Source organism: Aerococcus viridans (assembly GCF_002871935.1).
In the GTDB taxonomy this organism is placed as follows: Bacteria; Bacillota; Bacilli; order Lactobacillales; family Aerococcaceae; genus Aerococcus; species Aerococcus viridans_B.
In genome coordinates this window covers 4721-62391 of record NZ_PNHQ01000001.1, presented here as the reverse complement: position 1 = coordinate 62391, position 57671 = coordinate 4721, and the positions used below count along the sequence as shown (strand labels likewise).

The window sequence follows — 57671 nt, the reverse complement described above, 5'->3', positions numbered from 1 at the left end:
ATATCAATTAGGTGAATTTCCAGTTATTGTCAAAGACGGTGAAGCGCGTCTTGAGTCAGGTAATTTAGCAGGATCTGTTCTAACCTTAAATCAAGCAGTCAAGAATGTGGTGGATTGGGGTATTGTAGATAGTGAGCAAGCCTTACGGATGGCTTCACAAGTGCCCGCTGCCTCTATAGGTTTAGATGGTCGGGTTGGTGTCATTGCGCCAGGACGTGTGGCTGACTTCATTGTGGTAGATGCGGATATGAACTTAAAAGAAACCTATCTAAATGGTGTTTCTGTATTTCAAAACTAAATAAGCATAGAAAAATGGCACCAATCTAGTTGACATGAGCAGACTAGTTTGGTGCTTTTTTGATATGAAAAAGGCAAAATAACCCGTTACTTGTCTAGTCTACTCCATTATACATGTTACATTATATAACATCACCTGTGATAATTGTGAGGAAAATGAACCATATCCTACATCAGTAAGTAAAATATTTTGATAGGTAAAAAGCTTGAAATGACCGCAAAAACGAAATAAGATGAGAAGGTGGTGATAATTTAATACTTGCATATAATTATTTTCCAATCTATAATCTAAGCACAAATTAATAAATGTTACATAAGTCACCCTGAGTGTTATGAAATGTAACATAAAACGTCATGTTAGTAGCTAGGAAAATAAGAGGTGAAGCAGATGAATCAAGAATCTAACCATCACGCTTTAAATTATCAAGCGTATGCCAGCAAAACGTTTCAGCATTTACATCGTTATCCAGAGATATCCTTTCATGAATATCAAACCCGTAAGTTTATTCGGCAACAACTAGAAAGTTTTGGTTATACCGATATTTCATCTGAAGTTGGTGGTGGGGGAGTGATTGCCCGACTTAAAGGAGGCAAGCCAGGTTTAACCATTGCCTTTCGTGCAGATATGGATGCCCTACAAGTTCAGGAAGAAACAGACCTACCATACAAGTCTGAGGTTGACGGGGTGATGCATGCCTGTGGCCATGATGCACATACTACGATTTTATTAACTGCAGCAAAATATCTAATCCATCTTAAAGAAGAAATTGCTGGTACGATTGTTTTTCTATTTCAACATGCAGAAGAGGTGAAACCAGGAGGTGCTAGAGCCATTATGGCATCCGGCGCATTGGATGATGTCGATAAGATTTTTGGTCTTCATGTTTCAGGCGATCAAACCTTTGACGGTACTATATCCTATCATGAAGATTTTACAACAGCGAATTCCGATACCTTTGCGATTGAAGTTCAGGGGAAAGGTGGTCATGCAGCTACTCCGCAACATAATGTGGATGTGACTTTAACGGCTGCTTACTTAATTCAACAATTACAATCTATAGTGAGTCGTCATAAGAACCCTATGGATCCAGGTGTTGTCACAATTGGCAACTTTCATTCTGGTAATGGTGTTTCGAATGTGATGGCAGATGTTGCTACATTAAACGGTACGATTCGTACCTACAGCTCAGACTTAAGAGCTTTAGCGAAGAAGAAACTATACGCGCTATCTGAGGATATTAGTGCAGCTCACGGAGCCTCAGTCAAAATTGATTTTATAGATGGTTACCCAGCTCTTTACAACCATCCAAACGAAACCCGAACAGTTGTTGAAATCTTTAAAGCGCGTTTTGGTCAAGATAAGGTGAATGAAAAACCGGCTAGTATGGGCGGTGAAGATTTTGCTTATTACGTTCAAAAAATACCTGGACTCTTTTACTTTATTCCAGCGGGTGCCCATCCAAATGGAGAGAATTATCCCCACCATCATCCGAAATTTGAAATTGATGAAAAATGTTTGATGTTAGGGCTAGAAACGATTTTAACTATTGTGGACCATTATGTCATTGAAAGTGAGGTTAGACCTTATGTTGAGAGCGGATTTAACGAGTATTAGTCAAATTGAAAATGAAGTCAGCCAAGCAACGGCAGCCCTTTTAGCTAAATGGTTAAAATATGCGGCATCAATTGAATCAGAGGTTATCCAAGTGCGGCGCCATCTCCATCGTCATCCAGAATTATCCTTTGAGGAGTCAGAGACGGCTAATTTTATCTATATGGAATTGTTATCGGCAAAGATCTTTGACATCGAACGAAATGTAGGGGGTGGTTATGGGATTGTGGCACGAATTAAAGGGGCACAACCGGGACCAACGATTGCCTTACGGGCGGATATCGATGCTTTACCGATAATGGAAGAGGCAGATGTACCGTTTAAATCTGAAAAACCTGGTGTTATGCATGCTTGTGGTCATGATATCCATACGGCAAGTCTTTTGGGGGTTGCTCAAGTCATTCAGGCGCACCGTGACGAATTTGCGGGGACAGTGGTCTTTATCTTCCAACATGCTGAGGAGAAGAAACCAGGTGGTGCTAAAGCGATTGTCGAAGCGGGTTATTTAAAGGATGTAGATATGGTATTTGGTCTCCACGTTGATCCTTCTAAACCAGCTGGTGTAGTAGGTTATTCCTTAGCGTATGGTTCGGCCGCCTCAGATGCTTTTGAAATCAAGATTCAAGGTCGGGGCGGACACGCTTCTTCACCACATACTACGATTGATTCCGTAGTTATCGCTGCTGAAACGATTACGAACTTACAAACCCTTGTTTCACGAGTCGCCAATCCTATTGAGCCACTTGTGGTTACAGTGGCTGGCGTTGAAGCGGGTATGGGGGCACCTAATATTATTGCGGATACCGCAACGATTGTTGGGACTGTCCGGTCATCTTCACCAACTGGACGGGCAACCATTAGAAAACAATTGATTCAAATTGCTGAAATGACAGCGGCCATGCATGGTGGGACAGCTACCGTTGATTATGACGAAGGTTATCCAGCGATTCAAAATACCACAAGCATAGTGACTGACCTAGTTAGTGCCATTGATTCTTCTGCTATTTTCACAGATTTAATCGAAAATACCGCAGCTACAGGTGCCATGATGAATGGCGAAGACTTTGCCTACTATCTTGAAGACACCAAAGGCGCCTATTTCACCGTTGGTTGTGACTTCTTGGAAAAGGACAAGCAAGGTCGTGCTAGCTATCCTTTACATAACGGAAAATTTGTTGCCAATGAAGCTTGTATGCTAAATGCCATGTCACTATTTCTTGTTATTTTAAGTCAATATTTAAAGGTGGTGCCTCATGATTAAATACTTACGTAAACGCTTATTGTTGATTATTCCGGTTTTATTTATCATCTCTATTTTAGCTTTTGCTATGCTTCAAATGGCGCCGGGTGATATCGCCGATTTATATCAATCACCGGATGCTACACCTGAGCAAATTGAAATGATTCGAGAAAACTTAGGTTTAAATGATTCTATTGTTGTGCAATATTGGCGGTGGCTAAGCAATTTATTTACCGGAGACTTAGGTTTCTCTTTTAGAACGAGAACTGCCGTAACAGGGTTGATTGGGGAAGCCTTAACACCAACTTTACAGTTAATGTTTGGTACCTTGATTGTTGCCTATATTGTAGCTATTCCGTTAGGGATTTATGCAGCTAACCACAAAAATACATGGATTGACCATATGTTAACAACTTTCTCTTTTGCTGGTGTGTCTATGCCAAACTTCTTCTTGGGGATGTTACTTATTTACTTCTTCTCAGTTGAATTGGGTTGGTTACCAATTGGTGGTAGAGAAAACTTGTCAGGTGATATGACGTTTTGGCAAGGACTTTCGTATTATGTTTTACCAACGATAGTACTTGGCGCTTCATACTGTGCCAATATGACCCGGTATGTCCGGTCAACAGTCATTGGTATTAATGAACAAAACTATATGCGGACAGCTGTAGCAAAAGGGTTGAGTGAGGGAAATATGGTTAAACGCCATATTTTACCAAACACCTTGGTTCCTATCTTAACTGTTATTGGTTCAGATATCCCTCGTTTAATTGGTGGGGCAGTGGTAACGGAACAAGTATTCCGTTGGCCAGGAATCGGTTCATTGATGATGGCTTCGATTAATGCCAGAGACTATCCAGTCATTATGACCATCACCTTAATCTCAGCTTTTGCGGTATTGGCTTGTAACTTATTGGTAGATATATCTTATGCTTATGTTGATCCGCGGATTCGTTATGAGTAGGTTGGTTATGCTATAAGGGTAAAAGAATAGACAGGAAGGATTTATATAAAGATTATTCAGAAAAGAGCATTTAAAAGGGTATAGGAGGAAAATAGATGGCTGAAGAACACTTATTTAAAGCTACTTATGCCAGTCCGCAAGATTTTATGGACCAGCATTTAATTGCCCATGATGTAAAAGTGACTGATACATCTGTGAAACAAGTTGGGTATTGGACGATTATTTGGCAGCGGTTTGCCCGCAATAAAGCGGCTGTATTTGGTTTGATATGTTTTACGATTTTACTAGCGGGAACGGTATTTGCGGGGGTTATTGCCCCGTATAATCCGGATGAAATTGTAGGTGGCTTCCTTCAAGCGCCAACGAGTACACACTGGTTGGGGACTGATGAAATTGGCCGTGATGTTTTCTCCAGATTGCTATATGGCGGCCAAGTGTCCATGTTTGTTGGGATTGTATCAGTACTCATTTATGCAACCATTGGGACGAGCTTAGGTTTATTAGCTGGATTCCTAGGTGGTATTTGGGATTTTATCATTATGCGTGTGACTGAAGTGATCATGTCCTTTCCTTATTTTTTAGTGGTGTTAGTTGCTGTAGGAATTCTTGGACCATCTATTTGGAATGTAACGATTGTGATTGGTTTATTTGGTTGGGCACCGCTTTGCCGGTTAGTCCGGGCAGAAGTAATGAAGCTTAGAGAAGCGGATTATATTCAAGCAGCTGTTGCTTCCGGATATTCGACAAGCAACATTGTCTTTAAGCAAATCGTTCCAAATATTTTGTCACCTATTTTAGTCAACATGACCTTTGGTATTTCAACTTCTATTATTACAGAAGCCTCTCTTTCTTTCTTAGGGGTTGGGGTTGTACCGCCAACTGCCTCATGGGGGAACTTACTCACTGCAGCCCAATCGTTATCGGTATTGACTATGCAGTCATGGCGGTGGGTACCAGTTGGTCTAGCCGTTTTCTTAGCTGTTTTATCGATTAACTTTATCGGTGAAGGATTACGAAGTGCAGTTGAGGGCGAGATTTAAGATTGAGAGGAGGGCAAGACAATGAAAGTAAAATTATTAACTCTACTAACCGCTATGACCTTACTATTATCGGCTTGTGGGACGACGGCAGAAAGTACTGGGGGTATAGACGAGGTTAAAGCGCAGGAAACAACTAGTGCAGATCATACACTGGATATTGGGACAACGAATACCATTTCTGGTTTTAATGTATTGAATACAACGGATGTTGCCGGTCAATGGGTTCAACGGTTTATGTATCCATCTTTATTGGACCAGCCAGAAGCTGGCGTATTTGAACCCAATGTTGCTTCGATAACAACTGAAGATAACCTGGTTTATACCGTCACAATAAAAGATGACGTGGTCTGGTCAGATGGTACAGCTTTTACAGCCGATGATGTAGCTTACAATTTAAACTTAATTGCAAATCCGGATGTAGAGACTTCTGGCGCAGCGAATATTAAGTCCATTGAGGGAGTAGATGATTCAGGAAAAATAGCAGATGGAGCAGACAATATTTCTGGTGTGGATGTAATTGATGATAAAACATTGACCATTACCTTAAAATCGCCAACTGATCCGGCCTATGTATATGAAAACATTGGTTTTAAGATCTTAATTACACCTAAACATGTTGTAGAAAAGGAAGATATCTATAACCTAGGATCTTCAGCATTCGCTACGAAGCCCACTGTTTTTGCAGGTCCTTACAAATTTGTTCAATATGAATCAGGTTCATACATCAAGATGGTTGCCAATGAAAGGTATCATAAAGGCAAACCAGCCATTGAAAATGTTATTGTTCATATTATGGATTCAACGGGTATGGTCATTGCCTTACAGGCTGGTGAATTAGACATGACTGCAGGAGGAGGTATCGCTTTGATACCAATTTCTGATATTAAATTCTTAGAACAAAATGAGGATATTGAAGTTTCATCTAGTTATGGTACTTCTGTTCAATTTATGTATATCAACAATGAAAAATTTGATCAACCTACTTTTAGACAGGCATTACTCAAAGCAATTGACCGTGACCGGATGGTTGATGGTCTACTGCAAGGTGAAGGCGAAGTTATTCCAACTACCTATACCTCGATATCAGCTTATAAAGATCCTGATTTAGATCCAGTTGCTTATGACCCAGAACGTGCCAAAGCTTTATTAGAAGAATCTGGTTTCGATACCAGTCAAACAATTAAATTAGCGGTTCCAACAGGTAATATTACCCGGATGAATGCAGCTAATTTGATTGAACAAGATTTAGAGGCCATTGGGTTAAATGTAGTGCAAACTTCAGCAGATTTTACCACGCATGCAGCTAGTGTAACAGCTGGTGATTATGACTTAGCGATGATGGGGCTTGCTTTGAATGTAGATCCAGACCAAAGTTCATATTGGGCAGCAGCTGGAACGAATCAAGTAAACATCAACGACCCTGAATTAGAGCAACTGATTAATCAAGGAGCTGCACAAACGAATTTTGAAGATCGCTATGTCACCTATCAAGAAATCCAGGCTCGTTTCCAAGAACAAGCTTATTTAGTCCCTTTATATTCTGACTACCAATTTACTATCCAAACTAAGGACTTAAATGGTGGTATACAGCCATTCTGGTTTGGTTCACTGACAGATATTCAAGAATGGACCTTTAACTAAAGAAAGGATTTGATTGAAATGCAAACTGACAACATACTCGAGGTCAACCACCTCAAAATTTCCTTTAAGACGCTAAATGGTATCGTACCAGCCCTTCGTGATGTATCATTCACCCTTAAAAAAGGGGAGACACTGGCGATTGTTGGTGAATCTGGATCAGGGAAATCTGTATCCACTAAAGCCATTACCGGTTTATTAGCTAATCATATAACCAATGTTGAGGGTGGCGAAATTCTTTTTGAAGGTCGAAATCTATTAAAAGCCAGCAAAGCTGACTTAACCAAGATTAGAGGTTCTGAAATTGCCATGATTTTCCAAGACCCTATGACTTCACTTAATCCGGTTATGACAGTGGGCATGCAGATTGCTGAAGCAGTGATGGCACATACGAAAGTTGACAAAAATACTGCCATGCGCCAAGCAATTGACTTAATGGAGAAAGTAGAAATCAAAGACCCAGAAACTAAAGCCTACCATTATCCTCATCAATTTTCAGGAGGTATGCGTCAAAGAATTATGATTGCGATGGCACTTGCCTGCAAGCCTAAAATCTTAATTGCTGACGAACCTACTACAGCACTTGATGTGTCTGTTCAAGCACGGATCATAGAGTTGATAAATCAATTAAAAGATGCGTTTGATATGTCAGTTATTTTTATTACGCATGATTTAGGTGTAGTCGCTAATGTAGCCGACCGGGTAGCGGTAATGTATGCGGGGCGGGTTGTTGAAACAGGTACAACAAATGAAATCTTCTATCATCCACAACATCCTTATACATGGGGATTATTAGAAGCGACACCAACCCTATCTACAGAAGATGACAACCTATATACTATTCCAGGTAATCCACCGAATATGGCTAACTTGACGACTGGGGATCCATTTGCACCTCGAAATCCTTACGCTTTAGATATTGATTTTGTAAAAGATCCACCACTCTTTCAAGTTTCAAAAACGCACCAGGCAGCGACTTGGTTATTAGATGAGCGGGCGCCTAAAGTTGAGTTACCATTGGATATTCAAGCGCGCTATGTAGTCTATCAAGATATTTTAGACCGACAGGCGACTTCAGCTAAAGAAAGCCAATTAGGTACAACTACTGGCTATGATTTAGCGGCATTTGAAAATACCGATGCTGTTTATGGGCCGTATCTATATGATGAGTTAGCAGATACAATACCTGTGTATGAAAGTTAGGAGGGGATTTTATGACAGATATAGTACGGGTGAATCATGTGAAAAAAATATATGAAGAAGGCAGAGCTGAAGAGGTGGTAGCTGTAAATGATGTATCCTTTACTATTAAAGCTGGGGAAACGTTTGGCTTGGTAGGGGAATCGGGTTCCGGGAAATCAACTACAGGAAAGCTATTGATGAAATTAGAAGATCCAAGTGAGGGACAGATTGATTTTTTAGGTCAAGATATTGCCCAAGTTAAAGGGCGACGTGACTTGTTAGCCTTTAGAAAAGATATCCAAATGATCTTTCAAGACCCTTTTGCCTCATTAAATCCTCGAATGACGGTTGGCGAAATTATTGGTGGCCCAATGCAGGTCCATGGTTTAGTTCGTAATAAGCAAGAACAAGAAGCGGCCGTTGCTGAATTAATGGCTCAAGTTGGGTTAGATCCTCTTTATGCTAATCGGTATCCACGTGAGTTTTCTGGTGGTCAATGCCAACGGGTGGGAATTGCTAGAGCTTTAGCCCTTAAACCCAAATTGATTATCGCTGATGAGGCGATTTCAGCCCTAGATGTGTCTATTCAAGCACAAATTGTCAATCTACTAAAAAACTTAAAAATCACAAATGATTTAACCTATCTCTTTATCACCCATGACCTATCCATGGTGAAATATATTTCTGACCGAATAGGTGTTATGTGTCAAGGACGATTAGTGGAGATCGGTACGGCTGATGAAATCTATAATCATCCATTACATGATTATACTAAGTCCTTGCTATCGGCTATTCCTACAGCAGATCCAGAGTCAGAACGTGTTCGGAAACGTATGCACTTTGATGGATTGACTTACAGTGGAACAGAGTGGGCAGAGTGTAGTTTAGTAGAAGTAACGCCTGACCATTTTGTATACTGTCACCCGAGTGAAGTCGCTAAATACACTGCACAAGTTAAACCAGCTGTTGCGTTGGTATAAAGTAGTCAATTAAAAAAGGTGGTCTGAATTTTTTTCAGGCCACCTTTTTCTGATGCAACTATTTTAATTGTAATGATATGCTTCTATGTCAGTATCTTTTGCAAAAGTGTATATGCTATTTTCATCTATCTGGTACTCTTCTATAGTAGTTATTTTACCTGTGGTGATATCAACTTGATCAAGTTGACCCTTTTTCCCATCTGTAATGGTGTGATAGATGTAGCCATTTTCAATATAGTAGCTAGGATTCTGTTCAATGTCCATGGACCAAACTTGATGAAAACTTTTATTAGTAGGATCATAGCGGTAGCTTTTCACTTGGATAGGTTTTTCGTCATCTTCGTTTTCACTATAATCGCTTTTGACTACATATATTTCATTCTCAATGACAACCGGATTAATTTCAGAAGAAATTGTTTGGTCAGTTGATTGATTCTGTAAGGCGCTAGTATCCATTTGTAGTTTTTCGCCTGAAGTCGGATCAACAATTTCATATGTAGTAGTTAGCGCAGTATTTTCCTCATCATCGTCACTATTGACCATTGCAAATATATGACGCTGTGCTTGACGATTTAAGCCGTCAACACCAATTGAATATAATTCATACTGTGAGCTGTCGATAGTATTACCAGTACTTATTTCACCACTTGCTTTATCTAATTCAAAAGCTTTTAAATAATTAGGTTGGTCAGCGTCTTGTAAGAAAGCATATATTAGGTAAATAGTATCCTCATCTTCTGCTAGGGATAGGAGTGTATTTAAAGAACGGTCAGCTTGATCTAGTGAATCACTAGGACTTGTATAAGTCCAGTCACCCTCAACATTTTTATGAATAAGGGTTAGGTCTAATTGATCTTTACTGTCTCCATATATAGTATCTGATTGCCATAATTGGATATGATCATTTTCTAGGATTAAGCGCGAATCATCTAAGTTTGGGCGGTTAAATAAGGAGAAGTGCTGATATACTTCATCTTGTTTTTTTGTATTGAGTAGGCCGTAACTAGCGTAGCTAGTAGCAACGATTTCGCCGTTATTTTTTGATAAAGGAATCCAGTTGGACATCGCTTGATTTTCACCAGCAATGAGATATAGGGTAGGAATACCTGAACTTTCACTAGTATGTTTAGTATTCATTGTAGTCAGTTTGACCGGTTTAAAGCTAGCGACACCTATCCATACGCATAAAGTCACTGCAGTAATGATCACTAGAAATAATAAGGTCAACCAGTTACGTTTGTTTATCTTCATAAGATTGCCTCCTTTCTTAAACACTGACATAATGGTTCATCAACCAAGACATCATGTAACCATTGATGATATTGATGGCATAGATATATACAAGGACTAGCACTGTAGCTTCCATATTGGTTAATGGCAAAATAATAGTTAACCAAGCAAGCAAATAAATGAGTGCAAGAGAGACTATCCAATAAATCATCGTTGTTGCGACTGTTCTAAACCATGTATAGCCTTTGGCACTAAGTAGCATAATCAAACTATTCATCAAGGTGAATAAAAACCACAATCCACCGCCATAGATCATGAATGTTTGTGTAGGATAGGGCGGGAATAACAGGCTACTTATTTCCATAGTTGTCGCTAATTGAATGAGAACAGGTACTTGTGTATATTGCTCATTAAACATTACTCTAAAGGCACTATTGGCGATATAAAAGAGGCCTAGTTGAAGTATCAAAATACCAGCCATCATTATCAAAGTACTGATTAATTTTGCAAATGCAATTGGGGCCCGATTACCAGGTAAGGTCAATAGTCGATAGATAAAGTTTCCTTGAAAGTGCCAGTCGCGGATCCAAGAGAAGACACTGTAACCCAATAAGGCAAAGGCAGTGGCACCGATAATCATGGTATAGACCATGCTGTTGTCAAATACCCCATTTAGATTAGTAATCAAGCTAATATTATCTATATTTTCACTAGCGGTTGACACTGCATAGCTAGCTCGAATATGAACAAATACCATAATACCTTCACTAATAAGAACGAAAGCGATAAGTAGTAAATAGAATATTTTAGCCCGTTTTAGTTCATCAGTAATTAAATTGAGTAGTTTAGCCATTATCGGTACACCTCCCACATTTTATGGGTAATCGACTTACCTTCAGCGAGTCGTAAGTCTTCTGTATAGAAATCTTGAATGATACGGTGGTCTTTTAACATGAATACTCGGTCTACTAAAGTTTCAATTTCATTGATTTCATGAGTGGAAATTAAAACACCACGACCGGCCATCAATTTACTTGTGAAGACATTCGTGATTTCTTCTCTAGTAAAAATATCAATTCCTGAAAATGGTTCATCCATGATTAAGTAGTCAGAATTTAAGGATAAACCAAGTAGTAGATTCACTTTTGCGGTATTTCCTTTTGACAGTTGACTGATTTTATCATCCAGATTTAAATTGAAGAAATTGACTAAGTCTTTTGCTAATACTGGATCGTATGAATGATAGTAAGTTGCCATAAAGGTCAAAGCTTGTTTAATCGTCATGTCCTTTACTACGATGATCGTATCAGGAATGTAGGAAATACGGTTAAAATCATTAAAGTCAATGGGTTTGCCATCAATTAAGAATTGACCGCTGGCAATAGGCGTTAGCTGCATCAATGCATTCATTAAGCTCGTTTTTCCTGAACCATTTTCACCAATCAGTGCGGTAATTTCACCTGGTTTAACGGTAAAAGAAATATCTTCCAATATGTGATTTGAGCCATAAAATTTATGGATATTTTTTGCTTCAATCATCTTTCTTGTTCACCTCGTTTTTGGAAATATGCTGTCATATAGTTGGCGATTTCTTGAGGATCCATGTTTAGAACCTGCGTTGTATCGTAGAAGACGGCCATGGCTTGTTCTAAATTTTCCTGTTTCAATTGTTGGATAATGGCTTGGTTTTCAGTAACTTTACTAGGTACATTTGCTTCAGACACAATGATCCCTTCTTCCTCTAAAGATTTAAATGCACGTTGGACGGTATTGGGATTGATTTTAAAAGATTTGGCAATATCACGTCTTGAGGGTAATTTATCGCCAGCTACTAAACGATTAGCGACAATTTCTCTTTTATAATGGTCGGCTAATTGTATGTATATGGGTGTTTGCTTATCGAACTCAGCCATGTTGAACCTCCTTTCCAAATATAAAAGTAAATGTGTATTAACCGTATAATACACTTTGTTATCTGTATTATATGGTTAATACACTTTAACTGTCAATAAAATAGAATGAATATATTTTCAAGTATTTTATACATAGATAAAAGTTGAAATGTTTGACAGGTGTACAAGAATATTCGCTACTCAATTGCTTATATAATAAATAGCGAGGAATAAAAAATACATAAATTGTTTTTATGTAAACTTTCTACTTTATATATAAAAATTTGGAAAATACGTGAAAAAGAGGACCTGAGCCAATCATATCGCCATTTAAGAAGCACAATGTTTTTTTGCTAAAATAGAAATAATGTTCAATAAACGCAATGTTATGTTGCAGTAATGCTATCCATATAAAAAATAATAGAATAGCTTTAAAATCACGTTGTAAACGTTTACTTCAAAAAGTATAATGACGGTATTGAAAGTTTGAAGTATGCAAAGAAAAAAATTTTAAACAAAAATGCAATCGTTTACATTCTTTGGACTACTTCAAACACCAGCTTTCGCGAAGCATATGTTGTCAGTTACTAGTCGTTGTTCAACAGAAGGGGAAGAAAAGAATGGCTCAAAATGTAAATGCGCCACAAGCGCAATATCATAATGCAAAGCAGTGGGAAATTGCATTATTTTCATTGAATAACTCTGCGTCTAACTTATACTTATTCGCATTTGGATTCTTAACATACTATGCAACTGGTATTGCAGGTTTTGCAACCTTTACCGTATCGTCATTATTAGGTGCGGCACGTTTATTTGACGGCATAATTGATCCTATGATTGGGGTTATCATGGATCATATTGATACAAAATGGGGACGGTTCCGTCCAATTATGCTTATCTCAAATATCGGTTTGCTATTATCATTTGCTTTATTATTCTCCACCCATCAATTTGAGGGTTCGTTGAAATATGGTATATATTTTGTGGGCCTTATTTTCCATAAAATTGTTTACTCATTCCAACAAACAGTCACGAAAGCGGCACAACCCGCATTAACCAATAATCCTAAACAAAGACCTTTATTCTCTATTTATGACACTATTTTTTCTTCAATCGGTATCTTTGCAGTAGGGCAAATGATAGTCGCTAATTGGTTATCTCCTCGTCATGGTGGTGAATTTAATTTAGCCTTCTTTACTGAATTTATTATTGGTATTTGTGTGATTTCTTTTGTTTTAACAATCCTTGCGATGATTGGTATTTCGCGTAAAGATAATCAAGCCTTCTTTGGTTTAGGTGAATCGACAGTTGAAACGAAGTCTATCAAAGACTATTGGTCAGTCATCAAAGGGAATGGTCCGCTACAAATTCTGGCATTAACTTCAGCCTTGGTTAAATTCTTAACTACTTTAATTGGGGATCAAGTATTTGTAGTCCTAGTTTTTGGGATCATCTTAGGAAATTATGGTATCTCAGGTACTTTAGGGTTAATTCAGATTATTCCGAACTTACTAATTGTGGCGGGATTTACAACAATAGCTTCAAGGACTTCGTTAAAAAATGCCTATGTTTTATCATTAATCACCATGTTAACTTCTGTGGCTTTAATGGGTGTAATTTTATTCACTTCAGCAGACACACGAGAAATATTTGCTAATGGTGGGTTAGCAATGGTCCTATTCTCTATTGGTTATATCGGTTTCAAGATTGCTGGAACTTATCCATCTTCAGTCGTATTAACTATGGCTGCGGATATTTCTGACTATGAAACGGCTCGTTCAGGACGTTTTGTATCAGGCTTAATCGGTACTATCTTCTCGCTAACTGACTCAATTTCTACATCGCTAGCACCGATTGTAATCGGTTGGTTGATGATCGGTATTGGTTATACAGATGGTTATCCAGGCCCAGATGAAGCATTATCGCCAGCTTTATTCACAGCGGGGACAATTTTATTAATTATCGTACCCGCAATTCTTGGATCGATTGCATTGTTCTTAATTTCTCGTTACCCGCTAAATAAACAGAAAATGATAGATGTGCAAGCACAAATTTCAGCAAGAAAAGGGTAATTATTTTCTTCAAGCATAATATTGACCAAAAAGGGTTGTGACTGAGAATGTCACAACCCTTTTATCAGTTAATCATTTACTTTTTACAATCATGATAGGCAAAAACTAATATTTATAAATTTTACTAGAGATAAACTAATTATTAGAGTTTTATTAGAATTCACTTGACTTTTTAATTTGAACATTTTAATATTGTGACCATCAAGAGAGAATAGTAAAGAATAAGAGATAGGAACAACATTTCCAGAGAGTCTGTGGCCGCTGTGAACAGATAATGTCTCCTATGAAGACACACCTTTACTTAAATGACACTAAGTCCGGTAGTACCGTTATCACTAGACTAACTATGTAAAGTTTAGTCAATGAGGTTATAGGCGTGAGTTTATAACAAATTAAGGTGGGAACACGTTTCGACGTCCTTGATCCAGAAATGGATTGAGGGCGTTTTTTTTATGATATGAAACCTTTAGGGGAGGGCAACATGGCAACATCGTACGTATTACAACGAATTTCACTCGCAAGAGATTACCTTGAAACAGTTTCAAACGCAGGTTTTCAATTAATTGATTTAAATATGGTAGAACCTTTTGATGGTGACGGCAAGGCAGAGTACCCCAGTAATATCGTTTTTGAAAAAGAAGGGCAACTTTATGCTATTCGAAGTGATTGGACACGGTCGATTTTAAATTACATGAAAGCTTATGATTTACAACAAGATAATTTTGCTTATTACGGTCCAATGGTTAGGGACCACCAATCCACCTATCAAGCTGGTGTTGAGTTAGTAGAACCAAATGCGTCGCAAATGGCAAATACCATAGAACTACATTTGGATTTCGTTGAAAAAATGAGTCAATCGGCTTTTAATATGATTGTTGTGAACAATGAGGAAATCTTAGACAAATACATGGAAAAGTTTGCTTTTGGACCTGAAATTAAAGGGTATGTTATTGAAAAGAATTTGTCGGCTTTGGGGAATAGCATTGGTAAGGACCATGATTTCTATAGATTAATGGCTAAGCCGGTATCAGCACAATTTGATTTAGTGAAGAAAGATTTTGGCGATACAGAGGAAATGGCTGTGATTTATTTGCTTAAAGACATGCTTGAGAAGCGAAACACGAAAATGATTCTTGATTTATCATTCCGGTCGCCACAAAAATACTACAATGGTTTATATTTTCAAGCTTTTTTACAAGGTAATTCTAAACCAACCTTTTCAGGTGGTCAGTATGCTAACGGTTGGTTTGGTATTGGTTTGAATTTGTCCAAAGGAGGATTCTTATGATTACAGTAGCGCTTGCGAAGGGGCGAGTTTATCGTTCCTTTAATCAATTTTTGGCCGACAAGCATTTAGATGAATATGCAAATGCGTTGATAGATGGTGGTCGTGATCTTTTTCGTGAAGTTGGTGGGGTAAGGTTTATTTTTGTCAAAGGAAAAGATGTGCCCACTTATGTGGAACAAGGGGTTGCTGACTTAGGTGTTGTGGGGTCGGATACGATTGCTGAACAATTATTCAATGTGTTAAATGTCTCTGAATTACCATTTGGTCAATGTCGCTTGGCCATGGCTGGTCCAAAATATATGTCAGAATCTGATATCAAGGTGGTGGCGACATCCTTTCCAAATATTACCCGTAAGTACTTTAATCAAGCGAAACAGGATGTATCCTTAGTTTTCCTAAATGGTTCTGTTGAATTAGCGCCTATCTTAGGATTGGCTGATGCGATTGTAGATATTGTGCAGACGGGGACAACACTTAAAGAAAATGAGCTTGAAGAGTATAAAACGATTTTACCGGTACAAGCAAGGCTAATTGCCAATAAACAATCTTTCTATACTAAAGAGATGGAGATTTACAGTTTTATGCGGGAAATTGAGGTGGTTTAAATGAAAGTAGCAGATTTTCAAGCAATATTTGCTAAAAAAGATTCAGATAAAGTAGACGTAGACCGTTTATTCGCTGTACAGGAAATGATACAAGCTGTGCGTAAGGATGGCGATCAAGCGGTGATTGACTATACCAACCAATTTGACGGGCAATCCTATACGAATCCAGAAGATTTTAAAGTTTCGCTTGAGCGTTTAAAAGCATCTTGGGATCATTTAGATCCGACTTTAAAAGCAGCTTTACGGGTTGCTAAGGAACGAATTGAACGCTATGAACAGGCCTCCCTATACTCGGATAGGAACGGGGATGAAATTTCATATGTTTATCATGCCTTAGAAAGCGCAGGCTTTTATATTCCTGGTGGTAAAGCCTTGTATCCGTCAACAGTTTTGATGACGGTAGTGCCAGCGCTTGTTGCGGGTGTAGAAAATTTAGTAGTGACAACACCTGTTTTTACGGAAGAATCAGTGACTTTCGCTGCTCTATACTTATGTGGTATCCGAGATAATGTTTACGCTATTGGTGGGGCACAGGCTATTGCGGCCATGGCTTATGGGACTGAAACCATCCCTCAAGTGGACAAAATTTGTGGACCGGGGAATGCTTATGTAGCTACCGCTAAACGTTTGGTGAATGGAGATGTGTCTATAGATGCGATTGCTGGGCCAAGTGAAATCCTATTATACGTTGATGAAACAACACCGGTTGATGCCATTGTATATGATATTTTCGCTCAAGCAGAACATGACCAGGATGCGCGAACTTTCTTATTATGTGAATCAGAAAGCTTTTTAGATAAAATAGCTGACCGTATGCAAGCTTTGTTACCAAGCCAAGCAAGAGCGGATATTATACAGGCTTCTATTACCAATAACCATTATGCCATTGCCGATACTAGAGAGCGATTGATTGCAGTATTGAATGCTATTGCCCCAGAACATGTTTCCATTCAACACCGTGACCAGGATGCAATTGTTCAACAAATAAAATATGCCGGTGCAGTTTTTAAGGGGGTATATGCAATGGAAGCTATCGGTGATTATGTAGCTGGTCCTTCACATGTCCTACCCACTGGGGGGACGGCACGATTTTCTCATGGCTTAACAGCCAATGATTTCCGAACTTCACACGCGATTATTCATACGTCAAAAGAGACCTATCAAACAATTGGACCAGCTGCACAAATGATGGCAGATGCTGAAGGGCTAGACTGTCACGCTAAATCAATTGCCATTCGAAAGGAAGTATAAGTTTATGAAGACAGAAGAATATTTAAAAACAGTTGAAGTGGCTCAAGGTGGAGATACTGTGGTGATGAACCGCAATACTTCTCCGATACGTCCCTTATCTGACCAAGATATTGTGGATGCGGTATTAAACACAGCTTTTAACCAGTATCCCGAAAATGAAGAAGCAGATTTTATCTCAGCATATGCTAATTACGCTGGCTTTGACCCTAAGAATGTTGCAGTGGCTAATGGGTCAGACGAGTGGATTCAAAAATTGATTATCCAATTTGGACACGAGGGCGTTTTAGCTTTAGATCCTGACTTCTTCATGTATGAAGACTATACTAACCAGTTGGGTTTCCCTTTTTATAAAGTAGCTAGTGAAGCAGATTTTACCTTTGATTTGCGTAAAATTATCCAGGCCCTAGACCAATACCAACCATCTTTATTTTTTATATCTAACCCACAAAATCCGACGGGTCAACAATTTCAACCAGTTTTCTTACAAAAGTTAGCAGATGAAACAGAGTTTAGAGATATTACCTTTGTGATTGATGAAGCCTATATAGAATTTGGACAAAACTATCAGCGACCCAAAAATCTGAATGTACTATATATTCGAACGCTCTCTAAAATTTATGGGGTAGCAGGTTTACGAATAGGGTTAGCGATTGGACAGGGGGCACGCTTTGAGAAATTAAAGGAAATTAACCATCCTTATCCAATGAATAGTGTCTCTTTAAATCTTGCATATAAATTATTCGAAGATAGCCACCGTTTGGACGAGTGGGTCGCTTATCAAAGAAATATTCAAACTGAATTAATAGCAGCATTTGATCAAGTAGCTGATTTGGTGACTGTTATGCCGTCAGCAACTAATTTTGTCTTTATTTTTGGTGAACTCGTGCCCAATTTGGATAAATTTTTAGCAGATAATGGTTTTATCGGCCGTAAGTATACTGAAGGAAAAATGGCTAATGCAGCAAGATATTCAGTGGTTGATATAGCTGATTATCCGAGGTTAAAGGCAACAATTAAAGCATGGAGGGAAAAACTTGGAAATTAAAGAACGAAATACTCTAGAAACCCAAATTAAACTAGGAATAGCCAAATCAGATGGTACAGGTGAAACAAGTATCCATACAGGTGTTGGTTTTCTAGACCACATGTTGACCTTATTTAGCTTTCATTCAGGTCTTGATCTATATGTAGAAGCCAGAGGGGATACTTGGGTAGATGACCACCACGTTACAGAAGATATTGGTATTTTGCTTGGTGAAGCCATACGTGACTTGTACCAAATGCTCCCATCATATGAAAGATATGGGGCTTACTTTTTACCTATGGACGAAACCCTTGCAAGAGTTGTATTAGACCTATCGGGTAGACCGGTGTTGGTATATGATGCAACATTTTCAGCGGCTAAGGTTGGTAGTTTTGATACAGAGCTTGTTAAAGAATTTTTTAATGCAGTAGCAATGAACGGGCGCATAACCTTACATATTGATTTATTGAAAAATGGGAATACACATCATGAAATTGAGGGGATATTTAAAGCATTTGGCCGTGCCTTAAAAATTACCTTGAGAGAAACAAGCGGTGGCGTACCATCATCAAAAGGGTTAATCCAGTAATGAAGTAGCAATTATTAAGACTTGAAAATACGATGTCTAAACATTTGAATAAAGGAGGTTATTATTCATGGAAATTATCCCCGCAATTGATCTGATTAATGGTAAAAGTGTCCGCCTGCAACAAGGCGATTATGATAAGCAAGTTGTCATGCCTATGTCAGCAGCCGAAGCAGTAACCTACTATAGCCAGTTTCCACAGGTCAGTAGAATTCATGTGGTGGACTTAATGGGGGCTTTAAAACAAGCAGCTATTGAAGGTGAAACAGTTGAAGGATTGAAAGCATTAACCGATATTCCCTTAGAAATAGGAGGGGGTATCCGTGACTTAAAGACCATAGCATTATATGACAAACTGGGCATCGATTACTTCATTTTGGGTACTAGAGCGATCATGGATGTTCCTTGGTTAACTAAAGCAGTAAATAAATATCCTGGTCGTATTTATGTTGGTTTAGACTGCAAGGACGACGCCATTTATATCAATGGCTGGAAAGAAGCATCCGGTCGCTATATTCAAGAATATTTAGAAGCAATCGCAGACTTAGCGATTGCTGGCATTATTTATACCGATATTTATAAAGATGGTATGGAAGCTGGACCTAATGTGGAAAAGACCGGCCAAATCCAAAGAATGACCAAACACCTAGTTGTGGCTTCTGGAGGTGTGAGAGATCGTCATGATTTAGATGCCCTTGAAGCACAAGGGATTAGGCAGGCAATTGTTGGAAAAGCTGCACAGAATCCAAGTTTTTGGGAAGGATTGTAAACGATGAAAAAGATTATTCCATGTTTAGATACAAAAGACGGTGAGTTAGTAAAAGGGGTTCACTTTGTAGAAGTAAAAGCATTAGGTGATCCAGTTGATTTTGCAAAAAAATATTCGGATGCTGGAGCGGACGAATTGGTCATACTAGATATTACTAAAACGTCAGATGGCCATAAATTACGTACGCAAATGATTACTGATGTCTTTAATGTGATTGATATTCCCCTAACAGTTGGGGGTGGGATTGCTTCGATTGAAGATATTCAAGCAGCTCTTGATGCCGGTGCTAGTAAGGTTGGGATTAACTCTGCAGCTGTTAAAAATCCAGATTTTATCAATGAAGCAGTAGCAAAATTCGGTTCAGAAGCCATCACAATCGCTGTTGATATGGCTTATGACGATGCCAAAGGCGATTATTTTGTCTATACAAACGCTGGACAAAATCAAATGGATTGGCCTGCACTTGAATGGTGTATGGAATGTGAAAAACGTGGTGCGGGCGCCTTATTAATCACATCAATTGATACTGATGGTGCCTACACTGGTTTTGACATTCCTTTCTTAAAATTAGCTTCTGAAGCAGTAGCCATTCCGATTATTGCATCGGGTGGTGCAAGTAGTATTGCCGATTTTATCGAATTATTCCAACAAACAAATATTGATGCTGGTTTAGCAGCTTCTATCTTCCACAAAGGTGAAGTAGCGATTGAAGATTTAAAAGCAGGTCTTATAGCAGAAGGGATTGACTGAAGAGAATGACAGCAATTGATTTTAGTAAAAATGGCGGACTAGTTCCAGCTATATTACAAGACTATCGAACTAAACAAGTCCTCATGTTAGGCTATATGAACCATGAAGCATATGAACGGACTGTCAGCGAGGGTGTTGCATGGTTTTATTCGCGATCTAAAGAGCGCCTTTGGAAAAAAGGTGAAAGTTCTGGAAATGTCCAGGAAGTGGTGAAAATAGACCGAGACTGTGACGAAGATACACTGTTGGTTCAAGTTCGTCCCACTGGTCCAACCTGTCATACTGGTAGTCAATCCTGTTTTGGAGATGATTATTTTAACTTAAGTATTTTAGAAAATACGGTAGCTGATAAAATAGCGAATCCACAAGAAGGGTCTTACACCAACTACCTAATCACTAAAGGTTTAGATAAGATTCTAAAAAAATGTGGCGAAGAAATGATAGAAGTGGTAATTGCAGCAAAAAATGCCGCAGCTGGTCAAGGGAATGAAGAACTCATAGCGGAAACCAGTGACCTTCTCTATCATTTATGTGTATTATTGGTTGAAAGAGGCTTATCTTTATCAGATATTGAAGCATTATTAAAAGTGCGTCATGGACAGGAACATACCTATTCTGAACGTAAAATAATCGAAAATTATTAGATTAAAATGAATTAAAATAGAAAAGAATTAAAAATTATGTTGACAATTATCATAAATCTTAATATACTAATGTCAGTAAATAAAACAAGTTGATGCGTTGAAAAGTAGAAGTAAGTTAGCAGTTTGTGCACAGAAAGTACCAGTTGTTGAGAAGGTATGACAAACCCTAATTGAAAAGTAGACTTTGAGCTGTAAATGCGATCCATCAAAGAGGTGGTTGAGTGTTTACCGGGTGCTGCCGTTAAAATGCCAGTTGATCGAAAAGAATTTCCGTCAACCTGAGTCTAATAGTCTAACCAATTATTAGAAAAATTAAAGGTGGTACCGTGCGAAAAGCGCCCTTTGACTTAACCAGTCAAAGGGCGCTTTTTTTATTTACTAAAAAATATAGATAACTAGGCACAATAAAGATAAGACGAATCAAATTGTCACTAGTAATGTATATAGAGGCTTGTAGTAGTGATTAGGAGGATTTTCAATGACATTATTAACAGATTTAAAACAAGAAAAACAAGCAATTATCCCTGCTTGTGGCGATGGGCATACTTTTCAAATGTTAGCCAACAGTAAATCATTAGCCATCTTTCTATCTGGTCAATTAACCACTGACCATTTAATTGCGGAGGCTGATCAAGGACTGTTGTCGATTACTGAATATAAAAATTATGCTTTTAGCTTGGGTTTGAAGAAGACGCAACCCTTGTTGTTAGACCTACAATCAGGATTTGGAAATCCTCTAAACACTTACTATGCTGCTAAGGAATTGGAACGCTCGGGTGCAGATATCATGATTTTATCAGACCAAAAATACCCAGCACATCACACTGACCAACCAGCTATAACGACTGCGGAAGACTTTATTGGGAAAATTCGTGCAGGACTTGATGGTATTGAAAATCCGGCGATTGAAATTTGGGTTCGGCTAGAAGGTTTGCATGAGTACGGAATAGAAGGCTTTAAGAAGCGAGCACGTTATGCATACAATGCTGGTGCTAAAGCTGTTATCTTAGACCACTATGATGAAGCAGACTTAGAGGCTTTAGCCCAAGAAGCATTACCATTACCTTTATTGGCAACCTTAAAACCAGGTCAACAAGCTAAAGCCATCGAAAGTGATCATTTTTATGGTTATCTAGATTTAGGTAATCTCGCTTTAGCCGCTCACCAAGCGCTTGAAACTGCCATGTCAGACTTATTAAAGTAAAGGAAGGTAGCTATGTTAAAAAACGAAAAAATGCGTAAGCAATTTAAAGATCATATTTACTCGGGTAAAGCGATACAGCTACCGGTAGCACCGGATGCTTTAGCAGCAAAGATCGCTGAAAAATTAGGATTTGACGCTGTCTTTTCTGCCGGGTATGCCACTAGTGCCTCAGCTTTTGCCATGCCGGATCGTGGCATAACGGACTTTGGTAAATCACTAGAGCGGACTAGAGACATTATTAATGCAGTGAATATTCCTGTATTTGCAGATGCTGATACTGGTTATGGTGACTTGGAAAATGTACGCCGTACGGTTGAAAATTATGAAGCAATTGGTGCTGCGGGCATCTTTATTGAAGACCAAGTTTGGCCAAAACGTTGCGGTCATATGTCAGGTAAACAAGTTGAACCAACAGAAACCCTAGAAGAAAAAATTAAAGTTGCTGTAGCTACCCGTAAAAATGATGATTTCCTCATCATGTCACGGACAGATGCACGTACGGTGTATGATCTAGAAGAAGCTATTGAACGTAGCCGTCGTTATAAGTCTGCTGGTGCGGATTTAATTTTTATTGAATCCCCAAGAAGTTTTGAAGAATTTGAAGACGTTCATAAAGCCCTCCCAGATACCTTTATGATGGCCAATATGATTGAGGGTGGTCTAACACCATTAACGAAGACTTCGGAACTAGAAAAACTTGGTTTCAATATTATCGTATATCCAACTGCTTTAACTTATGCGCAAGCTTATACGGAGAAAAATTTACTACAAACCTTGCGAAATGAAGGCACGACAAGAAATTATCAAGATAAGATGATAACTTTTGATGAATTTAATGAATTCATTGGTTTAGATGACGTAAATCAGTGCGATGCTGCTTATGCGCCAGAAAATATGTTGAAATATATGGATTAGACCTAAGTTAAGCAATCAAAAACGAAATGAAATGAGGGAATCGAATGACTTATATGTTGTTAATCATTGTTGCAATTATACTGGCAATCTTTTTGGGGGAAAAATTTGATGTGAATGCAGGGATAATTGGCGTCGTATTTGCATACTTCATTGGTTCTTTCATGATTGGATTAAGTCCAGATGAGATTTTTACCTTGTGGCCAGTTGAATTATTTATGATGATTTTTGGGGTCTCCTTCTTCTTCAATTTTGCTAATGAGAATGGGACTTTGGAAATTATTGGTCATCACTTAATTTATGCCTTTAAAGACCATTTATTTTGGTTACCGTTCGGATTCTTTTTCGCTTCTGCCCTCATTTCAGGTTTGGGTGGGTCAATTTGGGGCGCTGTACCAATTGTCGGCTTTTTAGCGCTTAATATTGCTAAAGAAAATAATTTAGATACGCGAATTATCGCCATTGCTGTAATTGAAGGGGCGCTTGCTGGTGGTTTATGCCCATTTGGCCCCTTAGGTGCAATTGTACATGGTTTAATCGCATCCACAGGTTTTGCTGATATGTCTTCAGTCATTTCATGGCAACTATTTACTGTATCTACTATCTATCCAATACTACTCCTATTATTTCTCATGTTTAAAGATCGAAAAAATGAAGCATATAAACAAGTCGAATTGGTAGAACCAGAAGCGCTGAATAAGAAACAAAAGCAAACATTCATTTTAATGACAATATTTATTTTGACCATGCTTGTTTTTCCAATCGTCAATAACTTTACAAGTGGGGGAATTCCATTCATTGCCTCGATTAGTGATTCATTAAACCTAGGTTTAGTGGGGATAGTATTTGGTGTAATTGCCTATATGTTTGAATTGGCTGACGGACAGAAAGTATTAAACCGAACACCTTGGTCAGTGATTTGGATGACCTGTGGCATTTCTTTATTGATTGGCGTTGGGGTTCAAGTAGGGATTACTGAGTCGCTAGCTGCTTTAATCTCTTATGTGCCATGGCCAATCATTCCAGTAACGATTGCTTTACTTTGTGGCTGTATGTCAATCTTTTCTTCAACGATTGGTGTTATCGCACCATTATTCTTTACAACTTTACCAGCATTGTATGCGACAACTGGTTGGAGTCCAACCATTATGGCAGTTTGTATAATTATTGGTGGTTTCGCGGCAACCGTTACGCCATTCTCAGATGGAGGAAGCTTACTTTTGGCTTCTTCAGGTTACTACGGTGCAGATCAAAAAAACTTGTATAACACCTTATTATTTAAGGTTACACCATTTACAGTCGGGTCAGCGGCCTTAACAGCCCTCACCTTATCTATTATTCATAGTATTTAGTCAAGTTAAAAAGGACACGGTCAAACGCGTCCTTTTTTCCTGGTTATTAATAGCGATATTGGGTGCTAGCACCTTGGATAAAGAATTGTGTTTCTTCAAAGTGGTAGATAACTTTCGAATAGTCGAATGGTTTGCCATTATTTAGATGGAAAATGGATTCGGTTTTTAAACAAGGGTCACCCTTAGCTAAGTTTAAGTGTTCGGCATGTTCAGATTTCAGTTTCCCCACACGAAGAAAATGGTCACCATAGCCAATAGGGATTTCTAAATCTTCTGTAATATAATCAAATATGGAATTTGATGCGATCTCTTCACTTAAATAAGGAATGATATCTTTATCAAAATAAGACTCCTCAATACAGAAAGGACGGCCCTCAATATAACGAATCCGTCTGACATAATAGACTTTTGTCTTAGAAGGATCAGCGATTTTTAAATTTTCTACCGCTTCTTCAGGCGGTGCGATGAGAGATAAAGATAAAATTTTCGAGTCTACTTTGAATTGACTCAAAGTAGAGTTAAAACCACCCAGATTTAATAGGTTGATATAACCTTTGCGTTGGTTACCACGTACGTACACGCCTGATCCGCGTACTTGATAGATTAAACCTTGCTTCTCTAAATCATTTAAAGCAGATAAAACGGTATTTTTACTTACTTGGTAGTAATCGACCATTTCTTGAATACTGGGTAATTTATCATCTGCACTTAAATCATTGTCATTAATGTAGCGGACTAAAGCGCTAGCTACTTCTTCGTATTTTGCCATATTATCAAAAACCCCTCTTAGATATTTGATATATTATAACATGAAAGCTCTTACATTTTCAAATGGTTAGGGTATAAAAAGATGCACCACCGTATAATTAAAGTTTCTCAAGTGAAATTGATAAGTAAAAGATAGCACATGACCTATATATCTTCATAAACAGGCCTTGTATAAAGAGGATTATTCGCATTTAAGGGTAAAAAAGCGTATGATTTACGTTAAGTTCTACATAGTATGTTTTAATTTCCACTATATATTGAAGGAGGTAGATTATGACAATATATGATTATCAAGTAAAAGATGTTAATGGAAAATCTATCAGTTTAGCAGATTATGAAGGTGACTTATTACTTATTGTAAACATAGCGACTAAATGCGGTTTAGCAAGTCAATTAATGGGTCTTGAATCTTTATACCAAACCTATCAAGATGAAGGGTTTAAAGTGTTGGGCTTTCCGTCAAATTCCTTTATGCAGTCGCCTGAGGATGGGAAAGGTGCTAAAGAAGCTTGCGCATTAGACTTTGGTACAACTTTTCCTATGTTTGATAAAGTATCCGTAAATGGTCCTAAAACAGCACCGTTATTTTCTTATTTAAAGAGGGCTTCAGGAGATGGATTTGTTAAATGGAATTATACTAAATTTTTAGTTGACCGTCAGGGTAACTTTGTTAAACGTTACGCCCCAACTACACCACCGGAAGATATTGAAGCAGATATAAAAGCGAATCTTTAAAAATAGAAAAAGGAAGATCTGTTTTAAAGCAGATCTTCCTTTTTATTGATGTATGGGTAAAATGGTTAAAATCGTGGACGACCACCTCCCAGATAGCCCTGATAATGTTGGCATAGTTTCTTACAAGTAAGCAATATGTTTGTTTTAATGTGCCATCATTTCTTGTGCGATTTCTAAGTTATCCATGTTTGTTGGATAGTATGTTGGCCAGTGGTCCATTTCTTCTAGAAGGGCTTCTTGTGATTCGCCACCCCAGAAAATATGGTAGTGACCAGTTTTTGTTGGTGCAATATTATGGTCTGAGAATTGGACATATTTAAACTCGCCTGCTTCTGGGTCACCAGTTTCAAATAAGAAACGAACACCACGGTTACCTTTTTCGTAGTCTAAAATTTCATACCCAGCATATTTATATTCGAATGTTTTACTTTCACCATCGACAATAAACTCAATGGTATTGTCAGTGATGTTAATATGGTCCACGTCAGTTTCATAACCTGTTGTATAATATGCTTTATATTCTTCAGCTGTCATACCATCGTTTAATTTTGCTTTGTAATCAAAGACTTGATCTAAGCTACCGTCTTCTAATAGTGGATAGACAGATTGCCATTCACCAGCATAATCAGATAAGGTACGGTCAGCTACATCACTATCTTTAAAGTAACCATTGTAAACTGTTTTTTCAACCTCTTCGTCTTTATCATCAGCTTGCTTATCAGTTGCTGGTAAATCAGTGGTTTTTTGTAATTCAGTTAAATTTTCTTTCATAACAGAAATATAATCAGCACCATTATCCATCGCCTCTTGTGATAGACTTTCTAGCGGATTTAAGACAGCCATTTCAACGCCAGCTTCATCAGCTAAAGTTTTTGCCATACTGTCTGAACCAGCTTCTTCATAGTAGATGTATTGAATATCATTTTCTTTTACATAGTCAGCTAGTTCTGCTAAACGAGCTGCAGATGGTTCCTCATCAGGTGTTAATCCTGCAATCCCAATTTGATTTAAACCATAATCAACAGCTAAGTATGAAAAGGCAGTATGAGAAGTCACAAAATCTTTACGACTAGCATTTTCTAATGCTTCGGTATATAAATTGTCTAATTCTGTTAACTCTTCCATATAAGCATCTGCATTTGCCTGAAATTCTTCAGCCATATCTGGGTACAATTCACTTAGTTGTGAGGTAATAGAGGCAACTTCCATTTTGGCACGGTAAGGTGAAACCCACGTATGCGGATCATATTCGTGTGAATGTCCTTCGTGATCGTGGTCGTGATCATGGTCATGCCCATCTTCAGATCCGGGTAATAATACCATATTTTCTGTACCTTTAATGATATTGACATCATCACTGATACTTGACTCTGCAGAAGGGACCCAAGTTTCCATATTTTCATTATGATAAATTAGTGCGTCTGATTCGTTTAACTCAGCAAGTTGTTTTGCAGAAGGTTCATAGTCATGTGCTTCTGTTCCAGCAGGTACCATTAAACTGACGTCTGCTTGGTCACCAACGATTTCTTTTGTGAAGGCATAAACTGGGTAGATAGTCGTAGCAATTTCTAATTTATCGCCATCGTTATTAGCATCTGCTTCAGTAGCAGTTTGGCCACAAGCTGCTAAAAGGGCAGCACCCGTTAAGCTCAGTAAGCCTAATTTCAAACTTTTATTCATTAAAACACATCCTCTTTTCCAAAGTAATCTTTCATCGCATTGATTTGGGTACCCAATCATATCTGCCTTAGCTAGGGGCAAATCGGTAAATCGTAACCGTTACGATTTGACAATAGCTAATTTATCATAAGCTGAAACAAGTCGTCAACAAAAACTTACATGAAAAAACTTTCATATAGGGTTTGAGCTTATGTTTTGTGGCATGACGCCCATTAAATTACTTTCTAGGTTCACTCGTTTATAATAAAAAAGGATTCATTTGGGAGGAGAAAATTGAAAATCAGCTATTGATTGTTTCGGCCAATTCTAGAGGAACAATGAATGATAAGGGCGACTTATATGGTGGTCACTCAGCTACCATTGATCCCTGGAGTGAGTATGTTGTAGCGCCTGACGACCAAGTGGGGATCAATATAGTGAAATAGATTTAAGTGTCATCGAAGGTAGTCAATCTTTTATCAATGTCTATGATGATTGTAGACTAGACATTTATCACTTTTAACTAGTCAGCCACTTGAGGAAATAGGATTATATGTTATCATGTATAAAAAAGGTAGCAATTATGTTAAAGGAAGTAGTAGACACAGTATTTAATGAAAGGGAGATTCCATGAAATTAAAAACAAGTGCGCTAACATTATTTGCTTCAGTATGCTTACTTGCAGCATGTGGTAACACGAGTCAAGAGGATACAAACACTAGTGAAACAACGGAAACGACTAGCCAAGAAACCAATTCAAATGATAATAGTGTAGAGGAAGTGGCTAGTTCAGCATCAACTTCAACTGAAAGTGAGACGAATGACTCAAGTTCTAGTGAAGCTGAGCAAGCGAATTCAGGAGCATTTATTTCTGAAGATGAAGCATGGCAAGTTGCCTTGGATGATGCCGGTACAAATGAAGAAGCATTAATTGAACGAGAAATTGAATTAGACGATGTGGATGACGACGATGATGATTATGATGACGTACCACATTATGAAATTGAATTTACTTTAGATGATGGTCGTGAATTTGAATATGATATTGATGCTACAACTGGTAATATCTTAAACGCTGAAGTTGACCAATAAAATGTATGTTGTGAAAAGAGGTGGTACTCATGGGTGCCGCCTTTTTTAATTATAGGAAAAGATTGAATATAGTGAAGTTTATTTTATCATGATACTTTTTAGCTAATCTTGTTTGCTAGTATTTTCTTGCATTCTTATCTATAATGAAATTATTAAGCATATAGTTGGCTGAATGAGGAGTGAATGGATGACTTTACATTTAAATATGGCCACTTTAGGCCCAGAAGCTGTGAATGACCAGGGAAACAATTGGCCTTTGAATAAAGAGACTGGTTTTTCACCTTTAAATACATTTATCCTAGCGGTTGCGGGCTGTTCGGCGGGTGTGTATCGCAATATTTTGGATAACTCTAAAATTGATTATATTTTTCATGATGTAGCAATTGATTATGAACGTTCCGATGAAAATGCTAGACCTATTACTGCAATCACGATTACCATGTATGTCAGTGTAGCTGAAGAAAATCAAGGGCGGGCTGAGCGGGCAACTAAGATGATTCACAAGTATTGCCCAGTTGTACAAAGTATTGACCCAAATATACAAGTAACAGAGAAGGTTGTTTTTCAATAGGAAACTTTTAAGGAGTGTGTAAAGATGGAATTTGTAACATTAAATAATGGCGTAAGGATGCCCATTTTAGGTACTGGAACCAATACTTTTGGTAAGGTTGATGGCGATTATCATGCTGAAGTGACAGATGATACAACTGAATTAATATCTGCTATTAAAGCTGGCTACCGTGCGATTGATACGGCGGTTTCATACCGTAATGAGTCAACTGTAGGGAAGGCGATGAAAGCATCTGGTTTACCCCGTGAGGACTTCTTCATTACGTCTAAAATTCCTGGCGACTCAGACCATGCCGGTTCTGCTGAGAAAGTTGAAGCGACCCTAAACGCATCCCTAGAAGCCTTACAAACAGACTATATTGACCTTTACTTGATTCACCACCCGTGGGACAATGAGAATGAAATGTTACAAACTTGGTATGCCCTAGAAAATGCCTACAACGAAGGTAAAATTAAAGCTATCGGTGTTTCTAATTTTGATCAAGACCAATTAGATATCATTATCGACAATGCCCGTATCCCACCAATGGTAAACCAAGTTAAATCAAATGTTGAAGATTGGAATAATGATATCATTGATTATTCTGTTGAAAATGATGTAGTTGTAACGGCTTGGGCACCTATGAAAGGGACAGATGAAAATTCTCGCGCTATCTTAGATGAAATTGGTGCACAATACGGAAAGACTTGGGGACAAGTTTTACTGCGCTACCAAATTGAACGCGGTGTCGTAGTGATTCCTAAATCACATAATGCTGACCACCAAGCAGACAATTTAAATGTATTTGACTTTAACTTAAGTGAAGCAGATAAAGAAAAGATTGCGAACTTATAACTAAATGAACTTATGAAAAAAGGTTGCTGCCTATGTGTTGCAACCTTTTTTGTTCCAAAATGCCTTGGAACTATTGGAAGATGACCTAGTTTGCTATAATGAATTGACGAAAAAGGAGAGGATTTAAACGATGAGACAATTAAAACAATTAACAGAACGTGTGTATTATATGCCCGCTGATGGTGATTTAGATCGACCAGTTTTGGGTTATATCAAAGGAGACAAATTTTCATTAAGAATTGATGCAGGGAATTCGGCTAGTCATGTTGAAAATTTCAATCAAGAGCTAGCACGATTAGGTTTACCCAAAGAAGGGATGACGCTGATTACGCACTGGCATTGGGACCATACTTACGGTATTCATGCGCTTGATACTCCTGTCATAGCCAACAAGAAAACGAATGCACAATTACGGTTAATGTCTGAGTGGAAGTGGACTGAAGAAGCCATGCAAAAACGTCTTGAGACCGGCGAAGAGTGCGTTTTTTGCGATCAATATTTGCGTGCTGAATATAATGATCCTGCTACACAAATTAAAGTACAAGAAGCGGATATTGCGTTTGAAGGCGATTTAACAATTGATTTAGGCAATCTAGAAATAAAAGTTTTCCCAGTGATAAACCCACATTCTGAAGATGGTATGATTATTTATATTCCTTCTGAAAGAGTAGCTTTCATTGGTGACACCATTACAGAGGATTTCTACAATAATAGTTATTTAGACCCAGACAAATTAGCTAGCTTGCGCCAAACTTTGAGTGAGTTGGATGCTGATTTCTACTTGCATGGGCATATTGAGCCACTATCATTTGAAGAATTATTGTCCTTCATGTAATACGGTTACAATTAAAGAAGATAAATCCCCTAGAATTGTCAGCATTTTTTTGGAAATGACTTTATAAACTAAATGATGCATGTTAATATAGGAGACTGGTTTGACAACAATATGAATAAGATAAATGGAGATAAATATGCATAAAAGGACTGTAGATTTACTGATTCGAGCGTTGATTGCTTTTATAGGTTGTGTAGGTATTGCTTTAGGGGTATCGATTTCTGGAGTGATGGATATGGGGATGGATCCCTTCGCAGCTTTATGGATGGCAGTTTCAGATTTTGTACCAATAGGTTTTGGCAACATTGTCTTTATAGTGAATTTAATTATTTTCACGATAGCTTTCTTTATTGACCGATCTAAATTTGGATTGGGTACTTTTATTAACTGGGTCTTTTGTGGTTACATGATCCAGTATTTTACTTATTATTTCACCCAAATAATAGGCCTAGGAACAGACGATATGAGTCTTTTAATTAGAGTAATATTGACCTTAGTCGGAGGAACGGTATTTTTACTTGGCGCTGCTTTTTATATGTCTGCGGGATTGGGTGTAGCACCACTTGATGCGATCGCACCCATCCTAGAGGAGAAGACACCATTATCCTTTGCACAAGGGCGTTTTCTCCATGAAGTGATTTGTTTAATCCTTGCCTTTATTTTAGGGGGGCCTGTTGGCGTGATGACCTTGTATTTAGGATTTTTTGCTGGACCAATGTTGGCGTTATTTCGCAGTAAATTGACTGAACCTTTCGTAAGAAAAGTAACCAGAGAAGGTATTCGTGACTAGTTTAGTGAGAATGTATATGCACTATATTAAAAGGATGACTGAACGAGTAGCTTTAGGTAAGGAACTAGTACTAAGAATAAGATGTTATAGCTAAACAAAAAGGTGCTTGCGAATTTTATCGCAAGCACCTTTTTGAATTATAGATTTTGTACAGCTGTTGTGATATCAGTATCACCGTCTACTACCTCAAACTCTTTACCAATGGTATTGTCATTTTCTAACACTGCTAATAGCGTTTTGGCAACATTTTGGCGGGCAACATCGCGGATGCCATCTTGAGGTTGGGTAGTGATTTTGCCAGAACCTGGTTCATCGCGTAAGACACCTGGGTGGACAATAGTCCAATCTAAATTAGTTCGTGATTTTAACCACTCATCCGCGTATGTTTTGGCGGTGGTGTAAACTCTAATCACATTTTTTTCAATTTCTTCGCGACCAGTTCTAAATGTAGATACGATCACGAAACGTTTGATGCCAACAGCCTCAGCTGCTTGCATCGATTTAATTGCTCCATCAAGGTCAACCATCATAATAATGTCATCACCAGTTCCACAAGCACCAGCTGAGAAAATAACTGCGTCAATTTTCTTATTCGTTAAAATATTTTCAATATCAGCTTGCGTATGTTTGGTTAAATCTAAATAAACGGACTCAATACCACGTTCTTCAAAGAAAGGAGCCTGGTCTAAATTCCGAATGGCAGCTACTTCTTCTATGGTATCTGAATCTTTCACAAAATCTGCGAAGTGGCGAGATACGCCACCGTTTGCACCAATAACAAGTACTCTCATATTTGAAAATCTCCTTTCAATCACCATCTCTACCTACTAGTATAAAGGTCAAAAAACAGCAATACAAAGAATCCGCCTACTAGCGGTCAAAATCAATGCGTTTACTTAATGGGTACATGATAAACATACCAAGCGTCATAGCAGCAAATTCTGAAAGAGCCAGTGAAATGTAAGTTGGTAAAAAGGCCGCATCTGCTCCGACTAAAACAATGGTTGTTGTCGTTGTAAACATGGATAGGGCAAAAATGACTGTTAAGCTCATATAACGAATCCATTGGTCAGATAATAAAGTAAATTGGGATTGTTTGGCTAATTTAACCAATTGGTCACCCACCCAACGCCCAATATATAAGAAAATAAAAGTGGAAACAGATCCAACAATCATGTCAATTGGCCCATAAGTCATGAAATTGGCGATGAAGACACCTATTGAAACAGCCCAGATATATCGTTTATTATGAAGCGCTAAAAAATTAAGAGATTCAGAAATACGGAATTGGATAGGCCCGTAGGAAATAGGGGCAATTATAAGTGTGATGACTAGGTATAAGGCTGCCACTACAGCAATCTTAGTCATATCTATCGTTGAAAAACGAGAAGGGGTAATTGTATTACTTGCTTTGTGCATATGTATGTCTCCTTTATAGGCTATGCCTAGTGTATTTATTGCGACCAAAGGACACTGATACCAGTGAGTAGTACTCTACCGAAGTGTCGCAATTTTTGGGTAACGTAATAGTTAAAAATTATTTATCGGATCAACCAACCGCCATCAAGAGGAAGCGTATTCCCTTGCATATAAGCAGCTTGATCACTGGCTAGAAATAAGGTTAGCGCTGCTACTTCATCGGGACTGGCCCATCGTTTTGCAGGTGTTTGGGCCATCACTTGGTCAGCCATCGGATTTTCACCTTCGAAATCCGCTTGATTCATAGGGGTCATGATAGCGCCAGGCGCAATTGCATTAGCAACTAGCCCTTGACCTGCATAATCATAAGCCATTTGTTTGGTGAATCCGACAATAGCATGCTTAGCTGTCGTGTAAGCAATCCCACCGCCCCCGGCTGTTAAACCAGCAATCGAAGCCATATTAATCAACCGTGAAGTAGGATTGGCTATGAGCATCGGTAAAGCAGTATAGGTCATATTATAAACAACTTGTAAATTGTTTGAGATGATCGCTTGCCAAGTTTCTGGGGTGGTTTTGTCTAAAGGCTTATAATCATCTAGGACGCCAGCAGTATTACATAGTACATCAATAGTTTTCCAACTAGCTTTTAATTCTTGAAAAAGGGCAGTCACTGCCATTAAATCACTACAATCCGCTTTGCGGAAGCTAAAGGTTTTCGGATAGCTAGCGGTCCATTGATTGACTAGCGCTGTATCTTCCTTAAGGTCAACAGCCAAAACGCGATGACCCTTTTTTAAAAAGTGTTGTACCTGACTGCTACCTATACCTGACATGCCTCCTGTAACAACAACCTTTAATTGAGAGGGTAGTTTAGGATGGTCAGTGTAGGATGTGTCCATGCGTCTGCTTCCTTTCTATTGGGTAAATTTTGTGTAAGTTACTTGTCTGAAACGATAGACCAGTCGTCAGCTAAGATGTCGCAAACGGTTGGTTGGAACATAGAAAAGCCTTCTCCTGCTACGGAAATCAAGAAGTAGGGGGTGATTGCCTGACCTTCAAATTCTTTGGGGTCAACTAATTTTACATATTCTTCTGCACCACCCCAACCGTCGCGGATAATGTGTGCGCCTTGGCGTAGTTTAGGTAAGATTTCTTCAAATGTCATGTATTTTCACCTCCTCAAAATGGGTCAACAGGTATTATAGCAAATTTCAATTCGTTTGTAGTCTATATTTTTACGGAATATGATTGATTTTTCATATAGTTAAGGTATAATGATGGCGAGGTATATGAATAACCATTCATATAAACTTGTAGATAGTAAGTGAATTGATTAAAAAGGAGTGGGAATGATGACTGAAAATAACTCCCACCACCACAAAGATAAGGTAGCACATAGACATGACCATAAGCATGATCACCATGGGCACAACCATAGTGAACATGATACGAAGCGAGCTACACAACTTTATATATTAGGTTTTATTGCTTTTGTATTTGGCTTAATCATTGGTAACTGGCAAAGTTTTATAGGTAATATCCTAATGGTGCTAGCTGTTGTCCTTTCTGGCTACCATGTTTTAGGGGAAGGTTTTGGGGATACCGTACAAGATAGTTTGTCTGCAGGTAAATTCAAACCAAATATCCACCTCTTGATGGGGTTAGCGGCTGTAGGTGCTATCCTAATTGGTTCATTCTATGAAGCTGCCTTATTGATATTAATTTTTGCCGGTGCACATTTCCTAGAGGATTATGCAGAAGGGCGTTCGCGCCGTGAAATCACTAATCTGATGCAATTAAATCCAACAGAGGCACTTTTATTAAAGGATGATGGGACTAGTCAAAAGGTAGCGGTTGACCACTTACAAATTGGGGACCGAGTGAAGGTGTTAAATGGTGATCAAATTCCAACGGATGGTCGAATTATTCAGGGCGAGACAGTGATCAATGAGGCTTCCATTAATGGTGAGTCCATGCCGAAAGAAAAGTCAGTTGGGGATGAGGTTTTTGGTGCTACTATTAACGGAGACCATGCTATAGTCGTTGAAGTAACGAAACATCCGGATGAAACAGTATTCGCTAAAATACTCCAAATGGTTGAAGCTTCGCAAGCTAACCTAACACCAGCTGCTTCTAAAATTAAGCAGATTGAACCCTACTATGTAACAGCAGTCCTTTCTATCTTCCCATTGGTGGTACTGTTAGGGCCATGGCTTTTTGGCTGGGATTGGTCAGAAGCTTGGTATCGTGGTTTGATCTTTCTGATTTCTGCGTCACCATGCGCTTTGGCAGCTTCAGCAGTCCCTGCAACCTTGTCCGCCATATCTAATTTGGCACGTCATGGCGTGTTATTTAAAGGTGGTGCTTACCTATCTAATTTAATAGATTTAAGAGCCATTGCCTTTGATAAAACGGGTACCTTGACAAAAGGGTCACCTGAAGTGACGGACTACTATTTTGTTGAAGGGATTCAAGATGAATACATCTTACCGGTAATAGTTGAGATGGAGAGTCAATCTAACCATCCTTTGGCACAAGCTATTTTACAAGAATTTCAAGAGGACACGAAAAAATTAACCGAAAATATTGAAGTGGTGAACGAATTAGGAAAAGGGCTTAGCGGTCATTATGCTGGCCATCACTACCAAATTGGTAAACCATCCATATTTACAGCTGTTCCAGATAAAATTAAAGACCATACAAATATATTATCTAAAGCTGGTAAAACGGTTGTGTATATCCAAAAAGATGCAAGTGTGATTGGTTATATTGCCATGATGGATACACCAAATCAAGCGGCTCAAACGGCCATTAGCTACTTACACCAAGCTGATGTGCATACCGTGATGATCACTGGGGACAATGAAACAACTGGGCAAGCAGTGGCTAAGCAAGTAGGGATTGATCAAGTCGTGGCCAATGTTTTACCTGAGGAAAAAGCGCAAATTGTAAAAGATTTGCAGGCTGAGTATGGCCAGGTTGGGATGACAGGCGATGGGGTAAATGATGCACCAGCACTTGTTCAAGCAGATATTGGTTTCGCTATGGGTGATGGTACGGATGTAGCGATTGATGTAGCGGATGTTGTGATTATGGCCAATGATTTAGAAAAATTAACCTATGCCCATCAACTTTCTAACGCTTTGAACCGGATTACTTGGCAAAATATGGCTTTTTCTATGTTTGTCGTTTTGGTTCTAGTAGTCCTTAATTTTATGGGCATTTCAGATATCACTTTAGGGGTACTGTTCCATGAGGGATCAACCATTCTCGTTATACTGAATGGTTTACGACTCCTAGGAGGAAAAAGGGATAAGTAGCCAGGTGTATGCCTTGCTAAATTTAGATATTAGTGAACCAATCCGCAACAGATTCTCGAGGCTTAGTTATTGCAGTCTAGAGGCAATTGAAGATTCACAATATCCAAATGAAGGTTTCTATGATATGAAGGTACAATAATATACATGAATATCAAAAGGAGGATGTGACGGTTTGGTCGCATCCTCTCTTTATGATGTCATAGCTTGGTTGGCATTTTATGCTTTTTCCATGTCAGGGTCCATATAGTTTTGGGTGTTGTCCCCGCCAAGCAAGTCAAAGTCAAATTGTTGGCCAAGGCCTTGTATCATGGCTTTGTGGTAGACGTGCCCTGCAACAGCTACATCTAGCGCGCCAATACCAATTGGAATCACAATAGTGGTTGTTTTGTCATTGTGTTGAGGGGCGATTTCGCCTGTAGCTAGTTGGCCAAAGTCAGCTGTGATATCAGCTTCTGAGATATGGCCAGCATCATTTAAGCTCTTTAAAGCGCCTCGATGAAGAGCTTGAGCCCTGTGGTCTACATAAATATAATCGGCGTTAACGATGATATCGTCTGTAATCTCACCTCGAGAACCCATTGGCATAATAATGGTACCTGGCTTAATCATATCACCCGTTATGAAGGGTTTAGTAGCACCTGTTACTGTGATAATGACATCATTATCTGTAGCTTCCTCAGGTTTATCTACGATAATAATTTCACCATCAATCAGATGAGCCACATCATCTCTAAAGGCTTCAGCGGTAGAGCGACGGTGGTTCCAAACAACTAGTCGGTTTATTTTATATCGTTTAGTGATGGCTAAGACTTGTGTTCGAGCTTGTGTACCTGCGCCAAACATCCCTACTGAGATAGATTCTCCTAAGTTAAAGTAAGAGAGTGCAACGGCTGTTTGCGCACCAGTTCTAAGATTCGTAATATAAGCGCCGTCCATAGCAGATAAAAAACGCCCAACGTGTGGGTCGAGTAATAAAATCATACCAGTCATATAAGGTAAACCAGCAGCATTACGACCACCATCGAAACCACCAATCCATTTCATGCCGGCCATATTTAACCAGTCAACATAAGCAGGCATGGCATTCATGAAGCCTTCATAATAGGGATAATTACCCGTTTCACCTAAGTCTAGATTCACCTTACTGGGATTGACGATTTTACCTTCGCCCATTTCTTGATAAGTTCTTTCGACAATATTGACAGTTTCTGCCATATCGATTAAGCCTCGGATGTCTTTAACATTCAGTAACAATGTCATTTAATCACTCCCTTATTTGATTGTTTTTAACCCATATGAGAAATACTGGGCGTATACGTGTGTGTATAGTTTAATAATAGCTATTTAGTCTAAAAAAGTAAAATAAATTTGAGCATGATCGCTTTAGCCGAATGTAGATTTATATAGACAATACATAGCGCTTGTATGTGGAAAGCTTTCTAAATCGAGTAGGAGGAATCTTTCGATTGTGTCTTTATGGATATAGCTATTTCTTACTCAGAAATATTGTAAGTAGCCGCACGGTAGTATTGTGCAACGCCATTTGGTTGATTGATCACATTTTCTAAGTTTGGATCAATTAAACTAGCATATGCGCCTTGGTAGATTGGGCTCACAGCTGCTGCATCTTCTACTAAGTATTTTTCAGCTGCTAGGAAACTATCCCAGCGTGCAGCAGGATCTAAAGCGTTTGTTGTTTTTCCTTCAGTCATTAATTCGTCATAAGTAGCATCTGAGAAGTCACCTGATGATAGTGACGAACCTGTTACAAAATAATCAAGGAAGGCAGTTGGATCGGCATACGATGGGTTATAGGTACCGTATACAATATCAAAATCTCCAGTCCCGGTGATTGCTTGACGAGATTTTAAAGGTACATTTCGAACGGTGACGGTTAAACCAGGTAGATTGGTTTGCAGTTGTGCTTGTAAGTATTCTGAAGTTGCTTTTGATGTGTCAGTATCAGACGTCAACAATTCGATTTCAACAGTATCTGTACCCAAATCTTCTAAAGCGAGTGCCCACTCTTCTTGAGCTGCTTCGATATCAAAAGGCATTAAGTCACCATTTTCTTCACGGAAGTCAATGCCTGATTCTGGGTCCGCTCCAAAATCAGCTGGTATCCAACCACCAGCAGGTTTAGAACCATCATCAAGGATAGCATCAACAAATCCTTCCCTATCATATGCCTGACTGATTGCGCGTCGGAAGTGAACATTGTCTGTAGGACTAGATTGCGAATTAAATTCCATGTACCCAATCATCCCTTTTGGATCAATGTGTAAGAATTCAGAGTCTTGATACTCTTGTACATAAGGTGTCGTAATTTCAGTATATTGAAGTTCTCCACCTTCAAATAAGTTTACATTTGTTGAGTTTTCTTTAGACATTACCCATTCGATTTGATCTAAATCGACATTTTCGGTATCCCAGTATTCATCATTCTTCGATAAAGTCCACTCAATTTCAGTTGAATTCCAATCACTGACTGTAAATGGGCCATTATAAACAGCGTTTTCTGCCGAGGTACCATAATCAGCACCTAATTCAGTTGCGACGTTATGGTTGACTGGTAGGAAGTAAGGTGTTGCCAGTAAGTCTGTAAAGTAAGTTGTAGGAGAGGCCAGGGTGATTTCCAACGTTTTATCATCAATGGCTTTGACCCCTAGTGTGTCTGGTTCAGCTTCACCGTTCGCGATAGCTTCCGCATTTTTTATGACATAGAATTTATTCGCATTACCACCAATTGTTTCTGGTGTAACTGTTTTTTTATAGGTGTAAACAAAATCTTCTGCAGTTACCGGGTCACCATTTGACCAATCTGCATCTTCACGGATTTTAAAAGTATACGTTAAGCCATCTTCTGAAACTGTTGGTTCCTCAGCAGCTACCCCTAATTCATTACGCCCATTATCCGCTGGACGATATAAACCTTCCATTACATTGGCAATCGTATTTTGACTTGGTGTGTCAGTTGAAGAGATACTATCAAGTGAAGCCAATTCGCCATTAACTGTCACCATGATATTCTTTGCTGTTTCTTCGTTTTCAGTCGACATGCCACCATTTCCACACGCTGTTAGCACAAGTGTAAATGCCGTCAGTGAAAGAATCCCCAATTTCTTCTTCATAAAACTCAACCTCTTTTCAATAGCATTATCATTCTTCCTATTACTATAACTTATTATTTGTGAAAAAAGGAGTAACTTGCTTAATGATTGACTGATTAAAAGAAGGTCACTATTGATAAGAAAAAAAGAAGGTGAGACAAGAGTCGTTTAGAATTGCCATTTTGGGAAGTAGCAAACAATGCTGACTTTTGAAACCTGATGATAAATCTTTTTATATAGCAAAGAGAGGCTGAGATATTTTTGCCCAGCCTCTTATATTTACTACTATTTCTGGTTTAAACAGATTTAAGATTTGTTTATTTCTTTCTCTTTCGCTCATCCATCCCAGCTTCTAACTTCAAACGATTAGCAGTCGAGCGTCTAAATAGAGCTTTTAATTGTTCACGATCATCTGTTTTGATAGCTTCTTTAATTAAATTAAGTTGTATTTCAAAGTCTTGGATGGATTGTAAGAGGTAAGTTTTATTATCGATAAAGAGTTCACTCCACAAATCTTCATTGATTTTAGCAATCCTTGTTAGTTCTGGGTAAGAATCACCAGTGAACTTTCCAGTTTCGCGTTTTTCATGGTCTGAATTCATTAATGATATCGCAATGGCATGCGGTAATTGTGAAGTAAAAGAAATCATTTGATCATGAAAGCTAGCTGAAACACGGTTAACCTTACCAAAACCAATTTCTGTAGCTAAACCTTCGATTTTTTTCAAAGTATCTTCATGGTTCGCTTCCGTTGGTGTGATTAGGAAATTCGCACCTTGAAATACTGATCCCTGAGCATAGGCTATGCCACGATTTTCCCTACCAGCCATTGGATGGGTATAAACAACTTCGATATTTTCAGGTAGAACAGTAGCCATTTCAGCCATGAATGTCTCTTTGATGCCGGTTGTATCCATTAAGATGCTGCCATCTTTAAAGAAATCATGGTTAGCTTGGATAAATTTTACGGCAGTTTTTGGATATAAGGCCATAATCGTTAAATCTAATTCGGGCAAGATGCTATCACCAGTTAAGAACCCTTCCTTGATGATACCCATATTCACTGCAGTATCCAGTGTTTCTTGGTTATGATCAATTCCATAGATATTTTGATAGCCTGCAGATTGTAATGCCTCTGCGAAAGAACCCCCAATTACACCTAAACCTACTATCCCAATTTTCATCATAATACTCCTAACTGTATGCGTATGTTATATTGTTTCATAATAACATGTAGACTGATACATTTGTTAGCGTTTCTCTGGGAAATGTAAGGTAAATGTTGCATAATTTACGCAATAACATATATATATAAAGAAACGATAAGTAGTCAATCTGACTTTTATCCCTATATTAAAAAATAAAAAAAGCCAATGCAGTGGGATGCATTGGCAGTCGTAAATAAATTGAGATGAATACGTACGTGACATATCTACTCTAATTGTATTATTGCATTTTTTGCCACTTTAAGTCAAACTATTTTTTGATTACTTTGAAATCTTTTTTTGCCAGTAGATAAGCAATACCCCATAAGACGATGATCGAGAGGGATATTGCAACAAAAATATACCAAGCTATAGTATATGCAGTAGCTTCAGCAATGGATGCAGCCATGAATGAACCAAACATCATTCCTAAGAATAGGAATTGGTTGACTAAACCAAATACACGAGTGGAAGTTTGTGCTGAGAAAATGGCAGAAATAAGTAAAGGCACCAGTACTGTGGCATTTGCATTACCCAAACCAAATAGGATTGCTATTAGAATTGCAAAGCCATAGGAAGTTGTACTAGCTGCAAGGAAATAAGCAAATGCTAATAGGATAGAAGACCAAATGGTGGCCGAAACAGTGCCCAATTTATCTGCAATAATACCCATAGATAATTTACTTAAGATACCAATGGCAGAATAAACGGAGATAATAACTGCCCCCTGTTGTGGACCATGTAAACTTTGCATGAATGGTGGGAACTGACCTAAACCAGCGTTATTAGCCAAGCCTACGAATATAGCACCTAATAGTAATAAAATGAAGAATGGCTTATGTAGTGATTCTTGCATTGTAAATGGTACGCGGGAATTGAATTTGGCGTCATGATCATTGTGATTATTTGAATGAACTGTGCCTAAAGCTTCTAAATTTTTATCTTTAGGTTTCGAAACGAAAATGAATTGCCCAATACCTAAAGTGATGATTAACATAATAGCCCCATATGTCATATAAGTAGCCCGCCACCCAATAGAATGTATTAGGCTTGTCACGATTGAGCTCCATATAATCCCACCAACCCCTAAACCTGCAAGGGCAATAGATAGGGCTAAACCACGTTTTTCGATGAACCAAGTAGATATTAAGATAGACATGGCCATAGCTGAAGTGGTTAAGAAACCAAATCCTACGATGATAGATAATAGGTAAAACATCCAGACATTCGTTACTAAACCAAATGACATGTAAGCTAAACCATAGATAAGGGAACCGATTAAAAAAACTTTTTTGAAGTTTTTTGCCAGTAAGCTTGATACCCAAGAAGACAATAGGACTGAAACACTTAAAATTAAGATATTAGAAATAGAGAATTGGCTACTAGAAATATTTAGCGCATCGGTGACAGCATTTTGGTAAATATTTGCTATCGCAACGCCTGCTGGTCCAGTAACTGACAAGACTAAAACCGCACCGAAGACTATTTTCCACCCATAAAACATTTGATTACTTTTCATTTATTTCCTCCTATATTAAACTGGATTTAGACAGAAACTAATGGAAGAAAAGACCAGTGTATAAAAATTGTGATTTTTGCACATTGGGCATCTCTTGCTTGTATAAAAATCCTGATGCAGTTTGATTGTATCCTCTTATATAGTAATATTTCAATGCTTTTTTCAATTTAGAGATTACTTGTTAGTCTTTGGAATGGTTGCATTTATTGTTTTTTGAGATTGGTGAGTTTTTTCACTAGTATATTTAAATGAAATTTATCATATTGTTAATATTTTTCTATTTTGTCATTATGATACAATAGACTTAAATGATAGAAATCCTATAAGTAAACTATTTAATAAACTGCAGGATAAAAGGAGAGTATAGATGACTATTCTAGTTACGGGTGGTACTGGTTATATCGGTTCCCACACAACAATTGAATTAATCCAAGCTGGATATGATGTCGTCATTGTGGATGATTATTCAAATAGTAAACCAGTTGTTTTGGAGCGAATTGAACAAATTTCTGGTACACGTCCACGTTTTTATGAGGCAAATGTTTTAGATAAGGAAGCTTTAACACATATTTTTGAAGTAGAAAATATTGAAGCGGTTATTCATTTTGCAGCCTTTAAAGCAGTAGGTGAGTCTGTTGCTAAACCGATCAAATATTATGATAATAATCTAGGTGGGTTGGTATCAGTTTTAGAAGTTATGCAAGAGTTTAATGTGCGTAAAATTGTGTTCTCTTCGTCTGCTACTGTTTACGGTATGGACAACGAATCACCATTAACTGAAGATTTACCAACAAGTGCAACTAATCCATATGGCTATACTAAGGTAATGAATGAGCAAATTTTACGAGATTTAGCTGTGGCAGATGATAAGTGGTCAATCATGATCTTACGTTACTTTAATCCAATTGGTGCGCACGCATCAGGTTTAATCGGAGAAGATCCAACAGATATTCCCAATAACTTGATGCCTTATATTACTCAAGTAGCTATTGGTAAACGCGACCACCTTTCAGTATTTGGTAGTGACTATCCTACACATGATGGTACTGGTGTCCGTGACTATATTCATGTAGTTGATCTAGCAAAAGGACACGTTGCTGCAATTAAACATGCCCTAGTTCATGAAGGTGTTGAAATAGTTAACCTAGGTACTGGTATTGGTTATTCAGTGTTAGACTTAGTCAATACATTTGTGGAACAAAACGGGGTCGAAGTGCCATATGAATTAGTGGACCGTCGTCCTGGCGATGTTGCTTCGAATTATGCAGATGCATCTTATGCTCAATCATTATTAGGCTGGACAGCAGAACATGATCTAGCAGATATGTGTCGAGATTCATGGAAATGGCAATCAAATAATCCAAACGGTTATGACCAAGACTAAAGCGTTATGTTTAATGGGAGCCTATGAAGGAATTCGAAGGCTTCTTTTTAGCTATGCTATAGAGAGGTCATTATTATATTTTGTAACACAACTGCAATCTATGGGTAATCTATAAGTTAAATTGTATGGGTATTATTATGCTATAATATGAGGCATATGCTTGAGGATTATGGCGTTTACTTTCGAATATACGCATTATAGTTGGGATTAACTTATTTTAAGCGTATGCGATATGTGGTAAAAAGGTGTGTAGGATATTTATAGCACATTTGACCACATCATTTCTTTTTTTAAGGTGGGGGAATTACTATGCCAGCATGGCTAGGTGAATTTAGAGATAAGTGGCAAGCGCAATCTCGATCAACGCAATATACAGTTGTGGGCATTTTGATTGCTGCTATAGTATTGATGATTATTCCGTGGAGAGCATCGGCTGAAGAAGGGAACCCTTTAGGTGTACAGGTCGATTCCAAACCATTAAGTGGTTCAGATTATTATTCAGCAGAACCGTTAACAACTAAGGGGAATGGTGCTGGTATATCTCTAGGGGATTCAAGTAGCACTTCAAGTGAAGACACTTCAGTTGAAGCATCTGTGGCATTAACCAAAGATGCGAATTACAGTACAGATTTAGCAAGTTTAACAGCGGAATATGAAGAAAATACAGCATCATTAGCTCAGTCAAGAGCAAATGATCCTTCTTATACAGCACCAAGTGTATCATCTAGTTCTTTATCGTCTTCGTCATCGAATGCTTCAAGCGCTAGCTCATCATCAGATGACAGCACGAGTGAAAGTAGTCAGACGGATTCAGTTGGCACGTACACAGTTCAATCAGGTGATAATGCGTACCGAATTGCAACCAACAATGGGTTAACTTTGGATGAATTTCTATCATTGAACGGTAAAACGGAAGCTTCAGTAACCCCAGGTGAAGTAGTTCGTATACAATAAGTGAATTTTATGTGAGTTTGTGCTAAAAGCGGTGTCTTTGGTCGAATTTACTAGCAATTATAGTGAAAAAGTTGTATTCTTATGTAGGTAATTTTTGTATAGGTTAGATTTATAAGTAATTTATAACTCATATCAAATAATTTGCAGTATAATATATAGTAAGTAAGGAGGGCTGAACATGGAAGAATTAAAAATTGCGAATGCACAGCCACGTGAAGCGGCTCGTCAAAAAGCAACACAAAACGCAGCAGAGATCCTTTTAGAAATTCGTAGTAAACGCGGTATTTCTCAAGCGCGTCTAGCAGAAATCTCTGGACGTAAACAAAGCTACATTTCACGTGTAGAATCAAGACAACAAAATATTTCTCTAGCAACATTACAAGAAATCGTTGACGCTGTTGGCGGAAACTTAGTTGTCAAAGTTGAATTGTAGTTCTGAATAATTAATAACAATCAATTTAGAAAAGTCGTATTCGTTTGTGACCCCTGAAGTTCCATAAACGAATGCGACTATTTTTTATAGCAAAAAGGGGTGTGACCATAATATCGCCCCCCCTATTTAAATATGTTGAATTGTATATTATTAGCAAAAAATAATTATCTATATCCATAAAAGAGAACTGGCTAATCTGTCCAGTTCTCTCTTGATAATGCGCTTATGCTTCTGTAGGTGTAGTGTAAATTTCTTGAACTTTTCGGTTTACGTAACGGCCTGAAACAGCTGAGTGAAAGATATTTTGACGGTCATCATTGACAAAAGCTTCTGTAGCGATAAAAGCGTTTAAAGTTGCTTCTACTGATGCTGCATCTAGGTCAGGTTTCGGATTTTTGATCGTTACGGTACGTGTTTTGTTGTCAGCAGTTTTAAATTTTAATTCAAATACATTTGTTTCTTCAATCATAATATTCCTCCTTTTGGACAATAGGGACAGGTAACTTGTTCATTAAATGATTAATCAGTAATGATATAACGCTCAACTACAGCCGCACCAGTAAATGGATCTTCAACTAAGTTAGAAAGGGCAATAGCTAAATCATTTAATTTTCCAGTATCTGGATTTTCGATTAAACCGTTCAATGTGATACGATTTTCTTTTTCTGTGTCAACATTCAAGTATGTTAATTCTAATTTTGCAGATTCAAAGTTTTTCATAGATAAACCCTCCAATATTTGTTTTGTAAGCCCTCCGGATGACTTACACTAATAAGAACGATGGTTGAGAGAAAAGTGACAAGCTAATTGTAGAAACTGTGACCTAACCTTTTCCTATGCTAGAATATATAGAGAATATCGGGATTTTTAAGGAGGGATAATAGGATGACTGAAAAAAAACACGGCCCAATGAAATTATCTGATATAGGGGATAAAAGTACGCCATCAAAGCCCTTGACGAGTAAAAGGAATGAGCCAGTTCATGAGAAAGATAGATCAAAAAAAGTTGGACAGTCTGTACCAAGTGCGGATAGCTTGGCCTCCGATTTACTAGCTAAAGCTGAAGGGCTTAGAACTAAGAAAGCAGCGTCCCTTTTTCAAGAAGAAAAAAGCCAAGTAGAAACCAATGAAAAACAGGTGCTGACTGGAGAAATTACGGCTATTGAAGTACAGAAGAATAAGAAACGGTTTAATATTTATATCAAGGGTCAGTTTGCCTTCGGGGTCAGTGAAAATACTTTGGTGAAATTTGCCTTGCATAAGGGGCAAGTTTTAGACCAAGCTTTTATCACAGATATCCAGCAAGTGGATAAAGAAGATTATGCTTATCAGCTAGCGGTTCGGTTTTTGAGTTATCAACTTCGATCCGAAAAAGAGGTAAAAGATAAGTTAACGGAAGCAGAAATTGAACCGGATGTAATGGCAAAAGTGATTAAAAAATTAAAAGCTGTGAAACTAATTGATGATACAATGTTTGGGCAAGCCTATACAAGAACGGCGATGAATATTAATAAAAAAGGTCCTAATGTCATAGCGAGAGAATTGAAAAATAAGGGACTAAGGGAAGAAGAGATTGATAAGTCTTTAAAAGAATATGACCGAGCTACAGAAGTGGAAAATGCTTATACTATTGCAGAAAAGTATTTTAAAAAACAACTAAGGAAGGGATCTCATCGCAACGCTAGCCAGAAGACGAATCAATACTTAGTACAAAAGGGTTTTGATAGTGATCTGATTCAGGAATTAATGCAGCGATTGGCAGAACATTATCAAGATGAAGACCAAGAACTCGCGGTTTTACATAAAGATTTGGACAAGTATATGCGACGATATAAAAAACTATCGGGCAAGGAATTGATCTTTAAGGTTAAAGGAATGCTCTATAATAAAGGTTATCCTTTGGACTTGATCAACCAAGCTCTTTGGGAATATGAGGAAGATATTTAAGACAAATATAAAGTAGAAGAGGAAGGGAATCAGTGACTGAAGTAAATCAAGACATCGATTTATCTTTATATATAAATCAATCCGCCATTCAGGACTTGGGCCCAGTAATAGAAGGTGTTCAAGTGTGGGGACCGGTAACTAATCAAGCTTTTAGGAAAACTTTCTTAGAGTGGTACGATAAGGAAAGTCGTCGGTTGCCTTGGCGTGAATCTAAAGATCCATACCGGATTTGGGTATCGGAAATCATGCTACAACAAACCCGAGTGGAAACTGTAATTGACTATTATGCCCGTTTTCTATCTGCTTTCCCGACTATAAAAGATTTGGCAGAAGCTAAAGAAGACCAATTGTTAAAAGTGTGGGAAGGCTTGGGTTACTACTCTAGAGTTCGTAATATGCAGGTGGCTGCGCAACAAATTATGAATGATTATGATGGTATTTTTCCAGACAATTTAGCGGATATCAAAAAGTTGAAAGGTATAGGTCCTTATACAGCAGGTGCTATTGGTTCGATTGCTTTCAACATCCCAGTACCAGCTATTGACGGAAATGCCATGCGTGTAATTGCTCGTTTGTTTATGATTAATGCAGATATACAAAAACCTGCCAACCGAAAAATATTTGAAGCTGTGGGACAATATTTAGTCGATCCAGACCGACCAGGAGATTTTAATCAAGCAATTATGGACTTAGGTTCTTCATTTGAAACACCTAAGAAAGCTATGCCAGAGCTATCTCCACTGCGAGATTATACTTTAGCAACACTAACAGGTACCACCGATACTTACCCAATCAAAAGTAAAAAAGCCAAAGCGAAACCTGTTTATTATCAAGCCCTGATATTACAAAACGCTAAAGGGCAAGTATTAATTGAGAAAAGGACGCAACACAAATTGCTGAATAACCTTTGGACCGCACCCTTAATTGAATTAGGAACAAAAGCTAATCAGGATCTGCCCATAACTGAAAAATTAGATTTTTTACTCGCTGAAAGTAAGCAAAATTACGGTATTTCACCAATTTTTATGCGTAAGGAAATTGGCCAAGTTAAACATGTCTTCACGCATCTGATCTGGCATATTCAATTAGCTTACGGACAATTAACAGGTGAAGACGAACAACGGATAAATATGCTCATCGCTTCTGGTGAAGAAGATTATGCCTGGGTCGCACCACATCAATTTGAAGATTATGCCTTCCCAACTGTCCAAATGAAAGTTTGGCAAGCATATGAAAATTATCAAGAAATGCAGAAAAATAAATAAACAAAAGGCTACGACTGTATGAGTCGTAGCCTTTTGTGTAAATTGTCGTGAATATTCAGGATGGTTTAAGTCTTCTGCTGTGACGGTCTAAGTCCACCACCAATCGCTCAAATACACACCTCTAGCATATCACCACAGTCTTTATCTACATATTGACTATTACTATGATTTACTTCTTGCGTTTGTGACTTAGTTGACAATAGCGTTCGTACCAAATATCTACATACTCTTTAGAAAAAGGCCCTTTTTCTTCATTAATCCAACGTACAAGCTCTTGAACGTTATCTTTTAAAATAGCATCTATATCAGACGAATAGCCCATTAATTGGCGATGGTCTTTATACTCATCTACGTCTAATAATTTCCGCTTACCATCTGGAAAAATCTTGATATCTAAATCATAATCGATGTATTTCAAGGCTTCATCATCCAATACGTAAGGGGACGCTAAATTACAATAATAAGATACACCGTTCGGACGAATCATTGTAATAATATTGAACCAATAGTGTTTATGAAAATATAGTAAGGCGGGTTCTCTAGTCACCCATCGTCTACCGTCAAAATCAACAACCAAAGTATGATCATTGCAGGCAATGATACTTTGGTCGCTTGTTTTTAAAACCATAGAATCTCGCCAAGTGCGATGTAAAGAACCATCGTGCTTGTAGCTTTTGACTGTGATGAATTCACCTTCTTTAGGGTTTCTCATCACTAAACCTACTTTCTACACCTAGCTAGGTTGTAACATAAAATATTATAGCATAATGAAAAATGAAAAAGTAGGCTAATTGCCTACTTGAATATTCTTTAAAAAACCTAAAAGATTTCATTCAGTTTAGCTTCATTTTGTTATATGATAGAATAATAATGGGAAAAGTTTGTATAAAGGAGCTCAAGTATGAATAGAAAATCAAATAGAAACCAGATGATTTTGACAGCAGTCTTTATTGTCATTTCATTGGTATTAGTGGGAGGTAGCTATTTTGTTTATCGATCACGTCAGCAAAATATGTTAGCAGATCAAGCAAGTACATTTTCATCAATGTCTGTAGACATGAATCAAACAGCATCAAGTACACAAGCAGAATACGATCCAGAAGAAATGGTGAAAGCTTTTGCAGATAATCGTGGTGAAACAACGGCATTACATTATTTATATTATCTACAAAGTGTTGAACAAGTACCAACTATCTCTATCGCTCGTACACAAGCAGATCAAGAGGATTGGACAACGACTATATCAGATCGTTTGAAGAAAATTGAATTTGAAGAAACAGCGGTTCATTCAATTGACTGGGCAGATATGACAAGTGCAGATGCCGTAGAGCAGTACTCAGGCAGCTTAACTGAAGCAAATCCACAATTAGTGATTATTCCAACTTTTGTAGAGGAAGATTATGAAGCTGGTATCTCTGAAGAAGAGCATTCAGATAATATTGAAGAATTATTTAACACTATTCGTATGGATTTACCTTCAGCGCTAATCGTATTTGCACAATATCCAGCATCTAGTCAAGAAATGACTGAGGATGAAGATTATGTGGCATACAATGATCATACCTTATCTGCAATGCAAGATGCAGGCTACAATGTTTATGATATCAACACAGCCTATAGTGAAGCACGAGATAAATCAGAGAAACTAAACCTTGAAAATAGTTTTACAGATGAAGGGTTCTCTCAAGATGCTAGTTTATTAATGGCCAACACATTGATGACACAAATTGAGGATATACAAATCAATGCGACTGATGGATATGATGGCAAAAATGAAGATGTAAAAGCAATGCAAGCAGAACTTGATGCGCAAGCAGAATCAGAATCTATTGCAGCAGAAGAAGCGGCAGCAGCTGAAGCAGAGGCTGAATCTATTGCGGCAGAAGAGCAAGCTTCAATAGACGCTGAAAATGCATCCATTGCAGAATCAGAGTCTATCGCAGCAGAAGAAGCGGCGGCAGCCGAAGCAGCATCAATTTCAGCATCTATCGCATCAGAAGAAGCAGCTAACGATTACAACTATTCTGCATCAGAATCTGAGTATAGATGGTCTGCGCCAGTAGAAGAACCATCTTCAAATGAAGCAGCTGATTCGCCATCAGAAAGCGTTATAGATGATGGATCATCAGAGGAAGCAACATTATCTGAATAATTTTTACATATCAGTTTAAGAAAACATCTTAAAAGGAGTCGATATTCATAAGTTGTCCAAGCCATGGTTGTCTGGTAGTGGGCAATAGGGAAATCACCTTTTAAGGTGTTTTTTGTAGTCTTTTAGACTAAAAATCGATAAAATAAATGTGATAAACTGAATATAAATGAATCGTTTTTCGATTTGAAGAAAAGAGGCAATCATGGTAGAAAATATTCTAACTATCCAAGAGATTTTTGATTTAAGTGAAACAACTGATCCAGAATTAATTAGTCTACGAATGCGCGAAACCATGAAATCTGAGGATTTTGATAAGGCCTATTATTATAGTGGCTTTCTTGGTTGTGCATATTCCAAAGCGAGCACACTGCTACGTCTTTGGACACCGATAGCCATTGGTGTTGAATTGCTCTTATATGTATCGGATACATCGGATGAATATGAGGCAATCCAGATGACGAAAGAGCCAGATACGGGTACCTATTCAATTCTTTTGGAAGGGGATTATAAGAATACACCGTACATGTATCGAATTAGCTTCCCTAATTCAACTGTTGAAATTACACAAGATCCATATTCAAAAGCTGTAACCGTTAATGGTGCTCGGTCTGTAATTGTAGATTTGCAAGAGGGTTATCCTGAAAATTGGGAAAATGACAAGCGTCCACCCTTTGTTCATGCAAGTGATGCTATTATTTATGAAGCTAGTGTTCGTGACTTAACCGCTAATATCAATTCAGGTGTAGTGAAAGAAAAACGCGGGAAATTTGCTGGTCTTAGTCAAACTGGTACGAAAACAGCCAATAACTTTCCAACGGGTTTAGATTATATTGCTGACCTAGGAATTACCCATTTACAATTAATGCCAATGGCAGATTTTGTGACTGTAGATGAATTATTAGACCGCCCTGATAATTATAACTGGGGTTATGATCCTATGCACTATAATGTGCCGGAGGGTTCGTATTCTATGTCGCCTCGTGATCCTATTGCTAGGTTAAAAGAAATGCGCGAGATGATACAGGCCCTACATAAAAAAGGGATTCGTGTCGTAATGGACGTTGTCTATAATCATGTCTATGAACATGAACGTCATCCCTTAGGTTTAACTGTGCCATACTATTATTTCCGTTATAACAAGAATGGTGACTTGTCGAATGGCTCAGGCGTTGGGAATGAGACAGACTCAACGCGGTTAATGTTTCGTCGGTATATGATTGAATCAATTGTATATTGGGCTGAGGAATTTCATATTGATGGTTTCCGATTTGATTTAATGGGCTTACATGATATCGAAACATTAAATCTTATTCGCGAAGCTTTGGATAAAGTTGATCCATCTATCTTGATGTATGGAGAAGGGTGGGACTTGGAAACCCTTTTATCTTCAGATAAAAAAGCTATCCTTCGAAATGCTTATAAAACACCACGCATTTCATACTTTAACGACCAATTGCGAGATCAAATGCGTGGATCTGATTATGGAGATGCCACTGATCCAGGTTTTATTAGTGGGAAATTTATGACTGAACAAGCTGTTCTTGCTTCTTACTTAGGTGGCGGAAATTTGTCGAAACGTGATGCAAATGTAACTCAACCCCAACAACTGATTCAATATATTGAGGTACATGATAACTATACTTTACGGGATAAAATTGCTTTATCCCACGGAGAAGAACCGGTAAGCCTACGAAAAAGAAGGCAGCTTTTAGGTAACAGTATCATTGCTTTATCGGCTGGAATTCCATTCTTTCATAGTGGACAAGAGTTCTTTCGAACTAAGCATGGTGTAAGAGATTCCTATAATGCAGGTGATAAGATTAATAATATAGACTGGGATTTAATGGCTGCTAATTTTGAAGCTGTGACCTATTTCAAGGGGTTACTTGCATTACGGAAGAAATACCCATTCTTCACAGAGAGGAATCAAGATCTATTCTTTAAAAATGCAACCATCATCAAATCGGACTACCAAATTATTGGTGTGCATTACCATGGTCTAGGGCATGAGTTGGTGATCATATTTAATGGGCAATTGAATGATGTCTCTGTATGGATACCAGAAGGGAGCTGGCGCCCAATAGCTCGGGATAATCAAATGGTGGATGAGGACTTTGTCGAATTAGAGAAAGGTAATGCAAATGTTACAGTGCCAATACTATCGACATTAATTTTAGAACGAGTAGCGTAGACCATCATACTATGTCTAATTGTAGTGTTCATTATGATTGAAAATCATTCAAATGATTAAACAAATCAAGAAAGGAGGTCAAGACGTTTTGTCTTGACCTCCTTTCTTGGTAAATATAGACATTGTAAATATTGACATGTATATGTTTTTAACTTTCAATACCTTCTAGTGAATCTGCTTGATAGTCATCTTCGTCATGGTGAATTCTATATGAACGAATTAGGGTATTTAATTTAATCAAAGATTCCTCGTAAGATACTAATTGACCTGTGATTAACATTAAGGCATTTGAACGTTCGAATTCTTCTGGGGTAGCTGTTTGTTTGATGGCAGCATACTCAAAAATAGAATCCATTAAATCTTGACGATAAACTTGAGTGGGTTGGAAGAAATTTACTTCTAAAGGTGAAATCCGACCATCAAATTTCAAGAATATTTGCTCATGGGCAGAACATAAAGTTTCAATTCGTTCACGGATTTGTATCCGTAACTCATCTGGTAACTGGAACATCACATTTGTATGGATATGTAGAACAGATAACAGAGCTAAAGCTTCTTCTAATGAGATGATTAAAGCCCGAAAAACAACTAGTTTTCTTTTTAACATAGGTAGTTTTTGTTTAGACCAAACATTTTCATCTTTTAATAATGCAAATAGTTTGTGAGCTTGTTTTATCCGGTTTTCAGCCCAAGATATATCTGAAGTAAGGGTAGAGTACTCACCGTTTTTCCTGAGTATCGCCCTTAAGCGTACTAAGATTTCACTAGAAGTTTTATTTACTTCTTCATATAAAATAGCATCATATTTTGGAGGTAGAACAAAAACATTCACCAGTAAAGAAACAGTAACACCGAGTAAGGATTCAACTACACGCGCGATTGCAGAGGTGATGATCATATCTTGGTCACGCAACATAATGACTACAAGCGTGATTGTCGCTAAAGTAATGACGTTTGCCATGTTTAAGGTACGTAAAATACCGATAAACAACGTTACAGTCACGCCAATAATAATGGGGGAGTTTCCGAAGAAGTAGACCATGATTACAGCAACGATTCCTCCCAATATGGCTGCTATAACTCGATTGAAGAAGGTATCGATAGACCCTCTAACCGTTTGTTGCAAACCGATGATGGCAGTAAAGGCTGGGATGACAGGTTCAACAAAGGGTAACCAATTAGCGAGTAAGATGCTGAGTGTTACGCCAAGGCCTGTCTTAAACATCCTTGCACCAAGTTTCATTTTTAATTCAATCCTTTTTAATGTTCTTCATCATATATAGTAACTCTTCAATTTTCATATTACTAGTTAATAGCCGTTAAAACTAGCAATAAAGGTAAATTTTTATCAATTTATATAAATTATAAACTTTCCGATTTTTCAATACCGGCAATCATCGTTTCAATAATTGTTGAGCGTAGATTCATCGATTCAGCGGTACGCACTTCTTCAATAGTTGTTCCGCCAGGAGTACATACAGCGTCTTTTAAAGCACCTGGATGTAAATCAGATTCAATTGCTAACTGAGCAGCACCTTTGACTGCTTGTTTTGCAAAGGCCAAGGCTTGGGATCTAGTTAGTCCTTTTGCCACACCAGCATCCGCCATTGCTTCAATAATCATAAAGATAATCGCTGGACTAGATCCTGCAATACCCGTGAAGGCATCTAGTTGATTTTCGGTTAATTGCTCAGCAGATCCGAAAGTATTTAGGATTTGCATAATCAAGCTTTGGTCATTCGTAGACAGGTTTTGGTTAAAGACCACACCGGAGATCCCTTCTCCAACTTGTGCAGGAATATTTGGCATCACTCGAGCAAATTTCACATGGTCACCTAATTGTTCAGCTGCGTTCGTTAAGCTATAGCCGGTAGCAACTGAAATCACTATCGTTTCATTTGTGATTACAGGCTTCACCTCATTTACCACATCTTTCATCAAATAAGGTTTTACTGCAAGGATAATGACATCTGCTCCCTTAGCTGTTTCTTGGTTATCTGTTAAAATAGGGATGCCATATTTAGCTGAGTCAGATTCAGCTTTTTCTGGGTTAGCACGTGAGCCAATAATGAGTTGGTTATCAATGTTGTCTGCTTTCACTAAGCCGTTTAAGATAGCTGTACCCATATTTCCTAAACCGATAATAGCAATTTTTTTATTGATTTGTTTCATAAATGCGCCTTCCTTCTTTAAATGAATCACAAGTTCATTAAAACAACTTCATTTTAGCATAAATTCCGTAGTTTCACGACTAACGAAAAGTACCTATGATTCAATTCAACTTTCGTTATAATAAAGTTACCAAAAAAAGGAGCGAATCACTTTAATGTTTCCGATACACTATATAAAAGATATATTTAGTCCAGCTAATATTTTCTACCATCGCTATTTAATGACTTGGTGGAAATCAGTACTTGTGATGATTTTATGGTCGATTATGATGACTTGGCCATTTGTAAGTCATTTTCAATCTGTTGAAGATAGTGCTGTTAATAATGCCTTTGAAGAATTACATACGATCATACCGGATGAAACTGCTAGTGTGCTATCGAATTTTACTTATGAGAATGGTACGTTTGAGTCAGACCAGACCGATATAGTGATAGATGGTGACCAAATGCAGTTAGTTATTTTACCAAGTGCTGATAACTTGGATGGCTACTTGAAAGGTAATGATAAACTATTACTAATACTTCCAGATCAATTCGTCTATCAAACGGATCAAGAAACCCGCTACACAGCTAATCTACCATTAAATTTTGCGGATTACTTAGAGGATAATGACGCTTTAATAGAAAGTTTACGCGTAAGCTATCAAACTGAAGTAAATACACAAAGTCGCCAGATTCTGGTGATGACGCGTCAGCTGACAATTTTTATACTTGGACTAGGTGGTTTGCTATTAATTACCTCTCGATTAAATATCTTACAAAAAAATCAGTTTCATGACTTGTTCTCTTTCCAATATTGTTTAGGAATGGTAGCAACAGCTATGGGGTTGCCAGCTATACTCTCCATTGCTATCGGATTCTTTATGCCAACGGTAGTTATTATGATTCCTATATTATGGATTGGTACCATTACGATGTTATATCTATCTTACCGACAAACGAAATTCATTCGAACAGATGCAATCTAAATGAATGGATAACAATATTCAATTAACAGAGCGCTTTTATTTTAAATACTTATTAAAGAAAGTATAATGTTAGTTAGTTATAAACAAACGTTTTCTTTGAGCGATTCGGAGGAATTTATATGAAAAAAATCTCACTAGGTAAAAGCGGTATATCAGTACCCAATCTAGCGGTAGGGTGTATGCGTATTGAAGGGAAATCTGTTGCTGAGGTCCAAGAAATTATTCAACGATCTTATGATGCGGGATTAACTTTCTTTGATCATGCAGATATCTACCTTCAAGAAAGAGGCGGAGCAGAGAAATTATTTGGAGAAGCTTTCGCGGGTCTCGATATACCGAGAGAAAATATTATCTTACAGTCAAAAGTAGGTATCTATCTACCAGACACTTATCATAATAATGAGCGCAATTTCTTTGATCTATCTAAAGAACATATATTGCAGTCCGTAGATGAATCATTAGAGAGATTACAAACAGACTATTTAGATATTCTGTTACTACATCGCAATGATGCCTTATGGGAACCAAAGGAAATAGCTGAAGCTTTTGATATTTTAGAAACTAGTGGAAAAGTTCGAAACTTTGGCGTGAGTAATCATACACCAATTCAGATTGAATTATTGAAGAAATATGTTAAGCAAGATTTAGTAGCAAACCAAATTCAGCTTTCACCAGCTCACACGCTTGCGCTTGATTATGGATTCAGTGTAAATACTAAAACTGAAGAAGGGTTAAATCGAGGAGGGGAATTAATCGATTATGCCCGATTGCATGATATGGCTATTCAAGCATGGTCACCAATTCAAGGTGAAAATGGTGTATTTTTCAATGATTCAAATTATAAAACCTTGAATGATAAATTAACTGAAATCGGTAGCCGTTATGGATTGGATAATGAAGCTGCTGCTATCGCATGGTTGCTAAGGATTCCTGATAATACGCAAGTAGTTTTAGGTACAACCAATATTGATCGTATGTTAAATTATGCTAAAGCAAGTGACGTTCAATTTACACGTCAAGAATGGTATGAAATATATCAAAGCGCTGGAAACCGATTGCCTTAATTAACTATTAAAACTGAGAGAACGCAGATCTATCAACGGGTTTGCGTTCTTTTTATAATTGAATAAACAATTTTTTGTATTTTATTGATTTTATACTTGTATAGAATTAAATTACTTGCTATAATACTCTTTACGGAAATAGTTCTTACAGGAATATTTCAACAAAATATTTTTGAACAATACTAGTTGACAGAGTGATCTGCAACATGGTATTGTTAGGTAGTTGTCAAGAAGCTATGTCAGTTCTCGAGACAAGTAAAAATATTTAAAAAAACTATTGACAAGATATCAGAATTTAAGGTATGATGTCCAAGTCGCTTCAAAAAAACAACAAAACGTTCAAAAAAACTTTTTAAAGTTTCGCTTGACAGTTGTTGAATGAAGATGATATATTATAAAAGTTGCTAAATGAAGCAACGAGATAGACCTTTGAAAACTGAACAAAGAAGACGAACCAAAATTGTGTAGGGAATCAATTGCGTAGCAATTGAAACCAACAATTCAAAGTAGTGAGAACTACTATAAATAAGTCAGCAAACTTTAATGAGCAATCAAAGCTCATGAAAATCTTTCATGAGAGTTTGATCCTGGCTCAGGACGAACGCTGGCGGCATGCCTAATACATGCAAGTCGAGCGAACAGACGAAGTGCTTGCACTTCTGACGTTAGCGGCGAACGGGTGAGTAACACGTAAGGAATCTACCTATAAGCGGGGGATAACATTCGGAAACGGGTGCTAATACCGCATAA

General features: G+C 37.9%; 55 protein-coding genes and 1 rRNA gene (2 of these 56 running past the window's edge). 37 read left to right on the top strand and 19 right to left on the bottom strand.

What is annotated here, in order from left to right; genetic code table 11:
* From nagA to CJ191_RS00265, 8 genes are all read left to right on the top strand, one after another.
* Window positions 1–298: the 3' end of an N-acetylglucosamine-6-phosphate deacetylase gene (nagA, locus tag CJ191_RS00300; RefSeq protein ID WP_102198607.1), read on the top strand. 860 nt of this gene lie to the left of the window's left edge; only the last 298 of its 1158 coding nucleotides appear in the window; its start codon lies beyond the left edge, outside the window; its stop codon occupies window positions 296–298.
* A gap of 387 nt (window positions 299–685) precedes the next feature.
* Entirely contained in the window at window positions 686–1912 is a 1227-nt protein-coding gene (locus CJ191_RS00295; RefSeq protein WP_102198606.1) for a M20 metallopeptidase family protein, read from the top strand.
* Window positions 1884–3170 carry a M20 metallopeptidase family protein gene (locus CJ191_RS00290; RefSeq protein ID WP_102198605.1) on the top strand — a complete coding sequence of 429 codons (1287 nt, stop codon included), beginning with the start codon at window positions 1884–1886 and terminating at the stop codon, window positions 3168–3170. Before CJ191_RS00295 ends, CJ191_RS00290 begins: the two co-directional genes overlap by 29 nt.
* Window positions 3163–4113 carry an ABC transporter permease gene (locus tag CJ191_RS00285; RefSeq protein ID WP_102198604.1) on the top strand — a complete coding sequence of 317 codons (951 nt, stop codon included), beginning with the start codon at window positions 3163–3165 and terminating at the stop codon, window positions 4111–4113. Before CJ191_RS00290 ends, CJ191_RS00285 begins: the two co-directional genes overlap by 8 nt.
* Window positions 4114–4208: 95 nt before the next feature.
* Window positions 4209–5153 (top strand): ABC transporter permease, encoded by a 945-nt coding sequence (locus tag CJ191_RS00280; protein ID WP_102198603.1) that lies wholly within the window; start codon window positions 4209–4211, stop codon window positions 5151–5153.
* A 21-nt stretch (window positions 5154–5174) separates the two neighbouring features.
* Window positions 5175–6794, top strand: coding sequence for an ABC transporter substrate-binding protein (locus CJ191_RS00275; protein WP_070466937.1), 1620 nt, complete (start codon window positions 5175–5177; stop codon window positions 6792–6794).
* A gap of 18 nt (window positions 6795–6812) precedes the next feature.
* A complete protein-coding gene (locus CJ191_RS00270; protein ID WP_102198602.1) occupies window positions 6813–7994 on the top strand; it encodes an ABC transporter ATP-binding protein in 1182 nt (393 codons plus the stop codon).
* Between the two features lie 11 nt (window positions 7995–8005).
* Window positions 8006–8953 carry an ABC transporter ATP-binding protein gene (locus CJ191_RS00265; protein ID WP_102198601.1) on the top strand — a complete coding sequence of 316 codons (948 nt, stop codon included), beginning with the start codon at window positions 8006–8008 and terminating at the stop codon, window positions 8951–8953.
* Between the two features lie 63 nt (window positions 8954–9016).
* On the opposite strand, the gene CJ191_RS00260 is transcribed toward CJ191_RS00265, so the two are convergent.
* The 4 genes from CJ191_RS00260 to CJ191_RS00245 are packed head-to-tail and all read right to left on the bottom strand — an operon-like array spanning window position 9017 to window position 12096.
* Window positions 9017–10204: a hypothetical protein gene (locus CJ191_RS00260; protein ID WP_102198600.1), complete on the bottom strand. Its 1188-nt coding sequence runs from the start codon at window positions 10202–10204 to the stop codon at window positions 9017–9019.
* Between the two features lie 16 nt (window positions 10205–10220).
* The gene (locus tag CJ191_RS00255; protein WP_102198599.1) at window positions 10221–11036 is read right to left on the bottom strand and encodes a hypothetical protein; all 816 of its coding nucleotides are present in this window, start codon (window positions 11034–11036) and stop codon (window positions 10221–10223) included.
* On the bottom strand, window positions 11036–11722 hold the full coding sequence (locus tag CJ191_RS00250) for an ATP-binding cassette domain-containing protein (RefSeq protein WP_102198598.1): 687 nt from the start codon (window positions 11720–11722) through the stop codon (window positions 11036–11038). The genes CJ191_RS00255 and CJ191_RS00250 overlap by 1 nt, the downstream gene beginning before the upstream one ends.
* Window positions 11719–12096, bottom strand: a complete 378-nt coding sequence (locus CJ191_RS00245; RefSeq protein ID WP_102198597.1) for a GntR family transcriptional regulator — start codon at window positions 12094–12096, stop codon at window positions 11719–11721. Before CJ191_RS00245 ends, CJ191_RS00250 begins: the two co-directional genes overlap by 4 nt.
* A gap of 599 nt (window positions 12097–12695) precedes the next feature.
* Between CJ191_RS00245 and CJ191_RS00240 the strand changes: the two genes are divergently transcribed.
* From CJ191_RS00240 to CJ191_RS00185, 12 genes are all read left to right on the top strand, one after another.
* On the top strand, window positions 12696–14147 hold the full coding sequence (locus CJ191_RS00240; protein WP_102198596.1) for an MFS transporter: 1452 nt from the start codon (window positions 12696–12698) through the stop codon (window positions 14145–14147).
* 481 nt (window positions 14148–14628) lie between these two features.
* Entirely contained in the window at window positions 14629–15435 is an 807-nt protein-coding gene (locus CJ191_RS00235) for an ATP phosphoribosyltransferase regulatory subunit (RefSeq protein WP_102198595.1), read from the top strand.
* Window positions 15432–16040 carry an ATP phosphoribosyltransferase gene (gene hisG, locus CJ191_RS00230; protein WP_102198594.1) on the top strand — a complete coding sequence of 203 codons (609 nt, stop codon included), beginning with the start codon at window positions 15432–15434 and terminating at the stop codon, window positions 16038–16040. Before CJ191_RS00235 ends, hisG begins: the two co-directional genes overlap by 4 nt.
* A complete protein-coding gene (gene hisD, locus CJ191_RS00225; protein ID WP_070466919.1) occupies window positions 16041–17291 on the top strand; it encodes a histidinol dehydrogenase in 1251 nt (416 codons plus the stop codon). It begins immediately after the preceding gene.
* Window positions 17292–17295: 4 nt separating this feature from the next.
* Window positions 17296–18336: an aminotransferase class I/II-fold pyridoxal phosphate-dependent enzyme gene (locus CJ191_RS00220; RefSeq protein WP_102198593.1), complete on the top strand. Its 1041-nt coding sequence runs from the start codon at window positions 17296–17298 to the stop codon at window positions 18334–18336.
* Complete coding sequence (gene hisB / locus CJ191_RS00215) at window positions 18326–18904, top strand: imidazoleglycerol-phosphate dehydratase HisB (RefSeq protein WP_070466915.1); 579 nt, start codon at window positions 18326–18328, stop codon at window positions 18902–18904. Before CJ191_RS00220 ends, hisB begins: the two co-directional genes overlap by 11 nt.
* A gap of 67 nt (window positions 18905–18971) precedes the next feature.
* The gene (locus CJ191_RS00210) at window positions 18972–19670 is read left to right on the top strand and encodes a HisA/HisF-related TIM barrel protein (protein WP_070466913.1); all 699 of its coding nucleotides are present in this window, start codon (window positions 18972–18974) and stop codon (window positions 19668–19670) included.
* A gap of 3 nt (window positions 19671–19673) precedes the next feature.
* Entirely contained in the window at window positions 19674–20420 is a 747-nt protein-coding gene (hisF, locus tag CJ191_RS00205) for an imidazole glycerol phosphate synthase subunit HisF (protein ID WP_070466912.1), read from the top strand.
* Window positions 20421–20425: 5 nt separating this feature from the next.
* Window positions 20426–21064 carry a bifunctional phosphoribosyl-AMP cyclohydrolase/phosphoribosyl-ATP diphosphatase HisIE gene (gene hisIE / locus CJ191_RS00200; protein ID WP_070466910.1) on the top strand — a complete coding sequence of 213 codons (639 nt, stop codon included), beginning with the start codon at window positions 20426–20428 and terminating at the stop codon, window positions 21062–21064.
* A gap of 478 nt (window positions 21065–21542) precedes the next feature.
* Window positions 21543–22268 carry an isocitrate lyase/phosphoenolpyruvate mutase family protein gene (locus CJ191_RS00195; RefSeq protein ID WP_070466909.1) on the top strand — a complete coding sequence of 242 codons (726 nt, stop codon included), beginning with the start codon at window positions 21543–21545 and terminating at the stop codon, window positions 22266–22268.
* A gap of 12 nt (window positions 22269–22280) precedes the next feature.
* The gene (locus CJ191_RS00190) at window positions 22281–23183 is read left to right on the top strand and encodes an isocitrate lyase/PEP mutase family protein (RefSeq protein WP_102198592.1); all 903 of its coding nucleotides are present in this window, start codon (window positions 22281–22283) and stop codon (window positions 23181–23183) included.
* A 44-nt stretch (window positions 23184–23227) separates the two neighbouring features.
* The gene (locus tag CJ191_RS00185; protein ID WP_102198591.1) at window positions 23228–24532 is read left to right on the top strand and encodes an SLC13 family permease; all 1305 of its coding nucleotides are present in this window, start codon (window positions 23228–23230) and stop codon (window positions 24530–24532) included.
* A gap of 46 nt (window positions 24533–24578) precedes the next feature.
* Here CJ191_RS00185 and CJ191_RS00180 read toward each other — a convergent pair whose 3' ends face one another.
* Complete coding sequence (locus CJ191_RS00180; protein WP_070466903.1) at window positions 24579–25301, bottom strand: GntR family transcriptional regulator; 723 nt, start codon at window positions 25299–25301, stop codon at window positions 24579–24581.
* A 272-nt stretch (window positions 25302–25573) separates the two neighbouring features.
* On the opposite strand from CJ191_RS00180, the gene CJ191_RS00175 reads away from it, so the two are divergent.
* Window positions 25574–26035: a glutathione peroxidase gene (locus CJ191_RS00175; protein WP_070466902.1), complete on the top strand. Its 462-nt coding sequence runs from the start codon at window positions 25574–25576 to the stop codon at window positions 26033–26035.
* Window positions 26036–26179: 144 nt separating this feature from the next.
* On the opposite strand, the gene CJ191_RS00170 is transcribed toward CJ191_RS00175, so the two are convergent.
* The gene (locus CJ191_RS00170) at window positions 26180–27715 is read right to left on the bottom strand and encodes a metal ABC transporter solute-binding protein, Zn/Mn family (RefSeq protein ID WP_102198590.1); all 1536 of its coding nucleotides are present in this window, start codon (window positions 27713–27715) and stop codon (window positions 26180–26182) included.
* Window positions 27716–28324: 609 nt separating this feature from the next.
* On the opposite strand from CJ191_RS00170, the gene CJ191_RS00160 reads away from it, so the two are divergent.
* The 5 genes from CJ191_RS00160 (at window position 28325) to CJ191_RS00140 (ending at window position 31816) form a co-directional block, all read left to right on the top strand.
* Window positions 28325–28786 (top strand): PepSY domain-containing protein, encoded by a 462-nt coding sequence (locus CJ191_RS00160; RefSeq protein WP_102198589.1) that lies wholly within the window; start codon window positions 28325–28327, stop codon window positions 28784–28786.
* Window positions 28787–28973: 187 nt separating this feature from the next.
* Window positions 28974–29357, top strand: coding sequence for an OsmC family protein (locus CJ191_RS00155; RefSeq protein WP_102198588.1), 384 nt, complete (start codon window positions 28974–28976; stop codon window positions 29355–29357).
* A gap of 24 nt (window positions 29358–29381) precedes the next feature.
* Entirely contained in the window at window positions 29382–30191 is an 810-nt protein-coding gene (locus CJ191_RS00150) for an aldo/keto reductase (RefSeq protein WP_102198587.1), read from the top strand.
* A gap of 130 nt (window positions 30192–30321) precedes the next feature.
* Entirely contained in the window at window positions 30322–31026 is a 705-nt protein-coding gene (locus CJ191_RS00145; protein WP_102198586.1) for an MBL fold metallo-hydrolase, read from the top strand.
* 136 nt (window positions 31027–31162) lie between these two features.
* Complete coding sequence (locus CJ191_RS00140; RefSeq protein ID WP_257994090.1) at window positions 31163–31816, top strand: YczE/YyaS/YitT family protein; 654 nt, start codon at window positions 31163–31165, stop codon at window positions 31814–31816.
* Window positions 31817–31953: 137 nt separating this feature from the next.
* On the opposite strand, the gene CJ191_RS00135 is transcribed toward CJ191_RS00140, so the two are convergent.
* The 4 genes from CJ191_RS00135 to CJ191_RS00120 form a co-directional block, all read right to left on the bottom strand.
* The gene (locus tag CJ191_RS00135; RefSeq protein ID WP_102198584.1) at window positions 31954–32607 is read right to left on the bottom strand and encodes an SDR family oxidoreductase; all 654 of its coding nucleotides are present in this window, start codon (window positions 32605–32607) and stop codon (window positions 31954–31956) included.
* 79 nt (window positions 32608–32686) lie between these two features.
* On the bottom strand, window positions 32687–33235 hold the full coding sequence (locus CJ191_RS00130; protein WP_070466889.1) for a QueT transporter family protein: 549 nt from the start codon (window positions 33233–33235) through the stop codon (window positions 32687–32689).
* 122 nt (window positions 33236–33357) lie between these two features.
* Entirely contained in the window at window positions 33358–34137 is a 780-nt protein-coding gene (locus CJ191_RS00125; RefSeq protein ID WP_102198583.1) for a 3-oxoacyl-ACP reductase, read from the bottom strand.
* 38 nt (window positions 34138–34175) lie between these two features.
* The gene (locus CJ191_RS00120) at window positions 34176–34403 is read right to left on the bottom strand and encodes a DUF2829 domain-containing protein (RefSeq protein ID WP_070466877.1); all 228 of its coding nucleotides are present in this window, start codon (window positions 34401–34403) and stop codon (window positions 34176–34178) included.
* A 187-nt stretch (window positions 34404–34590) separates the two neighbouring features.
* On the opposite strand from CJ191_RS00120, the gene CJ191_RS00115 reads away from it, so the two are divergent.
* Window positions 34591–36558 (top strand): heavy metal translocating P-type ATPase, encoded by a 1968-nt coding sequence (locus CJ191_RS00115; RefSeq protein WP_374754461.1) that lies wholly within the window; start codon window positions 34591–34593, stop codon window positions 36556–36558.
* 216 nt (window positions 36559–36774) lie between these two features.
* Here the strand turns inward: CJ191_RS00115 and CJ191_RS00110 are convergent, their stop codons facing one another.
* From CJ191_RS00110 to CJ191_RS00095, 4 genes are all read right to left on the bottom strand, one after another.
* Entirely contained in the window at window positions 36775–37818 is a 1044-nt protein-coding gene (locus CJ191_RS00110; protein ID WP_102198581.1) for an ornithine cyclodeaminase family protein, read from the bottom strand.
* A gap of 233 nt (window positions 37819–38051) precedes the next feature.
* Entirely contained in the window at window positions 38052–39689 is a 1638-nt protein-coding gene (locus CJ191_RS00105) for a peptide ABC transporter substrate-binding protein (protein WP_070466872.1), read from the bottom strand.
* A gap of 296 nt (window positions 39690–39985) precedes the next feature.
* Entirely contained in the window at window positions 39986–40852 is an 867-nt protein-coding gene (locus tag CJ191_RS00100) for a prephenate dehydrogenase (RefSeq protein ID WP_102198580.1), read from the bottom strand.
* 292 nt (window positions 40853–41144) lie between these two features.
* A complete protein-coding gene (locus CJ191_RS00095) occupies window positions 41145–42392 on the bottom strand; it encodes an MFS transporter (protein ID WP_102198579.1) in 1248 nt (415 codons plus the stop codon).
* A gap of 367 nt (window positions 42393–42759) precedes the next feature.
* Between CJ191_RS00095 and galE the strand changes: the two genes are divergently transcribed.
* The 3 genes from galE (at window position 42760) to CJ191_RS00080 (ending at window position 45163) form a co-directional block, all read left to right on the top strand.
* Window positions 42760–43776: a UDP-glucose 4-epimerase GalE gene (gene galE, locus CJ191_RS00090; RefSeq protein ID WP_102198578.1), complete on the top strand. Its 1017-nt coding sequence runs from the start codon at window positions 42760–42762 to the stop codon at window positions 43774–43776.
* A gap of 309 nt (window positions 43777–44085) precedes the next feature.
* Complete coding sequence (locus CJ191_RS00085) at window positions 44086–44730, top strand: LysM peptidoglycan-binding domain-containing protein (protein ID WP_070466865.1); 645 nt, start codon at window positions 44086–44088, stop codon at window positions 44728–44730.
* Window positions 44731–44908: 178 nt separating this feature from the next.
* Entirely contained in the window at window positions 44909–45163 is a 255-nt protein-coding gene (locus tag CJ191_RS00080; protein WP_003141237.1) for a helix-turn-helix domain-containing protein, read from the top strand.
* A 223-nt stretch (window positions 45164–45386) separates the two neighbouring features.
* Here CJ191_RS00080 and CJ191_RS00075 read toward each other — a convergent pair whose 3' ends face one another.
* Window positions 45387–45632, bottom strand: coding sequence for a DUF2922 domain-containing protein (locus CJ191_RS00075; RefSeq protein WP_070466863.1), 246 nt, complete (start codon window positions 45630–45632; stop codon window positions 45387–45389).
* Window positions 45633–45682: 50 nt separating this feature from the next.
* Window positions 45683–45883 (bottom strand): hypothetical protein, encoded by a 201-nt coding sequence (locus CJ191_RS00070; protein ID WP_070466861.1) that lies wholly within the window; start codon window positions 45881–45883, stop codon window positions 45683–45685.
* A gap of 165 nt (window positions 45884–46048) precedes the next feature.
* Here CJ191_RS00070 and recX point away from each other — a divergent pair, with 165 nt between their 5' ends.
* Together recX and mutY are read left to right on the top strand one after the other, a co-directional pair.
* Window positions 46049–47110, top strand: a complete 1062-nt coding sequence (recX, locus tag CJ191_RS00065) for a recombination regulator RecX (RefSeq protein WP_102198577.1) — start codon at window positions 46049–46051, stop codon at window positions 47108–47110.
* Between the two features lie 32 nt (window positions 47111–47142).
* Window positions 47143–48375 carry an A/G-specific adenine glycosylase gene (gene mutY / locus CJ191_RS00060; RefSeq protein WP_102198576.1) on the top strand — a complete coding sequence of 411 codons (1233 nt, stop codon included), beginning with the start codon at window positions 47143–47145 and terminating at the stop codon, window positions 48373–48375.
* A gap of 169 nt (window positions 48376–48544) precedes the next feature.
* Here the strand turns inward: mutY and ntdP are convergent, their stop codons facing one another.
* Entirely contained in the window at window positions 48545–49087 is a 543-nt protein-coding gene (gene ntdP / locus CJ191_RS00055; RefSeq protein WP_070466855.1) for a nucleoside tri-diphosphate phosphatase, read from the bottom strand.
* 189 nt (window positions 49088–49276) lie between these two features.
* Between ntdP and CJ191_RS00050 the strand changes: the two genes are divergently transcribed.
* Together CJ191_RS00050 and pulA are read left to right on the top strand one after the other, a co-directional pair.
* Complete coding sequence (locus CJ191_RS00050; protein WP_102198575.1) at window positions 49277–50527, top strand: adhesin; 1251 nt, start codon at window positions 49277–49279, stop codon at window positions 50525–50527.
* A gap of 202 nt (window positions 50528–50729) precedes the next feature.
* Entirely contained in the window at window positions 50730–52718 is a 1989-nt protein-coding gene (gene pulA, locus CJ191_RS00045) for a type I pullulanase (protein WP_102198574.1), read from the top strand.
* A 148-nt stretch (window positions 52719–52866) separates the two neighbouring features.
* Here pulA and CJ191_RS00040 read toward each other — a convergent pair whose 3' ends face one another.
* Complete coding sequence (locus CJ191_RS00040; RefSeq protein ID WP_102198573.1) at window positions 52867–53961, bottom strand: FUSC family protein; 1095 nt, start codon at window positions 53959–53961, stop codon at window positions 52867–52869.
* 119 nt (window positions 53962–54080) lie between these two features.
* Window positions 54081–54890, bottom strand: a complete 810-nt coding sequence (proC, locus tag CJ191_RS00035) for a pyrroline-5-carboxylate reductase (RefSeq protein WP_102198572.1) — start codon at window positions 54888–54890, stop codon at window positions 54081–54083.
* A gap of 154 nt (window positions 54891–55044) precedes the next feature.
* Between proC and CJ191_RS00030 the strand changes: the two genes are divergently transcribed.
* The 3 genes from CJ191_RS00030 to CJ191_RS00020 form a co-directional block, all read left to right on the top strand.
* A complete protein-coding gene (locus tag CJ191_RS00030) occupies window positions 55045–55857 on the top strand; it encodes a DUF1189 family protein (protein ID WP_257994089.1) in 813 nt (270 codons plus the stop codon).
* A 119-nt stretch (window positions 55858–55976) separates the two neighbouring features.
* Complete coding sequence (locus tag CJ191_RS00025) at window positions 55977–56921, top strand: aldo/keto reductase (RefSeq protein ID WP_102198571.1); 945 nt, start codon at window positions 55977–55979, stop codon at window positions 56919–56921.
* Window positions 56922–57490: 569 nt separating this feature from the next.
* Window positions 57491–57671: ribosomal RNA gene (locus CJ191_RS00020) — 16S ribosomal RNA — on the top strand (it continues 1340 nt past the right edge of the window).

What these genes read in the sequence shown, in the direction of transcription:
- CJ191_RS00105 (WP_070466872.1), bottom strand. Translation starts at nt 39,689, where the DNA reads ATGAAGAAGAAATTGGGGATTCTTTCACTGACGGCATTTACACTTGTG.
- hisIE (WP_070466910.1), top strand. Translation starts at nt 20,426, where the DNA reads ATGACAGCAATTGATTTTAGTAAAAATGGCGGACTAGTTCCAGCTATA.
- CJ191_RS00295 (WP_102198606.1), top strand. Translation starts at nt 686, where the DNA reads ATGAATCAAGAATCTAACCATCACGCTTTAAATTATCAAGCGTATGCC.
- CJ191_RS00245 (WP_102198597.1), bottom strand. Translation starts at nt 12,096, where the DNA reads ATGGCTGAGTTCGATAAGCAAACACCCATATACATACAATTAGCCGAC.
- CJ191_RS00270 (WP_102198602.1), top strand. Translation starts at nt 6,813, where the DNA reads ATGCAAACTGACAACATACTCGAGGTCAACCACCTCAAAATTTCCTTT.
- proC (WP_102198572.1), bottom strand. Translation starts at nt 54,890, where the DNA reads ATGAAACAAATCAATAAAAAAATTGCTATTATCGGTTTAGGAAATATG.
- CJ191_RS00110 (WP_102198581.1), bottom strand. Translation starts at nt 37,818, where the DNA reads ATGACATTGTTACTGAATGTTAAAGACATCCGAGGCTTAATCGATATG.
- CJ191_RS00290 (WP_102198605.1), top strand. Translation starts at nt 1,884, where the DNA reads ATGTTGAGAGCGGATTTAACGAGTATTAGTCAAATTGAAAATGAAGTC.
- CJ191_RS00195 (WP_070466909.1), top strand. Translation starts at nt 21,543, where the DNA reads ATGACATTATTAACAGATTTAAAACAAGAAAAACAAGCAATTATCCCT.
- hisF (WP_070466912.1), top strand. Translation starts at nt 19,674, where the DNA reads ATGAAAAAGATTATTCCATGTTTAGATACAAAAGACGGTGAGTTAGTA.
- CJ191_RS00095 (WP_102198579.1), bottom strand. Translation starts at nt 42,392, where the DNA reads ATGAAAAGTAATCAAATGTTTTATGGGTGGAAAATAGTCTTCGGTGCG.
- CJ191_RS00160 (WP_102198589.1), top strand. Translation starts at nt 28,325, where the DNA reads ATGAAATTAAAAACAAGTGCGCTAACATTATTTGCTTCAGTATGCTTA.
- galE (WP_102198578.1), top strand. Translation starts at nt 42,760, where the DNA reads ATGACTATTCTAGTTACGGGTGGTACTGGTTATATCGGTTCCCACACA.
- CJ191_RS00275 (WP_070466937.1), top strand. Translation starts at nt 5,175, where the DNA reads ATGAAAGTAAAATTATTAACTCTACTAACCGCTATGACCTTACTATTA.
- CJ191_RS00235 (WP_102198595.1), top strand. Translation starts at nt 14,629, where the DNA reads ATGGCAACATCGTACGTATTACAACGAATTTCACTCGCAAGAGATTAC.
- CJ191_RS00210 (WP_070466913.1), top strand. Translation starts at nt 18,972, where the DNA reads ATGGAAATTATCCCCGCAATTGATCTGATTAATGGTAAAAGTGTCCGC.
- CJ191_RS00070 (WP_070466861.1), bottom strand. Translation starts at nt 45,883, where the DNA reads ATGAAAAACTTTGAATCTGCAAAATTAGAATTAACATACTTGAATGTT.
- CJ191_RS00240 (WP_102198596.1), top strand. Translation starts at nt 12,696, where the DNA reads ATGGCTCAAAATGTAAATGCGCCACAAGCGCAATATCATAATGCAAAG.
- CJ191_RS00265 (WP_102198601.1), top strand. Translation starts at nt 8,006, where the DNA reads ATGACAGATATAGTACGGGTGAATCATGTGAAAAAAATATATGAAGAA.
- CJ191_RS00140 (WP_257994090.1), top strand. Translation starts at nt 31,163, where the DNA reads ATGCATAAAAGGACTGTAGATTTACTGATTCGAGCGTTGATTGCTTTT.
- CJ191_RS00025 (WP_102198571.1), top strand. Translation starts at nt 55,977, where the DNA reads ATGAAAAAAATCTCACTAGGTAAAAGCGGTATATCAGTACCCAATCTA.
- hisG (WP_102198594.1), top strand. Translation starts at nt 15,432, where the DNA reads ATGATTACAGTAGCGCTTGCGAAGGGGCGAGTTTATCGTTCCTTTAAT.
- CJ191_RS00135 (WP_102198584.1), bottom strand. Translation starts at nt 32,607, where the DNA reads ATGAGAGTACTTGTTATTGGTGCAAACGGTGGCGTATCTCGCCACTTC.
- CJ191_RS00170 (WP_102198590.1), bottom strand. Translation starts at nt 27,715, where the DNA reads ATGAATAAAAGTTTGAAATTAGGCTTACTGAGCTTAACGGGTGCTGCC.
- CJ191_RS00125 (WP_102198583.1), bottom strand. Translation starts at nt 34,137, where the DNA reads ATGGACACATCCTACACTGACCATCCTAAACTACCCTCTCAATTAAAG.
- hisD (WP_070466919.1), top strand. Translation starts at nt 16,041, where the DNA reads ATGAAAGTAGCAGATTTTCAAGCAATATTTGCTAAAAAAGATTCAGAT.
- CJ191_RS00115 (WP_374754461.1), top strand. Translation starts at nt 34,591, where the DNA reads ATGACTGAAAATAACTCCCACCACCACAAAGATAAGGTAGCACATAGA.
- CJ191_RS00085 (WP_070466865.1), top strand. Translation starts at nt 44,086, where the DNA reads ATGCCAGCATGGCTAGGTGAATTTAGAGATAAGTGGCAAGCGCAATCT.
- CJ191_RS00080 (WP_003141237.1), top strand. Translation starts at nt 44,909, where the DNA reads ATGGAAGAATTAAAAATTGCGAATGCACAGCCACGTGAAGCGGCTCGT.
- CJ191_RS00190 (WP_102198592.1), top strand. Translation starts at nt 22,281, where the DNA reads ATGTTAAAAAACGAAAAAATGCGTAAGCAATTTAAAGATCATATTTAC.
- CJ191_RS00280 (WP_102198603.1), top strand. Translation starts at nt 4,209, where the DNA reads ATGGCTGAAGAACACTTATTTAAAGCTACTTATGCCAGTCCGCAAGAT.
- ntdP (WP_070466855.1), bottom strand. Translation starts at nt 49,087, where the DNA reads ATGAGAAACCCTAAAGAAGGTGAATTCATCACAGTCAAAAGCTACAAG.
- CJ191_RS00145 (WP_102198586.1), top strand. Translation starts at nt 30,322, where the DNA reads ATGAGACAATTAAAACAATTAACAGAACGTGTGTATTATATGCCCGCT.
- CJ191_RS00175 (WP_070466902.1), top strand. Translation starts at nt 25,574, where the DNA reads ATGACAATATATGATTATCAAGTAAAAGATGTTAATGGAAAATCTATC.
- CJ191_RS00075 (WP_070466863.1), bottom strand. Translation starts at nt 45,632, where the DNA reads ATGATTGAAGAAACAAATGTATTTGAATTAAAATTTAAAACTGCTGAC.
- CJ191_RS00130 (WP_070466889.1), bottom strand. Translation starts at nt 33,235, where the DNA reads ATGCACAAAGCAAGTAATACAATTACCCCTTCTCGTTTTTCAACGATA.
- CJ191_RS00155 (WP_102198588.1), top strand. Translation starts at nt 28,974, where the DNA reads ATGACTTTACATTTAAATATGGCCACTTTAGGCCCAGAAGCTGTGAAT.
- CJ191_RS00220 (WP_102198593.1), top strand. Translation starts at nt 17,296, where the DNA reads ATGAAGACAGAAGAATATTTAAAAACAGTTGAAGTGGCTCAAGGTGGA.
- CJ191_RS00285 (WP_102198604.1), top strand. Translation starts at nt 3,163, where the DNA reads ATGATTAAATACTTACGTAAACGCTTATTGTTGATTATTCCGGTTTTA.
- CJ191_RS00050 (WP_102198575.1), top strand. Translation starts at nt 49,277, where the DNA reads ATGAATAGAAAATCAAATAGAAACCAGATGATTTTGACAGCAGTCTTT.
- CJ191_RS00260 (WP_102198600.1), bottom strand. Translation starts at nt 10,204, where the DNA reads ATGAAGATAAACAAACGTAACTGGTTGACCTTATTATTTCTAGTGATC.
- CJ191_RS00120 (WP_070466877.1), bottom strand. Translation starts at nt 34,403, where the DNA reads ATGACATTTGAAGAAATCTTACCTAAACTACGCCAAGGCGCACACATT.
- CJ191_RS00250 (WP_102198598.1), bottom strand. Translation starts at nt 11,722, where the DNA reads ATGATTGAAGCAAAAAATATCCATAAATTTTATGGCTCAAATCACATA.
- CJ191_RS00185 (WP_102198591.1), top strand. Translation starts at nt 23,228, where the DNA reads ATGACTTATATGTTGTTAATCATTGTTGCAATTATACTGGCAATCTTT.
- CJ191_RS00030 (WP_257994089.1), top strand. Translation starts at nt 55,045, where the DNA reads ATGTTTCCGATACACTATATAAAAGATATATTTAGTCCAGCTAATATT.
- CJ191_RS00180 (WP_070466903.1), bottom strand. Translation starts at nt 25,301, where the DNA reads ATGGCAAAATACGAAGAAGTAGCTAGCGCTTTAGTCCGCTACATTAAT.
- CJ191_RS00150 (WP_102198587.1), top strand. Translation starts at nt 29,382, where the DNA reads ATGGAATTTGTAACATTAAATAATGGCGTAAGGATGCCCATTTTAGGT.
- CJ191_RS00100 (WP_102198580.1), bottom strand. Translation starts at nt 40,852, where the DNA reads ATGAAAATTGGGATAGTAGGTTTAGGTGTAATTGGGGGTTCTTTCGCA.
- CJ191_RS00255 (WP_102198599.1), bottom strand. Translation starts at nt 11,036, where the DNA reads ATGGCTAAACTACTCAATTTAATTACTGATGAACTAAAACGGGCTAAA.
- pulA (WP_102198574.1), top strand. Translation starts at nt 50,730, where the DNA reads ATGGTAGAAAATATTCTAACTATCCAAGAGATTTTTGATTTAAGTGAA.
- recX (WP_102198577.1), top strand. Translation starts at nt 46,049, where the DNA reads ATGACTGAAAAAAAACACGGCCCAATGAAATTATCTGATATAGGGGAT.
- CJ191_RS00040 (WP_102198573.1), bottom strand. Translation starts at nt 53,961, where the DNA reads ATGAAACTTGGTGCAAGGATGTTTAAGACAGGCCTTGGCGTAACACTC.